Origin of the sequence: Comamonas testosteroni (assembly GCF_000761245.1) — a bacterium.
Lineage (GTDB): Bacteria > Pseudomonadota > Gammaproteobacteria > Burkholderiales > Burkholderiaceae_C > Comamonas > Comamonas testosteroni_C.
Genome location: NZ_AWOR01000089.1, coordinates 115,344 through 172,338, shown reverse-complemented (window position 1 = coordinate 172,338; position 56,995 = coordinate 115,344). Strand labels below are relative to the sequence as shown.

Below are 56,995 nucleotides of genomic sequence, written 5' to 3'. Positions count from 1 at the left end.
TATCCATCAGGCGCACGAACAGCGGCGCTGCGTAGCGCGGCAGGCGGGATATGGCCAGCTCCCAGAAGGCCCTGGGGTCGAACCCAGCACCCTCATGCATCACCAGGGCGGCCATGCCTGCACGACCGCCATGGCCGGCAACCTGCACGCCATAGACGGTAATCGCATCCAGGCCCTTGAAGTCCCCCAGCGCATCGCCGACCTCCATGGTCGAGACGTTCTCGCTCTTCCAGCGGAAGGTATCGCCGATACGGTCCACAAACCAGCAGTAGCCGTCTTCGTCGCAACGCAGCAGGTCGCCCGATGTCCACCAGACGTCGCCCTGCTCAAAGACATTGCGCAGCAGCTTCTTCTCGGAAGCCTCCTCGCTGGTATAGCCTTCAAAGCGCCCGGCAACCACTCCGGGATACTGGATGACCATGCCGATGGCCTCGCCGGGCTCGTTCACGCCTGCCAATTGCAAAAAGCCGTTTTCATCCCGGATGTAATCGCCTTTTTCCTGGTCGTAGCGAACCAGGCGCAAATTGGTTTTCTCCCAGAACGGAACGCGGCCGCAGGAGCCGATGCGATTGTCCAGGTTGATGGTGTTGGTGTTGGACTCCGTGCCTCCCCAGCCTTCATAGATCTGGAACACAGCGCCAAAACGCGATGTCCATTGCTGCCAGATCTCGGGCGTGAGGCCGGTTCCGGCCATCTTGCGCAAGCTGTGCTCCCGGTCGCTGTCCGTCGCGGGTGCGCTGAGCAGAAAACGACAGATCTCCCCCACATACTGGCAAAAGGTAATGCCATGTGCGCGGATATCACGCCAGAACTCGCTGCGGCTGAACTTGCGGCGCACCACGATGCGCGCTCCTGCAGCCATGGCGGTTGCCGTCAGTGACATGGAAGCCGCACCGTGGTAGAGCGGTAAAAAACAGTAGAAGCAGTCATCCCGGGTGATTTCCCACAGCAGCTGCATGGAGTCCCCCGCCATCAGCCAGCGTGCATGGCTGATGACCGCAGCCTTCGGAAGGCCGGTGGTCCCTGAGGTGAATATGTACTGCGCCGTATCGCCGGCCACCACGCCCTCGCGCCACTCCAGCGGTACGGCCGTGCCGTCCCGGCTCATGGCAAGGGCCTGCAAATCAGAGCCGAACTGCTGCAGAACTCCCACCGCTGCGGGGCGCACCTCATCCGGCCAGTGCCAGTAGCTCAGCTCGGTGTTCAGTCCTTCAGTCTGCGCAAAGCGCTCTGCACACTCCTCGCCCACGATCACATGGCTGGCGTTGGTCACCTCCAGTGCGTGCGTCAGAGGCTTGCCCATCAAATGGGTGTTGATGAAGGCCACCACGGCACCCAGCTTGGCCACACCAAACCAGGCAAAGAAAAAGGCTGGGCGATTTTCGATGGCCATGGCCACCACATCGCCCTTTCTCACCCCCTGCTCATGCAGCGCACGTGCCACTTGATTGGCGCGCTGGTTCAATTGCGCATAGGTGTAGCGCACATCGCCTTCGCTCAGAAAGATGCGCTCGCCGAAATCTCGCGCACAGTCCTCCAGTCGATCAGCCATGGTGTAGGGCGTATCGGCCAGGTACTTGGCCGCAATGGGCGCGCGACGATCCAGCTTGAGCTGGGTCTGCTCGCGCGACACCACAGTCGTGTCGCTCATCACATGTCTCCTTGGTATTTGTTATGTGTGAGATGTCTTCGATCAGCGCTGAGGGCGCGGCATGCCGAGTCCGAACTGGGCAATCAGCTCGCGCTGAATCTCGTTCGTGCCTCCACCGAAGGTGTTGATGGTGCAGGCGCGCAGCTCATACTCCAGCTCACCCATCAGATAGGAAGCGGCCGAGCCACCACGCACCAGAGCGCTGCTGCCCACGATGTCCATCAATCGATGCAGCACCTCGACCATGCCTTCCGAGCCATAGACCTTGGTGGCAGATGCCAGGCTCACGTCCATGGCACCGGCTTCCAGACTGGCCGCGATGCGGAAGTTGGTCAGTCGCATGGCTTCAAGGCGGGCATAGCACTCGGCCAGGCTGCGCCTCACCCAAGCCTGATCGACAGCGCGCCGGCCCTGCTCATCCTTGGCCTTGGCCCACTGCAGCACCTTGACGAAGGGAGCAAACACCTTGTCCGACCAGGCCCCCAGACCCAGGCGCTCGTGGTTGAGCTGGGAAGTGATCAGCTTCCAGCCGCCATTGAGCTCGCCGATCAGACGTGCTGCAGGCACTTCAACATTGTCGAAATACGTGGCCGCCGTGTAATTGCCCACGGTCTGAATCAGCGTGTGCGAAAAGCCCTTGTCCCGGGTATCGACCACCATGATGGAAATACCTTTGTGACGGGCCAGCTCCGGGTCGGTGCGGGCAGCCAGCCACACGTAGTCGGCCGACTCGATGCCTGAAGTCCACAGCTTCTGGCCGTTGACCACAAAGTGCCCGGTCTGCAGATCGCCCTGCAGCTGCGCCTGCGTCTTGAGCATGGCGAGGTCGGAGCCCGCACCGGGCTCGGAGTAACCAATGGCGAAGATGATGTCACCGCTGGCCATGCCCGGCAGAAACTCCTGCTTCTGCGCCTCGGTGCCATGCTCCATCAGCGCGGGTCCGACGGTGCTGATGGTGACGAAAGGCAGTGGAGCCCCGGCGATATTCGCTTCCTCGAAGAAGATCAGCTGCTCGGTGGCCGACAGGCCCTGGCCGCCGAACTCCTTGGGCCAGCCAATCGCCAGCCAGCCATCGCGCCCCATCTTGCGGATCAGCTCGCGGTATTCGTCGCCGCCCTCTGCACCGCGCATGCGGGCCTTGAGCTCGGGCGTCATCAGCGCCTGAAAGTAGTCGCGGCACTTCAGCCGCAGTGCATGCTGCTCAGGAGTCAGGTCAATGAACATGAATGTCTCCTTGCCATCAGGCCTCGTCGCCCAGAATCAGGCCGCTGGTGGGCACGCCTGTACCGGCGGTCACCACCATGTTGTGCACGTCCTTGACCTGGTTGACCGAAGTGCCACGAATCTGACGCACCGCTTCGGCGATGCCGTTCATGCCGTGGATATAGGCCTCGCCCAGCTGACCGCCATGGGTGTTGATGGGCATGGAGCCGCCGCGCGCATGCTCGCCGGCGCGGATGAAATCCTTGGCCTCGCCGCGCTTGACGAAACCGAACTCCTCGAGCTGAGGCAGCACAAAGGGCGAGAAATGGTCGTACAGCACCGCGCTTTGCACATCCTTGGGCGTCAGGCGGCTTTGCTGCCACAGCTGGCTGGCGACATGCCCCATCTCGGGCAGACCGGTGATGTCCTCGCGGTAGAACGAGGTCATGGACTGCTGACCGTCAGAGATACCCTGGGCAGCCGCCTTGATGTAGACCGGCTTGGCCTTCATCTCACGGGCACGGTCGCTCGATGTGATGACCATGGCCACGGCACCGTCGGACTCCTGACAGCAGTCCAGCAGGTGCAGCGGCTCGCAGATCCAGCGGCTGGCCTGGTGCTCCTCCAGTGTGATGGGCTTGCCGTAGAAGAATGCGTTGGGATTGGTGGCTGCGAAGTCGCGCACGGCCACGGCCACACGGCCGAAGTCCTCGCTGGTCGCACCGAAGGCATGCATATAGCGGCGGGCAAACATGCCCACCCAGGATGCCGGTGTGTGAAAGCCGTGGGGCATGTACCAGCCATAGTTCACATTGTCAAAGAATGGCGTGCTGCCAAAGCCATAGCTGCCGGTGCCAAAGCGGTACCAGCTGCGCTCATTCATGGCGCGGTAGACCACGACCGTCTTGGCAATGCCCGTGGCCACGGCCATGGCCGCATGCAGCACGGGGCCGCAGGCCGCGCCACCACCATGCGGAACCTGCGAGAAAAAGCTCACGTTGCGAGCCCCGAGCAGACGGGCGATTTCATACTCGGGAACCTTGTCCACGGAGTACGAGGAAAAGCCGTCCACCTCCTTGGGGTCGATGCCGGCGTCGCTCAGCGCAGCCAGCGTGGCCTCCATGGCCAGACGCAGCTCGGTACGGCCCGAGTTCTTGGAAAATTCTGTTGCACCCAGACCCACAATGGCGGCGCGACCGGAAATATTCATATCGTTCACAGGAATGTCTCCGCTTGTTGTTCTTAGGCCAGGGCCACTTGCACAGTGCCGCTGACGTGAGAGCCCATGGAATTGCTGCCCTTGAGCGTGATCTGAACGCTGCGCGTGGCCTCGTTCTTCTCGGTCACGGAGCCCGTGAACTTCATGGTGTCGCCGGGGTAATTGGGGGCCCCCAGTCGAATCTTCAGATCCATGAGGCGCGCATCGTCGCCAGCCCAGCTCTCGACAAAGCTCTGCACCAGACCGTTGGTGGTCAGGATGTTCATGAAGATATGGGGTGAACCCAGCTCGCGTGCGGCATCGCGGTCATGATGTCCGGGGAAATAGTCACGCGTGGCGATGGCGCCGCCGGCAATCAGCGGCACGGTGATGGGCACGCTGACGGGCTGCAGTTCGTCGCCCACGTTTACCGACTCGAAGCGAATAGATTGGTTTGCCATGTTGTTGTCTCCTTAGCGGTCTTCGGGCAGGTCGTACTTCCAGCCGAGCGTGTCGTTGTCTGCGAGCCACTGGCCCAGCGCTTGCAGGTGCTGCTCGGCGCTGCCGGCCTCGGCAGCCAGTGCACGACACCAGAACATGAAGCGGTGAATGTGATAGGTCACATCCACACCCATGCCGCCATGCACATGCTGTGCAACGCGGCCTACCTTCAGGCCCAGCTCGTTGGACTGGGCACGCACCGCGTGGGCCTGCGGCGTGCAGGGCAGGCCGGCATCCAGACGCCAGACCAGCTGGCTCAGTGCGCTGCGCTGCGCCTGCATGAGGATGTAGCCGTCGGCCATCTGGCCCTGCACCAGCTGGAAAGTCCCGATGGGACGGTCGAACTGCTTGCGCTCGCTCACATACTCCACGGTGCGGCGCAGCTGCTCCTGTGTCACGCCCTGCTGCAGGCTGGCCAGGCAGGCGATTGCCATTTCGCTGACCCAGTCCAGCGCACGGCCGCCCAGCACGGCCAGCACCGGCGTGTTGCGAAAGCTGATGTCTGCCACCGCACAGTAGTCTTCGCGCATGCCGGCCACGCGGCTGACGCCATCGGCCTGCAGACTCACCAGCACCAGCTTGATCTCATCGCCCGCCGCAGCCGCCACCAGAGCCACACGGGCCTGCTGGCCCAGCTGCACGGCTTGCAGCTGGCCTTTGAGTCGCTCACCCTGCAGCTCAAGCGCCGGCCCGCGTGCAGCCACTGCAGCCTGCAGCGAAAGAGCCAGCAACTCGCCCTCCATGGCTGACTGAACGACTGCGTCCTGTCCCTGGGCAAACCTGGCAATCGCGGCAGCAGCGACCTGCTGCTGCCACAGCGGGACCTGCGCCAGCGCACGGCCTTGCTGCTCCAGCACGGCCAGCATCTCGCTCATTCCCAGACCCAGGCCGCCTGCAGCTTCCGGCACCAGGATGCTGTGCAGGCCCGCAGCCACGCACTGCTGCCACAAATCCTGCATGAAAGGCTGGCCCGAGGCATCGTGCTCGCGCAGCTTGTCGTCGGTGCAATAGTCTGCGAACAGACTTTGCGCCATGTCTGCAAATGCACGTTGGTCTTCACTGAGTTGAAAGTCCATGATGGTCTCCTGGCATCAGCCCACGGGACGGAACTGGGCCAGAGTCAGATCACCGTCAAAGGTGTTGAACTCCACCTGCACCTTCTGACCGATCTGCACCTCGCCGGGCTTGACGCCGACCAGTTGGGCAATCACACGCACGCCCTCTTGCAGCTCCACCAGACCGATGGGATTGGGGTGGTCGAAAGGCGGTACTTCGGGGTAGTGCATGACCACGAACGAGTACACCGTTCCCTTGCCGCTGGCCTGCACCGTGTCCCAGTCGAACGAATGGCACTTGGGGCAGACGGGACCGGGTGGATGGTGCAGATCGCCGCAGCTCTTGCAGCGCTGAATCAGGAGCTTGCCTTCCTTCAGGCCTTCCCAGAAGAAACGGTTGTCGTCGCTCACGCCAGGTGCCGGTCGCTTGATCTTCGGGGCGGCAACCTGCGCGGGATCGGCCTTTTGCACATTGGCGGGGCGGAACTTGAAGACGCGGAACATCAACTGGCCGACCTTCTCGTCTTCGCCATTCGCTGCCTTGATCGCGAAGTACTCCATGATCAGGGTGACAAAGTAGCCCGTACCCAGGGCCGTGGTCTTCTCTTCGCTGATGGATTCCAGGCGTGTCGTGTAGTACAGGTCTTCACCCTCGAGCACATCGCGCTCGAAGCTCAGCTCGGAATTCACCGCCACGGTGGAAGGAAAGTCGTGCGCTTCGATCAGCTTCAGAACTTCATAAGGGTTCTCTGTCGTGGAGCCTGGAGGGTAGTTGTTCTGCACCGGCCCCTCCATGCACCAGACCTGCAGCATCGCGGGAGGTGCAATGGTCTTGCCATCCTTGTCGGTCTTTACGGCCACACCCATCAGCTCGCTCCACTGACGAATCATGGGGCTGTTGACCTTGTCCCAGGCATGGACACGCCCGTATTGCTTGCCCACGTATGCGCGGACCTCTGCCATCCAGTCTTGATCGGTCAAGATTGTCTCCTTTGAAATTCAGTGTTTCTGCGGCACGGATTCCGAGTTCGAGGCACTCAGAAATGCGGGGCGCTCGCCGCCGCCGTGCAGCAGCAGATTGGTGCCGCTCATATAGGAAGCGCTCTGCGAGGCCACATACAGGCAGGCGTTGGCAATGTCCTCGGGCTCGGCCAGGCGGCCCGCAGGAATGGTCTGCGCGACCGAGGCGATACCGGCCTCGTCCCCGAAATGCAGATGCGACTGCTCGGTGCGCACCAGGCCGGGGCTGACGGCCACCACGCGCACCTTGGGCGCCCACTCCACGGCCAGAGAACTGACCAGGCTCAGCACCGCCGCCTTGGCCGCGCCGTAGGCTGCCGTACCGGGCGAAGGGCGCAGCGCACTGATGCTGCCGATGCAGACAATCACGCCGCCGCCGTCCTGCTGCTGCATCACGGCATTGGCGGCCTGCGAGGCATGCAGGGTCGAGAAGAGATTCAGGCGCAGCACGCTTTCGTGAAAGCGCGGCGATACCGTGGCGGCATCCACATGGGGAGCGCCGCCGGCGTTGTTGACGAGAACGTCCAGACGACCATGGCGGCGCTGCACCTCATCGATCATGTCCTTGACGGCCTGGGCCTCGCGTACATCGCATGCAATGAAGTCTGCGCTGCTGCCATTGATGCTTGGCAACGCTTCGGGTTGCTGACGGCCGCACACCACCACCGTGGCACCTGCCGCGAGAAACGCCTGGGCAATGCCCTTGCCGATGCCCTTGGTGCCGCCGGTGACCAGCACCACCTTGTCTTGAAAGTTTTTGTTCGTGTCCATGCCTGCCAATTTAGGTTTCGGCACCAGCAGCAGATACGTCCAAAAGGACGATGTTGGTCCATCCCTTGAAAACGACCATCGTCCCTGTTCAACTCCTTGGGAATCCTTATGTCGGCACCGCTTTCCGCTATTGAAAACATGGACACCGCGCAGCCAGAGCTACTGGTTCGGCATCAGGACCATGGCGTGGCAATCGTTCAGCTCAACCGCCCCGAGGCAACGAACGCGCTGAGTCTTTCTCTGCAGGCTGCGCTGTCCAGAACCTTCGCGGAGCTGAGCGCAGACGCCAGCGTGCGCTGCATCGTTCTGACTGGCGGCGACAAGGTGTTTGCGGCAGGCGGGGACATCAAGAGCATGGACTCCTGCGGCCCCATAGAGATCATGAAGCGCCACACGGAGCGCGTCTGGGCCCCCATTGAGAAATGCCCCAAGCCCATCATTGCAGCGGTCTGCGGCTATGCCTTTGGCGGCGGGGCCGAGCTGGCCATGCATTGCGACATCATCATTGCCGGGCAAGGGGCCAGCTTTGCACAGCCCGAGATTCGCATCGGCATCATGCCCGGTATCGGCGGCACCCAGCGGCTGGTGCGCGCCGTGGGCAAGTTCCAGGCCATGCGCATTCTGCTGACGGGCAAACCCGTCAGCGCCGACGAAGCCTATGCCATGGGTCTGGTCAGCCTAGTCTGTGCAGACGATCAGGTAATCCCTGAGGCGCTGAAAATGGCGAAACTGATTGCCAATATGCCCCCACTGGCCGTGGAACAGATCAAGGAAGTGGTGATTGCCGGCATGGACGCATCGCTGGATGCCGCACTGATGCTGGAGCGCAAGGCCAACCAGATCCTGTTTGCGACCCGCGACCAGAAGGAAGGCATGAATGCGTTCATTGAGAAACGCCAGCCGGTGTTCAAGGGGGAGTGAACGCATCAAGCCAGGGCTGCAACATCGCCTTGCTTGAGGCCGGTGCAGCAGCTCGAAGGTCTAAGGCGGCCCTCAGTCATCGCGCATGCAGTCACTGGCAAAGCTTGACCACAAAGGCTGCGACTCCAGATGCGCATGCTTTTGCTTGAGCGCCGAAAAAGGCGAGTCCAGCGTGCCCAGTGCAATGCATATCCAGTCGGCCCAGTCACCGGCCTGCCTGGACCAGAACAGGGATGAGCCGCAGTGCTGGCAAAACTGCCTGTGCACGCAAGCCGACGATGCATAGGACTTGATGTCGCTGTGCCCTGAGACTATGCACAAATCCTTGCGCGGCACGGCGCCATAGCTCGCGAATGCGGAGCCATGGCTTTTGCGGCATTGCCCGCAATGGCAATGCGTCACGGCCCTGGGCGGCGACAGCAGCCTGTAGCCGACTCTTGCACATAAACAGCTTCCCAGATAGCTCTCGGGCACGACTGCGTCTCCAAATCCTTTGACCCAAAACCAGCGGGACTGAGGCCGCGAATGCCTGCCTCTGCCGCTCTGCATGCAGCCCATGACTCGCGCGCTGCGGCACCGCCGTCGGAGCGTATGAGTCCGCCTGTTCACGCCAGCGCCTGAACCGTGGGCCGGGCTGAAGGTCAGACCAGGCCCGAGCCGGTCAATCGCAAGCTCCGGCCCCATGCCGGATCCTGCTCGCGACGGACACGCACTCAGAGCATCATGCCACCGGAGACTTCGATCCGCTGGCCCGTGACCCAGTTGTTGCCCTCGGCCAGCAATGCGGCAACCGCAGCGCCCACATCGTCGGGACGCCCTGCCCGACCCATGGCGGTCAGGCCGCTGATATGGGCATTGAGCTGTGCGTTGTCGCGCACCACGCCGCCACCGAAATCGGTCTCGATCGCGCCGGGTGCGATGGTGTTCACGGCGATGCCGCGTGCGCCCAGCTCCTTGGCCAGATAGCGCGTCATCACTTCGATGCCACCCTTCATCACCGCGTAGGCGGCATAGCCGGGGAGGCTGAAGCGCGCCAGTCCGGACGAGGTATTGACGATGCGTCCGCCGTCCCGGATCAGGGGCAGCAGTTTCTGCGTCAGAAAGAACGTACCCTTGAGGTGGATATCGACGAGCAGATCGAACTGCTCTTCCGTGGTCTCGGCAAACGGCGCCACCAGGCCGATGCCGGCATTGTTCACCAGATAGTCGAACTGCTCGCGCTGCCAGGTGTCGGCCAGCACGCCCCTGACACGGTCGGCAAACGCGGCAAAGCTCTTGCTGTCGCCCACGTCCAGGCGCAGCGCCACGGCGCGGCTGCCCTGTGCCTCGATGCGGGAGACCAGCTCCTGCGCATCGCTTTCGCTGTCCTTGTAAGTGACGATCAGATGAACGCCGAGTTCGGCCAGTTTGAGGGCTTCGCTACGGCCCAGGCCACGGCTAGCGCCGGTGATCAATGCGATACGGGGTGCAGATGCTTGCATGTCGGTCTCATGGAGGATGTCAACAAGCCAGGACTTTAGGTGTTCTCCAACAATGAATAAACAATTAAAAAAAGATCGCACTGTTCACTTTAAAAATACAATAAAGCCATGGACTTCAATGCGCTTCATGTCTTCACCCGCGTTGCCGAGCTCTCCAGCTTCACCCTGGCCGCAGAGCAGCTCGGGCTGACCAAAAGCCGTGTGTCGACCGTGGTGCAGCAGCTGGAAAAGCAGCTCGGAACCCGTCTTCTGCAGCGCACCACGCGGCATGTGCGGCTGAGCGCCGATGGCGAGCAGTTCCTTGAGCGAAGCAAGGAGCTGATGGCCGACCTGGAACAGCTGCAAGCCATGTTCCAGCCCGCCACCAGCGGACTGCGAGGCAGTCTGCGCATCGATATGCCCAACTCTCTGGCCCGGGATGTCGTCCTTCCGAAACTGCCTGAATTCCTCTCGGCCCACCCTTTGCTGGAAGTAGGCATCAGCACCAGAGACCACCGCGTGGATGTGGTGCAGGAAGGCTTTGACTGTGTGGTGCGCATCGGCCCGCTGGCAGATACCGACCTGATCGCCCGCACCATCGGTGCAATGGAGATGTGCAATCTGGCCAGCCCCGCCTATCTGGAGCGCCACGGCACGCCCGCAACCCTGGCCGATCTGTCAGGCCACCGGATCATTCACTATGCAAACCAGCTCGGGCGGCATGGCGCGGGCTGGGAGTATCAGCGCGGCAAGGAAATCGCGCTGCAGCCCATGCGCTGCGCCCTGGTGGTCAACGGCACGGATGCCTACCAGGCAGCCTGTCTTGCCGGCCTGGGCCTGATTCAGGCCCCTGTCCGGGGGGCGCGCCATCTGCTCGATCAGGGCCTGCTGGTCGAGGTCATGCCCGACTTCAAGGCGGCGCCCATGCCGGTGTCCCTGCTGTATCCGCATCGCAGGCATATCGCGCCGCGGGTCACCGCATTCCTGAACTGGATCACCGAGCTGCTGGAGCCCCATCTGGCAGACATGGAGCGCGCTTGATGCCTGGCCACGGGACAAGCGTGTTCGTACGCATAATCCGGCGATGACTTCCATTCGAGCTTCCCGCCCCGACGAAGGGGCACGAGCGATCGAGATCTGGCGCCATGCCGTTGATGCCACACATGACTTTCTGAGTCCGCAGGATCGCGCCGAGATTGACGAGATGGTGTGCGGCTTTCTGCCAAACGCCCCGCTATGGTTCGCTGTCGACGAGCAGGACCATCCCCTGGCCTTCATGCTCATGGACCAGGGCCATATGGAAGCGCTGTTTGTGGACCCCGCCTTCCGGCACCGGGGCCTCGGTGCGGCGCTGGTGCGCCACGGCCTGGCGCTGCATCCCGAGTTGAGCACCGATGTGAACGAGCACAACGCTCAGGCGGTGGGCTTTTACGAACGCCTGGGCTTCAGGCGCACGGGCCGCTCGCCGCTCGACGGGCAAGGCCGCGCCTACCCCATCATCCATCTGAAATACGCCAATCCCTGAACGGCCGGCCTGGCTGGATCAAACGCGTCGATCCGGCCCGATTCGCTGCCTTCAGTGCCTCGTAGCTATATAAACAAGAGCATTTAGCACAAGTCTATTATGTATTTCAGCTATAAAACAATAGAAATCTGAATACAGTAAAGCGCCAGCAGCTTCTGAATTCAGAGCATGACCGGCGTGGGTCGTTGTGACCCTGCAGCGCCGGCGCCATGGCTTGTGCGCCTGCAGGGCAAGCTCGCCATAGACCGAGCAAAGAGATGCGAGATCGGCGCTGCGCCTGCGCAGCAGAATCTGCTTGCCTAGAATCGGCGCCTGTGTCGAAAGAACCGTCATGGCCCACGCCGTGGCCATGAAAGGCTTTCATTCTTGCAACCGACGGTGTTGAAGATGAGCAAGCCTTTCATATCCCTGTGCCCGGAAATCACGCGAGCCAACGCACTGAATCTGGTGGACTGGCTGAGCGACGAGGACGTCGTGCGCCACCTCAGCGATTCGCGCCATGTCTCGCGTCACATAGAGCAGCTCATCGACCGGGTTCAGCTGCCTATACTCACCCATCTCTTCAATCAGGGCGGCCGCTTCTTCATGGCCTACGACCGCGATGACGTGCCCGTGGGCTTTGTGCGTCTGCTCCGGAATGGGCCGGACTGCGAAATCGTGCTGGTCATCGGCAAGCGCGACAACTGGGGGCGCAAGCTCGGCGCCAGCGCCTTGCACGAGGGCATGAAGCTGGCCTTTTTCGACATGCGGGCCGAACGACTGCTTGCCAGGATCCATGCCGACAACACACGCTCGCTCAAGGCCTTTGCGCACAACGGCTTTGTGCTGGAGAACGAAACGCCCGCGCTCAAGTCCTATGCGATGACGGCGCAGCGCTACCTCCAGCGCTTGCGCGCCGGGCTGCCGGGAGCGGCAGACGGCATCTGCATCACCGCCGTGGATCAGGCACGTCTCAGAGACAGGCTCGCGTTGGAATGGGAGTTGCAAGCGGCCGACCTGGAGCATGAAATCGAGCGCGCCACCGTCGTCCATGCGCGACAGGTGCAGCGCAATGTGGTCACGATGAACTCCAGAGCCTTGCTGCGCCTCGATGAGGTGGCCGTCGAAGTGGCCCTGGTCTACCCCGAAGATGCCGATGACAGCGCCGGAAGGTTCTCGGTCTTCTCGGGCGTGGGCACGGCCATTCTGGGCTGTCGGGAAGGAGACCACATCGACTGGCGGATTCTCGATCGCACCTGCCATATCCGGATCGAGAAATTGCTCTACCAACCCGAGGCAGCCGGTCACTTCCATCTGTAAGCCGGCTCAGCCCGGCGGGCACTCATTGCACTGCTTTGAACAGTAAAATCAATAGCATCTCACGCTTTACCTCAATGGGTTTCAGATTCAAATAGTCTTGAAATCCTTTTAAATCAGGCGAAGACAGCTTCCATATCAGGAGCAGTCAAGCGCCTGAATCTCCTCAGACGCCAGCGTGAATATTCTTCTCGCCAAAAAAGGCGCGCATGCTCACCACCTTGCCGGCGCCATTGAAGCGAAAGTGATCGATGGGCGCAACCACGGTCTTGCGGCCCTGGAGCTCGAAACTGACGGTGAAAGCGAAAGCCGCTTCGTCGGCGACCGCGCGCACCTCCTGCGTCAGCTCCACCGCCAAAGGCAGCTTGAGCGAGCTGGCGTAAAACTCACGAATCGCAGCCGTACCGGACTTGGGCTCGGAGCCCACGGGGTCTTCCACCGTGGCGTCATCGGCAAACAGCGCGACGATGCCGTCCAGGTCGCCAGCATTGAGCGCGGCCACATAGCGCTGCACCACGGCGGTCATATGTTCTGGGGTATTCATCTCAAATCTTCCTTCTAGCAAGCGCCGTTGAAAACCGGCAATGCCCAAACGGGGGGCGGTGAACAAAAAAAGCCGCCTTGCGGCGAGGCCGTCGCTCCCCTCCCGCAAAGACAGGGGGAAGGCGCAGGGCCTCCCAGGCAAAGCGCCTCAGGGGATATCAGAACTGCGTCGGACGCATCGCCGCATCAATGCCGCCATCAATGACGATCTGCGCGCCATGCACATAGCTTGCGGCCGGGCTCATCAAAAAGGCGATGACCGACGCCATCTCGGACGGCTCGGCACGGCGGCCCATGGGAGGCACGAACTTGGCAATGGATTCGCCATAGCGCGGATCCTGCAGACCCGCCTGCAGCAAGGGAGTATCGGTTGCGCCGGGGGCTATGGTGTTCAGGCGCACGCCGGCCTCGCCCCAGGCGGCAGCGCGTTTGCGCACAGCCACCGTCAAAGCATTCTTGCTGCCCGAATAGGCCAGATTGCCGCCCTGCTCTCCCGCTTGCTCGACAATGGCGCGGGCCTTGGCTTCCTCACCGGCTTCCAGTGCCGGTGCCAGTGGGTTCTTGTCAAAAGCCAGATGCGCGGAGGCCACGGACGAGATGACGACGACTGCGGGCTGATGGCCCTGTTTCAGCTCTGGCAAAAAGGCATCCATCAGCTCAGTCGCGCCAAAATAATTGACCGAAACCACATTGCCAAGCACCTTGGTCTGCGGTCCCAGGCCGGCGCACAGCACCAGGCCGTCCATGCCCTTGCTGCACTTCGCCAGTACATCGGCAATCGCCTGCTTTCGACCTTCGGCCGTCGAGAGATCGGCAATCACTTCCGCATCGCGTATATCGATGCCTACGATCTGGTGGCCGGCCGCTTCCAGGACCTTGCGCGTAGCGGCACCAATGCCGGTGGCGCAGCCGCTCATCACGATGATGGACATGTCTTGTCTCCTTTTTTCTGGGTGGTGATGGCGCACATCTGAGCCCATCATGAACAACCAGGCTACATGCAAACGGACGATGTAATTCCCCTAGGGAAAATTTACCGTGGCCCTTCCTACACTGGCGCAACATTTGCGCGTGAGGAAATTCAGCCATGTACCCCCATCTCTTCCAGCCCATCACCATCGGCCATATCACCCTGAAGAACCGGATTCTGATGGGCTCCATGCATACCGGGCTGGAGGATCAGGCGCAGGGTTTCGAGAAGCTGGCGCTCTTCTACACCGAACGTGCACGGGAGGGGCTTCAGCTCATCGTCACCGGGGGCTTCGGCGTCAACGAGCAGGCGCTGGGAATGCCCGAGCATGCCGAGCGCTCGACGCTGTGCACGCCAGAGCAGGCGGCCCGGCACCGCCTCATCACTGACGCGGTGCATGCCGAGGGCAGCCATATCCTCATGCAGCTGCTGCATGTGGGTCGTTATGACCACGGCAGCGGCGGCGTCTCGCCCAGCAGCGTGCTCTCCAAGCTCAGCAATCGCAGCTCGCGCGAACTCGGCACAGAGCAGATCGAGCAGATCATTGCCGACTATGTGCGCTGTGCCCGGCTGGCCCGGGAAGCCGGCTATGACGGTGTGGAGGTCATGGGCGGCGAGGGCTATCTGATCAATCAGTTTCTGGCGCCGCTGACCAACTTCCGCACCGATGAGTGGGGCGGCGATGCCGCCGGCCGCAGCCGCTTTGCGCTGCGCATCGTGCAGGGCATACGCGCGGCCGTGCCCGAGAACTTCGTCATCAGCTTTCGCCTGTCCCTGATGGACCTGGTCGAGCATGGCAGCCACTGGAAGGAAGTGCTTGACCTGGCCCGCCAGCTGGAAGCCGCTGGCGTGGACTTGTTCAACACCAGCGTGGGCTGGCATGAAGCGCGCATTCCCACCATTGCCATGATGGTGCCGCGCGCCGCCTTCAGCTGGGCTGCCGAGCAACTCAAGCAGGCAGTCAGCGTTCCCGTGGCGGCCAGCAACCGCATCAACACCCCCGAAGTGGCCGATGACCTGATTGCCCAGGGTCATGCCGACATGGTGGCCATGGCCCGCCCCTTTCTGGCCGACCCGGCCTTTGTGCGCAAGGCGCAGGCAGGCCACAGCCATGCCATCAACACCTGCATTGCCTGCAACCAGTCCTGCTTGGACCGCATCTTCACGCGCCAGCAGGTCAGCTGCCTGGTCAACCCCAGAGCCTGCCGCGAATGGGAATGGCCGCAGGAAAAAGCCGCTGTTCCGCGCAAGATCGCCGTGCTCGGTGCTGGACCTGCCGGACTGGCCTGCGCGCGCGAGGCGGCCGACCGAGGCCACAAGGTGACGCTGTTCGAGCCCGGCATCCGCATCGGCGGCCAGTTCTTTCTGGCGCAGAAAGTACCCGGCAAGCAGGAGCTGGGCGAGACGCTGCGCTACTTCGAGCATGAAATCCAGCGCCTGGGCATAGAGCTGCGGCTCAACACCACACCGGACATCAACACCCTGAGCGGATTTGATCATGTGGTCGTGGCCACGGGAGTGACACCGCGGCGCAGCGGCATCGAGGGCGAGAACAGCTCCAAGGTGGTGGACTATATCGAGGCCTTGCGCAGCCCCCGCTTTGTCGGCGAGCGCGTGGCCATCGTGGGCGCGGGGCCGCTGGGCTTTGACATGGCCGAGCTGCTGGCCCATCACAAGACCGAGGACGGCAGCGTGGCCGCCTTTGACCGCGAATGGGGCATCGATCCAAAGCGCGAGCTGCGCGGCGGCATCAAGGCCAGCGAGAAAGCCGATTCGCCGCGTCAGATCTGGCTGCTTCAGCGCAGCAAGGCGGCCATGGGCAGCAGCCTGCCAACCACCACGGGCTGGATTCGCCGCGCCCGGCTCAAGAACAAAAGCGCACGCATGTTCAACGACGTGGAGTACATCCACATCGACGACAACGGCCTGCACCTGCGCATACGCGGCGAGCTGCGCTGCCTGAGCGTGGACAACATCGTGGTCTGCGCCGGCCAGGAATCACATGACCCCTGGTCATCAAGACTTCAAGCACAAAACATTGCGCACACTGTGATTGGAGGCGCGCGCAATGCTCACAAAATTGATGCAGCGCGCGCCATCGAAGAAGGGGCCGAACTCGGCCGAAAACTATAGGAGACAGCGAAACAAAATGAGCAATCCCCACGCATCAATGCTCGAGCCGGGCCGTATCGGCACCATGGAGCTGAAGAACCGCATCATCATGGCCCCCATGGGCGAGAACTACGGCGGCATCGACGGCATCTGCGGCGAACGCGCCCAGGACTATTACGAAGAGCGTGCCAAGGGCGGCACCGGCCTCATCATCATGGGCACGGCCGCCATCTCCTGGCCCACCGGCACCAGCGAGCCGCACCAGCTGGGCATCTCCGAAGATCACTTCATCCCCGGTCTGGCGGAAGTCACGCGCCGCGTTCACTCGCACGGCGGCAAAGTCGCCATCCAGATCAATCACAGCGGCAAGATCGCGGCCAATGACCGCACCCACGGGCGCGAGATGTGGGTGTCTTCGATTCCGCCCGACGGTCCTGTGGCCGAAGCCATGCGCACCGTCACACCCAAGGAGTTCTCGACCTTTGTGGGCGTTGGCCCCTACCCCGACCGCTACCGCGTGATGGACAAGGCCGATATTGCACAGATGGTGGAATGGTTTGCTGCGGCCGCCCTGCGCGCCAAGCAGGCCAACTTCGATGCTGTGGAAGTGCACTGCGCGCACAACTACATGATCGCCAACTTCCTCTCACCCTTTTTCAACAGCCGTAGCGACGAATACGGCGGCAGCTATGAAAACCGCAGCCGCCTGCTGCGCGAAGTGCTGACTGCCGTGCGCGAGCGCGTAGGCCCAGACTTCCCCATCTGGGTGCGTATTGACGCCGAAGAAATGCACACGCCCGGCGGCATCACCATGGACGAGGCACTCAAGACCGCCAAGCTCTGCGAAGAGCTGGGCGTGGATGCCATCAATGTCTCGGCCTATGCGCGCCTGCCCACAGGCTCGGCCTTCACGGATGCACCGATTCCGCAAAAGCAAAATGCCTACCGCGAATTTGCCACCGGCATCAAAAAGGTGGTCGGCATACCCATCATCTCGGCCGGCCGCTGGGAGCTGGATGCCGCCGCCGCCGCCATCAGCAATGGCGAGATTGACTTTGTGGCCATGGGCCGCAAGCTGCTGGCCGACCCCGACCTGGCCAACAAACTGGAGGCCAACACCGCCCAGAGCGTGCGCCCCTGCATTTATTGCTATGCCTGCGTAAGCGAGATTTTCATCAACAAGGGCATCAAGTGCGCGGTCAACGCACAGACCGGCCACGAGACGAGCAAGAGCATCACCTTTGCCGAAAAGCCCAAGCATGTACTGATCGTCGGCGGCGGCCCTTCGGGCATGGAGGCCGCCCGCGTCGCCGCCCTGCGCGGCCATCGCGTGACGCTGGTCGAGCGCAGCGACCGCCTGGGCGGCACGCTGTTCTTTGCCGCACTGGCCTATCCCGAGAACGGCCGCCTGCTCGACTATCTGGTGCGGCAGATGGATCACCCGAACATCCAGCTGCGCTTGAACACCACGGCCGACGCCGGGCTGCTGGCCGAGCTGCAGCCTGACGAAATTCTGGTGGGCACCGGCGCCAGGCGTGCCGCCTCCGCCATCGAAGGTGCGCAGCAAAGCCATGTCTGGAGCGGCGACGAACTGCGCCGCCTGATGACGGGCGATCGCGCCGAAGAAATTGCCAAGGCCAAGCTGAATCTGGCCGAGCGCGCGCTGTTCAAGGCCGGCGGCATGTTCAAGGTGACAGACAGCACCGCAGCGATCCAGAACCTGTCCAAGCTGTGGATGCCCCTGGGCAAGCGCGTGGTCATCATCGGCGCTGGCCTGGTCGGCCTGGAGCTGGCCGAGTTCCTGCTCGAACGCGGCCGCGAAGTCACCGTACTGGACCCCGGCACCCATCCCGGCACCGAGCTGGCCATCGTGCGCCGCTGGCGCGTGTACGACGCCGTGAAGAGCCACGGCAAGCTGCTGATGCAGTCCAACGTCACGCGCATCGAGCGCAAGGAAGTCGTCTGGACGGACAAAAAGGGCGAGGAATACCGCACGCCTGCCGACTCCGTGGTGCTGGCCATTGGAGCCGAGGCCGACTCCGCCGTCGCCGAGCAGCTGCAATCCCTTACCCAGACTCCCGTGCGCCGCATCGGCGACTGCCAGGACCTGGGCTATATCGAGGGCGCCATGCATTCAGGCCATCAGGCAGGGCGCGAAGTCTGAAGATGCTCCTTGATAGCTGAGACCGCCTGCGAGCCTTGGGCTCGCAGGCGGTTTTCTATTGGAATCACGGTATTGCGGCAGAACCTGGCCCTTTGCCGACTGTCACCATGCGACCAGCCGGAGCGAGGCGCTTCATCTGGCCGGAAGCGGGTCTTCGCAACTGAAGCAAAATTGGTTCGAACCTGCCTTTCACTTTTGTTTCACCAAGGATCAACTGTCCCGATGCCTACGCCTGAGCGCTTCGTTGCGGATGTCCTCCAAAATATCAACAATCGTGCAATTTTTGAACGCTGGGATGATTTGAATCTTCCAGATGGCTGGCTTGTTGCCGGCTGCTTATTTCAGACAGTGTGGAATTTGCAGGCGCAACGGAATCCAGACGATTCCATCAAAGACTACGACCTCTTCTACTTTGATCCATCGAGCACCACTGACAGTGCGGAGCAGAAGGTACAAGCACATGCCGATCGCGTTTTTAGCGACCTGGACATCAAGATTGAAGTGACGAACCAAGCTCGGGTTCACTTGTGGTATGAGTCATATTTCGGTCGTCCCTATGAGGCATTGCGAAGCTCTTGCGAGGGAATAGATCGCTTCCTGATTCCAGCTACCTGCGTGGGCCTTCGTCCAGGCTGCCTCTATGCTCCGAACAGCCTGGAGCTGATCTATGACGGGGTTTTGACACTCAATCCATTGACCCCGCATCGTGAGCTTTTCCAACAAAAGGCCGAGTCTTACCAAGCGCGTTGGCCATGGCTGCGAATCGTCGCTCAGGGCCATCAGCCTCAGAGAACTGATGCACGCTGATGTGTGCGTGCATGTCCGCCTTGGGTCACTCTGGGACCGTGGCCTGCCGGCCAGGAGCAGACCTTAAACTTCAATGCAGGTCGTTCGATTTACCCGCGGTTCGCATTATGAAAAGTCTTTCCTATGTCCCAAAGTGACGCTGCAACAACTGTAGTCGTAAGAGAAGTCCAACCACATGACTTTGAAGCGTGGCTTTCACTTTGGGACGGCTATAACGCTTTCTACGGAAGGGCCGGAGCTACCGAACTGGCAAAGGAAATTACCCAGAAAACCTGGGAGCGATTCTTCAATCCCATCGAGCCGGTATTTGCGCTGGTTGCTGAAGATGCAGGAGAAGTGGTTGGCCTAGCGCATTACATATTTCACCGCAGTACGACGAGACTTGGCCCCGTCTGCTACCTGCAGGATCTTTTCACGGCCCCGACAAGGCGTCAGCTTGGAGTTGGCAAGGCCCTCATCAGCAGCGTCTACAGGCAAGCAATGCTGGCTGGCTCAAATCGTGTCTATTGGCAAACACAATCCACCAATGAAGCCGGCCGTGCGCTCTACGACAAGTTAGCCAAACACAGCGGTTTCATCGTGTATAGCCATGAACTTTAGCCTCTTGCTCCAGATGAACGAATGAGGCCCGTAGATTAATGGCGGCTTTGGACTGAATCGGCGCTCGAGTGCAGCCGCAGCGCTCAACCAGGAGGTCTTGCCCAATGCAGGCCTCTGCATCGACCTGTTCAGGGCATCGCCCACAACGCCCGACCTTGAGATAGACCCAGCCTCACAGACTGTATAAAGAAACAGTAGACTTTGGACTTGATAGCTCCAGGAAAAGTCCAGACATGTCAGCAGAACTCGAACCAGAAGACGTCTCCATCTTCGAAGACCGCCTTTGGCACCACAAGGGCTGGGAAGCCCGCGTCATCAAGAATGAGGACGACGATGGCTGGGCGGTGTCAATGACCCAAGACGGCCAGGCGGAACCCGCTCTGGTCGGCCCATGGACCATGGGGCGCGACAAGAAGAATCCCAAGCCTCTTGACGTGTCGGCCTTCAACACGCTGGTGAAGACTGCCAGCGAAGTGATACGTCGCCATGAGCAGCACCAGGCAGCGCTGTTGCACAAAGCCATCCAGATTGAAGTTCGCGGATCGCGCGTGACGGTGGCTCTCGATATTGAGCCCGATGAGGACAATCCCACGGCGACGCTCACTGCCACCGCCGCTGACGGCAGCGAATTGGCCAAGGTACGAGTCCGACCGGGCCATAGTCTCACCCGTGCTTCTGCACAGCACTGGGCAGACGCAGGCTACCCGCGTGAGAGCGAGGACTGAGCCTCGGAGCAAGCCCCTTGCCCGGAAGCCAGGCGTGCCCCTTTGTGGCAGCTGATGTGCGCCGTAACCGGGCCTGGACTCCGGCTGCTTGTGGAAGCTTGCTTGAGCACCGGAAAAAAGTAATACCGGAGAAATTGGGCACACCATCCGCCAGCATTGCCAGGCATGCCTGAGACTGCGCAGCCCCGGGCAAGGAGTTGCATTGACCCGTTGAAGCCACAGCCACCAGCGGACATTGGACATCTGCACCACATCTTCGGATTGTATGGGTTACTCGAAAATCAGCCAGATGCCCAACCTCGACCTGTTTGATATCCATCTCCAACGTTGGAGCGCGAAGGTGGCCGGTGCCCCCTTCACAACTCATACCAGTGACCTTCTGCCAGTCATCCTTAAAAGGAACTGGGCAGGTCTGCCTGCAATGATCAAGATCACGCGAGACCTTGATGAGCGCATCGGCGGCAGGGTGCTTCAATGGTGGGGTGGCAATGGCGCAGCGCGAGTCTATGCTTGCGACCAAGATACAGGAGCGCTGCTGATGGAGCGCGCAACCGGCTCCAGGCATTTGCTGCACATGGCTAGAGAAGGCGAAGATGATGCAGCGACAAGCTGTGTCTGCCACACCATCGAGCAACTGCATTCAAAGAGATCCTCCGCACCACCTGAAGAACTGCTGCCACTGACGGATTTTTTTAGGTCACTCGCGTTGATGGCGCAGCAGGAAGGCGGCTTGATGGCCGAATGCGCAACGGTGGCAGCCGAGCTGCTGAATGAGCAGCGTGAGCCTGTCGTCCTGCATGGTGATGCACACCATGGCAACATTCTCGACTTCGACAGGCGTGGATGGCTGGCAATAGATCCAAAGCGCGTCACAGGTGAGCGGTACTACGACTACGTTGGCGTGCTGTGCAACCCCGACCTGGAGACTTGCACCGACCCGGAGCGCTTCGCCCGGCAGCTTGCAGTAGTCATCAATGTCACGGGGCTGGAACGTCGGCGTTTACTCAAATGGGTTATGGCTCACGCCGCTTTGTCGGCGGCCTGGTTCCTGGAGGACGCAGAGCGCACCAGGGCCAACAGGCAATTGGCCGTTGCGCATCTTGCCCGACAGGCACTGGGATAAGGCTTCCAGCTCTGCAGCCAAAAGGCCGGCTCTCGGACGGCCGGCCCTCGGGTTCACGCGCCGGACCGAGCGCGCAGCGCCGCTTCGAACCGGGCCAGCTCCTGCTGCAGCGTGCCGCGCTGCCTGAAGCGCAGGCCAGCGCGCTCATACCAGTTCTCGGCGTCCTCCAGATCGCCTTCCTGCAGATGCAGCAGTCCGTGCAGCCAGGCTGCGAGCAGGCCTTCATGCTGCTGCACGGCATCGTGCGCGGCATTCCATTGCCCGGCCCGCATCAGCAACAGAATGGCTTGCAACTGAGCATTGACTTCGCTCATGGCAGAACTCAACCGCGCTCAGGCCAGCAGCGCCTGCTGCACCAGGTGGCTGTCCACATACTGCTCCATGCTCGTGATCCTGCCCTCGTTGAGCCGGTACAGGTGAGCGAAGCTCGCCGTCATCGCCTTGCCCGTCTTGCGGTAGGTTCCCGAATAGACGCCGAAGGCTGCCACACGGTCGCCATCGGCCAGGTAGGTGTGGACCTTGGCGCTGTAGCCGTCCCACTCCGTCGCCAGCCGCTGAAACACGCCCGCGACAATCTGCTGCGGGCCGACATAAGTTCCGGCATAGGGAAAGCCGGCGGCCTCGGTCCATCTGGCATCGGGCGCCAGTGCTGCCAGCAGATTCCTGCCGTTCTCTTCGGACGAACCTTCGTAGGTCGCGCGGATGATATCCAGATTGGTGGTCATGGTGTGCGTCCCGGGCTTCAGCCCCACTTCATCTCACCCATGGCCACCTTGGCGCCGATCTGCAGCGCGGCGGCCAGGCCGGCGTCAGGGTAGCGCTTGTTCATGGCTGCGATCAGCGCGTCGCCATTGGCCGCCCTGGCCAGCTCTTGCTCGAAGGCCAGCAGGTACTCGCGGGTGTAGTTCACGGCCGAAACATCCAGCGCCCCATGGGCACCCAGGTGGCCCGGCACGACCACGGCGGGATTGCGCGCGGCGATGGCTTCCAGGTTCTTTACCCAGGCGGCGCGGGAGGCTGGCGTCGGGCTATCGGCCGTCCACACGTGCAGACCCGAGAAGACCAGCACGCCACCGAAGACCGCATTCAGCGAGGGAACCCACAGGTAGCGGCGGTTCTCCAGTCCTTGTGCCTTGACGATTTCGATGGTGTTGCCCTCCAGCATCAGCGCGGAGCCGTCATAGGCTTCAGGAAAGACGATGTCGGCGAGCTTCTGCGGACCGTTCTCCTTGAGCTGGGGTGCCCAGGTAGCTATCTTCTTTTGCACGTTGGCGCGGATGGCGGCAATGGTGTCGGAGGCGGCCAGCACCCTGGCAGCGGGAAAGGCGGCCTTGATCGGGCCCAGGCTGAAGTAATAGTCCGGGTCGCTCTGGCTGACGTAGATGGTGGTCAGTTGCTTGCCCGATGCCTTGATGGCTTCGGCCACGGCACGGCCATCGGGCAGGGAAAAGCCGCCGTCGATGAGAATGGCCTCCCTGTCGCCCGAGAGCAGCACGGGCGCACGGAAGAAGCCTTTGTCGTCTGCTGGAAAGTGCTTCCATTGCAGCTTGGAATGGCCGGTCACGGCAGCGGCGCAACCAGCCAGGCCTGTGGCGATGCCGGCAGCGGCGGCGGTTTGAACAAAGTCTCGGCGATTCATCATGATGGTTCTCCGGTGAATTTCGGGATGGCGGGGTTGAAAGCGAAAGCCTCAGGCCTTGGCGATTTGCTCGGCAAAGGCCTGCGGATTGGAGTAAGCGGCACTGGAGTTCAGCAATTGGCGCTGGCCACTGGTTTCCAGGATGAAGCTTGGAACGCCACGCGCGCCAAGCTGGCTTTGCAGCGCCTTTGCCCCTTCGATGCGGGCGCGATTGGCAGCCAGCAGTTCGCCATCAGAGCGCAGCAGGCTTGCAGCAGCCTGCTCCAGCCCCAGGGCCTGCAGAACGGCCATCAGCGTGTCCGGTTGCGTGATGTCCTCGCCATTGACGAAGCGGGCATGCTGAATGGCCTCAAGGGCGTCAAGCTCACGCTCTGGAGTGCACAGACTGACAGCGCTCAGCGCCAGGGTGGCCGGGCCGCTGTCGAACAGTTGCTGACGATCCGACAGCACATGGCTGCGGTAGTGCTCGCTAAAGCGCTGGCCCGTCAGGCGCTCGATTCGCTGATCGTTGCCCCAGGCATAGGCTGCAAAGCCATCGTCCATGAGACGTGCACCTGCGCCTGCGAAAAGGCCGCTGGGCAGCAGGCGCAGTTCGACCCCAGGCGCTTTGCCCAGAGCCGCCACCGCTGCTGAGGCACCGTAGCACCAGCCGCACAGGGGGTCGAATACGTAATGCAGGGTCTTGGTCACCGAGGGCTCCATTGCTTCAATACCGTGATCTTAGGAACAAAGCATTGACAGAAAAAGCCTGATCGAATAGATAAACTGTATGTCAATAGCAAACAATTCAGAAGAATCCGTCGCCGGCAAGCTTGCCAATCTCAAGCGCCTGGCCTACTTTGCGGCCGTGGTGGAAACCGGCAGTTTCACGGCGGCCGCGGACCGGCTGGGCATCACCAAGGCCGTGGTCAGCCAGCAGGTCGCAAGGCTGGAGAGCGAATTCCACACGACGCTTCTGACTCGCACCACCCGCAAGGTCGTTGCCACCGACGCAGGCCGGATCTTCTATCAACGCTGCGCATCCATCCTCAAGGAAGCGGGTGATGCTTTCGACGAGCTGGGGGAAGCGGCGGCCGAGCCTTCGGGAACCTTGCGTCTGACCGCCCCGCTGGACTATGGCATTACGGCAGTGGTGCCGGCCATCACGGAGTTCACGCGGCACTATCCCCAATGCAAGGTGGACGCCGTGTTCAGCGACCAGCCACTTGATCTGATGTCGGGGCAGGTCGAGCTGGCAATCCGCGTCGGCTGGCTTTCACACTTGAATGTGCAGGCCCGTCAGATCGGAAGCTTCAGGCAATTGCTGGTTGCCGCTGCCTCATTGCGCCGGCAGGTGACGCAGCTCAAACAGCCGCGGCACATCAGCGAGTTGCCCTTTGTCGCGAACACGGCCTTGCGTGACCCCTGCAACTGGAGCTTCTCGCGCAGCGAGCTGGAGCGTCAGAGCGTGACGGTGCACCCGGTGATCTCGCTCGATGCGACACTGGCCGTGCGCGAAGCCGTGCGTCATGGGGCGGGCTTGTCGGTATTGCCCGACTTCGCCGTGGCCGATGATTTGAAGAACGGCACGCTGATACAGGTGCTGCCCAGGTGGGAACTGCCATCGGGGGGCATTCATGCCGTGTTCCCGACCGCACGATTCCGGCCGGCAAAGGTCAAGGCCTTCGTGGACCTGATGCAGGAGCAGATCCGCTCCAGGGCATGACCACGGCCGGCCACCAGACAGCTGACAGGCGGCTCAGGCGATGGCGATGGCATGCTGAAGCCACTTCGGGCCAGCACCGCTCACGCCATCCGGGCAGCAGCTTGCAGACGTTGCATTTGCGCTTGACCGGGAAAGCAACGGCTCGATTCCTGCTGCTAATCGGCTCAAGCGACATCGTCAACAGGGCATAGAAAAAGGGAGCCAAGCTCCCCTTGTCCTGTGCCAAGCGGTCGCAGCCGCCTGAGCGATGTCATCAGACTCAGAAGTTGGGAGCTTCCACACCTCCGTCCACCCCCAGCACTTTGCCAGTCACCCAGCTCGATGCGGGGCTGGCCAGAAACAGCGCGGCATTGGCAATGTCTTCGGGCTGGCCCATGCGTGCCATGGGTGTGGTTTTTTCCATGCGCTCCTTGCGATCCGGCGTGAGAAACGGTGCCAGTGCATCGGTCATGATGGTGCCGGGCTCGATGGCGTTGATCCGTACCCTGGGGCCGAAGTCCTGCGCCAGGCAGCGCGTCATCTGGTTGAGCGCGGCCTTGGCCGCACCATAGGCGCTGAAGTACTTTTGCGAATAGCGTGCGGCCGTGGACGAGATATTGACCACGGCTCCGCCGCCCGCAGCCTCCATGGCCGCAGCAGCCTTCTGGATCAGCGTGTATGCAGGCACCACATTGAACACCAGCATGTCGCCCACCGCCTTGCCCGCCACCTTGCGCGGGTCGTTGGGGCCGCCACCACCCACATTGTTGATGAGCACATTGATCTTGCCCAGCTCCTCCACGGTACGGACGATGAGCTTGTCCAGATCTTCCTCCTTGTTCACATCGCCCTGCACGGCAATGGCGCGGCGGCCCAGCGCTTCAATTTCGGCCTTGACTGCCTGCAGGTCCGCCTCGGTGCGCGCAAACAGCGCCACATCTGCGCCGGCCTTGGCCAGCGTGACAGCGCATGCACGGCCGATACCCTTGCCCGCGCCAGTCACCACGGCCACCTTCCCCTCCAGCGAAAACTGGCGAAAAATCTCGTTCATGTCTCTTCCTATGATTGCGTTCTGAGCCGCCCATGCTCTGTACGAAACGCTTTCAGGACATCAGCCAAACGGACCATGGGACAAGCCCCATGGTCAGCCTCCGCAGCTTGCGTCGACACGCAAAAGTTGAGCCCCTGAAATGGATAGCACTGCACCACGGCAGAGCCGCGAATCAGGCAAGGTCCAGATCAGAGACTGCGAAGCAAGGGCCCAGGGCGGCCCGCGGCCCCCCCCGCCGCCCCGCCGCCCCGCAGCGAGGCTGCCGTCCCCTTCCGCGAGGCACAGAGGGGGAAGCTGCGCAGCGGCTCAAGGAGTGACTGCTGCCTGCAGCATCTGTGCGAACTGCTCGTTGTACGGCGGCAGCATGCCCCACTCGCGACGCGGGTCGTGACTGCCGGCCTTGTAGGCGGAGCGGGCATGGCTGAACTCGAGAAAACCCTCGCGGCCATGATAGTGGCCCATGCCCGAAGCGCCCACGCCGCCAAACGGTGCATCCTCCAGCGCAGGATGCATGACCACATCATTGATGGAGACGCCGCCGGACAGCGTGTTGTCCAGCACCCAGTTCTGCTCCGTCTCGTCGCTGCCGAAGTAGTACAGCGCCAGCGGGCGCTCACCGGCATTGATCGCGGCCACGGCGTCGCGGATGTTCAGGAAGCTGCGCAGCACCACGGCCGGGCCAAAGATTTCGTGCTGAGAGATTTCGGCTTCGGCTGGCGGGTTGATGACCAGCGCCAGCGGCAGGCGACGGTCTGCTCCGGCTTGCGCGGCACCGACTTCCAGCACGGTCAGACCGCGCGCCTTGGCATCATCGACATAGGCTTTCACACGTGCATGGTGGCGCTCGTTGATCACGGGCGTCATGTCTGCGTTGCCTGTCACCGAGGGATACAGCGCCTGATATTGCGAGGCAATGCCATCGGCCAGCGCCTGCAGGCGGGATTCATGCACCCAGACCACGTCGGGTGACACGCAAAGCTGGCCGGAGTTGAGCGACTTGCCTACGGCGATGCGCTCGGCCGCATTGGCGATGTCGGCGGAGTCGCCCACCAGCACGGGAGACTTGCCACCCAGCTCCAGCGTCACGGGCACCAGGTTCCTGGCGGCGGCAGCCATGATGAGCCTGCCCACGCTGGTGGAGCCCGTAAAGACCAGATGGTTCCAGGGCTGCTCGGCAAATGCCGCGGCCACTTCGGGACCACCCTGCACCACGGCCAGCACCTGAGGATCAAAGCGCTTGGCCACGGCCTCGGCCAGCACCTGGGCCGTACGCGGTGCAATTTCGGAAGGTTTGAGCACGGCCCGGTTGCCCGCCGCGAACGCGCAGGCCAGCGGCGACAGCAAGGTGAACAGAGGTGCATTCCAGGTGCCTATGATGCCGATCACGCCCTTGGGCTGGTACCTGACCCAGGCCGTGGCGCCAAACATGTCAAAGGGTTTGACGCTGGGACGCTCGGAGTCACCCAGCCAGCCCTTGAGGTGATCGCGTGCATGCTTGAGCGAGGACAGCGAGCCAAGAATGTCATTGGCCAGCGAGAACACGGCGGGGCGGCCACCAAAGTCTTCGCCCATGGCCTGGCAAAGCGCCTCCTTGTGCTCCACCAGCATGTCGATGACTTGCTGAATGCGCTGCATGCGCACATCGGCGCTGACCGCAGCCTCCTCGATAAAGGCCTGCTTTTGCATGTCCAGCAGCTGGCGAATGCCGATGGACGAATTTGTCTGGGTCATTTTGTCTCCTCGATACTTCTCTTGAAAGCCATGAACGGAAGGCACATGCTCAGACCTGCGGATTTCGCGGTCGTCGTCCAAAAAGACGATGGCATAACCCTAGGCCCCTCGCACGATGCAGCGCATGCACACCCCTCAAACCCCGCCTCCCGCCGTCAGCTGGCGCACTCATCTCAGCCTCGCCCTTCTGGCGCTGGTCTATATTTTCTCCTTCATTGACCGACAGGTTCTGTCTATTTTGCTGGAGCCCGTCAAACAGGAATTCGGCGCCTCCGACACCGAGATGGGTTTGCTCACGGGGCTGGCCTTCGGTCTGATCTATGCCATGCTGGGTGTGCCTGTGGGGCGTCTGGCCGACACCCGCAACCGCCGCAACATCGTGGCCCTGTGCTGCGGAATCTGGAGCCTTGCCACCGCTGCGTGCGGCATGGCCACGCAGTACTGGCACATGCTGCTGGCCCGCATGAGCGTGGCCGTGGGCGAAGCCGGTGGCATGGCGCCCTCGGTGTCCATAGTCTCGGACCTGTATCCTCCCAAGATGCGTTCGTTTGCCATCAGTCTGTTCATGATGGGCCCCAACCTCGGAACGCTGCTGGGCCTGGTCATCGGCGGCATGGTGGCCCAGCATTACGGCTGGCGCTCCGTGTTTCTCGCCTTCGGCATTCCGGGCGTAATTCTTGCTCTGCTGGTGTATTTCTTTGTCAAGGAACCGGCACGTGGCGCCTATGAAAGCACCAGGCCCGCAGCTCAAGGCAGCGCTCCACGCGAATCAATGTTTCGCCAGGTCAGGCGTTTGCTGGGCATGGCGCCGCTGCGCAATATCTGCATCGCCTGCGGCGTGGCCGGTATTGCAGGTTATGGCTACGGTGTCTGGGCGCCGAGCTTTTTCATGCGCATTCACGGCATGAGCATCTCCCACGCCGGCCTGGTGTTCGGCCTGGCCAGCGGCCTGGGTGCCGTGTTCGGCGCCATGTTCTGCGGCTGGCTCAGCGACAGATTGACCCAGCGCGACTCGCGCTGGCAGCTGCGTCTGGCCGCCATGGGCACCTTCTGCGCCGTGCCTGCAGGCGTCGCCGTGTTTTTCTGGCCCGTGTCCGACTTCTGGACGGTTGCCGGCATCAAGGTCCCCTATGCCATGGCATTTGCCCTGCTGTTCGGCTTTTTTGCGAGCTGGTTTGCCACTCTCTCATACAGCGCCGTCAGCCAGATGGTGACTGCCGCCGAACGCAGCGTTGCCTCGGCACTTCTCAATCTCTTCATGACCTTGCTGGGCGTGGGCCTGGGTCCGCTGGTCACCGGCATCCTGTCGGACTACTTTGCCCAAACCCATGGCTCCGAAGGCCTGCGCTGGGCACTGATGGGCGTGACCTCGCTTCTTGTCATCACTTCGCTTTTCTTCGCGTTGGCCATCCGCTCCTATAAGCAGCGCCTGCAGCAGTTGCAGATGAATGCCGCCTGATCCTCAAAAATTGGAGACTCTCATGAGCCAACCCGTAGTTCTCATCACCGGAGCCAGCCGCGGCATTGGCGCGGCAACCGCCGTCCACTTTGCCATCAAGGGATGGCGCGTGGCCATCACCGCCCGCACGCTGACCGAAGGTGCGCAGATGGCCAACCAGCTGCGCCTGCCCAATGGCCAGCTTCTGTCCGGCAGTCTGGAGTCCACAGCCAAGGCCATTGAGGCCGCAGGGGGCGAGGTATTTGCGCATGTCATGGACCTGATGGACCTCACCAGCCTGGACGAGGCCGCCGACGCTGTGCTGAAGCGCTTTGGCCGTGTCGATCTGCTGATCAACAACGCCGTCTACCAGAACCGCGAGATCAACCACCTGATCCCCGAGATAACGGCCGAGTCGCTGCAGCGCTCCATGCAGGGCAATGTCATCGCCCCTTTCCATCTGGCCCAGCGCCTGCTGCCGGCCATGGCGGCACAAGGCGGCGGCCGCATCATCAATGTGTGCTCGGCTGCGGGCCAGTACAACCCGCCCGTGCCCGCCGACCAGGGCGGCTGGGGCTTTGCCTATGGAGCCTCCAAGGCCGCCATCGCGCGCCTGGCCGGCTGCATCAACACCGAATACAAGCAGCAGAATGTGCGCGCCTTCAGCGTCAACCCCGGCGTGGTGAGCACCGAGGCCGTCAAGGCCACGCTGGGCGAAGACGGCCTGCTGGCTCAGCGCTATGGTGCCTCCACCCCCGAAGAGATTGCTGAGGCACTGTTCTGGCTGGGCACTGAAAAAGACGCTTTTCCACTGGCCAAGAGTTACACCATGATTGACCTGCAACCACTTCACAAAGAGCGCGTGGCTGCGACCGCGTGAGCAACATGTAAGCGTGCGCAAACACCCAACCCAGGGCAAACCCTGTGCGATTTGCGCCAGATCAATGCCGCGCCTTCACTCGTCCAAACAGAGTATGCGCAGCGACGCCACTTGCCAGAAGATTCATCCGTCCAAAACTAAATACGGAGACCTCTGCAATGGCAACCACGAAGGACTACCGCCTCGGTGAATTCACCTACCCACGTGGATGGTTCATGATTTCCGAGGCCAGTGCGCTCGACACCCACAAGCCCGTGGCCGTGCGCTTCTTCGGCCAGGATTTCGCGCTGTACCGTGGCCGCGAAAGCGGCAAGGTCGTGCTGCTGGACGCTTACTGCCCCCATATGAAGACCCATCTGGCAGCGCCCAATGCCACCAGCTATGTGGTGATCGACGGCGGCGGCAGCAATGTGGAAGGCGACGGCATCCGCTGCCCCTACCACGGCTGGCGCTTCGGCGCGGACGGCAAGTGCAACCACATCCCCTATCACGACGGCGCCATTCCGGCCGCGGCCGCGGTCAAGAGCTGGAAGGTGGTCGAGCAGTACGGCGCCATCTGGGTCTGGTTCGATCCCGAAGGCGGCGAGCCCGACTACGATCTGCCCACTTTTGGCGACTGGCATGACGAGACCTATGTCAACGGCCAGTGGGACTACCTGGGCGAGCTGAACCAGCACCCCATGGAGGTCGTGGACAATATTGCCGACTATGGTCACCTCAGCCCCATCCACGGCTCCACCGTGGCGCGCTTCGAGAACGAATTCAAGGGCCACAACGCCATCCAGCGCCAGTGCGGCGGTCACCGCACCCTGGTGGGCGAAGGCGGTGCCAGCAGCGATCTGCACACCGACACCTGGTACCACGGCCCCGCCATCCTGGTCTCCAAGGTCAGCGGCATGTTCAACTCCTTCATGATGATCATGCATACCCCCATCGAGGACGGCAGGATCAAGGTCTGGCACAACCTGCTGGTTAAGACCGCGCATGGCGGCCTGCCCACCAAGGCGGATGAAATCGCGGCCAAACAGTACCAGGACTCCAGCCGCCTGGCCTTTGCCCAGGACTTCGAAGTCTGGTCGCAAAAGGCACCCTGCCTGAACCCGCTGTTCATCCCCAGCGACGGCGCCTTCCTCAAGGCCCGCATCTGGTACAAGCAGTTCTACAACCCGCGCGCCAAGGCTGCCGAATATCTGGACCAGTGCGAAGGCAGGTACATTCCGCGCGGAATGGTGGCCTATACCCAGGAGGCCGAGGAAGCGACAGCCTGATCCCGAGAACCTCCAAGGCAAAAGGCCCATGCACTTGCATGGGCCTTTTTGCTGGAGGAAGGGATCCAATTAAAAAACATAGCTGCCAGCGCTTTATCCAAAAGGAAATTCAATACAAAACATATTGAAATCCTTATTCATAAAGCGCAAGAAGCTACTATTTTTTCAGGTCCTCAAGGTCTGGCGTGCGTCACCTCTGTCAGCATGAAGACATGTTCGCCCCAGCCAAGCTCGCCGTCCTGCGCATGGGCCGAGACATCGAGTGAAGCCGCTGCCGCCTGCGCCTGCTCCACCGAGTCAAACCACCACTCGACCACATGGCGGTAGCCGTAGCCGGAAGGTGGCTGCTCATCGATGGTGTTGCAGACAATGCGGCTGGCCTGGCCCAGAGCAGCGCTTTGCCACTGCGGTGGACAAATCTCCGGCAAGGCCGCAGCACCACGCCAGACGTCGCTGCGCTGCAAAAAGCCGATCAGCATGACTTGCTTTTGCTGCGGCAGGACATCTACGCACAGGCTGCCACGCAACACCTGCTGACGGCATAGCAGCGAGAAATTGCGCACATAGTCGGCAAACACGCGCGGCTCGTCGGGACGCATGACGGCCAGGGTTTCCGGGTCGCACCAGATCGCAGAGCCTGCTTCGCGCTGTGCCAGCACCATGAGGTTGACGCCGTCATAGTCCTTGTTCAGCTCTGCGGCACCTGCCTGCAGATGTCGTGAGCACTGGGCCACGGCCTTGACGCGCTGACCCACGTTGCGGCACAGACGGCCCAGCGCGGAATGCTCGCGCCAGGCCTGCGCGAATTCCTCCGGGCGCAGCGCCGGGTTGCGCCGCGCCAGATAGATCATCTTCCAGACGACGCAAGAATCCTTCTCGCTCACTTCTTCCGCCTTTATGCGGCAACGGCCACGGGTGCGTGGGCCTTGCGATAGGCGCCGGGGTAATGCTGCAGAGCACGGTAAAACGCCCATACCGCCGGCAACAGCGTGCACATCATGATCGCCATGGCATAGCGCAGGCCTTGGCCGGGCGCAACGGCGTTGAGCACATCACTGAGCCAGCCGGCCACGATAGGCCCCACTCCGTTGCCCAGCAGGGCTCCGGCCATCAGCACCATGGCGCTGGCCGTGGCTCGCCGCTCGGTCGGCACGACCAGACTCAGGGCCGCGTAGGTGGCCGGAGCCCACCAGGATGTGAAGAACGAATACATCAACATGCAGGCCATGGACAGCATGAACATGTCCGAGCCCACCAGCAGATAGCCGAAACCCAGCACCATGGCCAGGCTGGTTCCGATCACGGGGATGCGAATCTGCCAGCGCACATCGCTGCGCGCCAGCCGGTCCGTCAACCAGCCAGAGAACAGGCTGCCCGAGACCGAGAGCACAGCGGCCCCTGCAGAAATGGTCCCCGCCTGTTTGAGACTGAGATCGAAACGCCGCGCAAGCAACGCCACATTCCAGGCACCGATCGAGATTCCCGCGATCAGGACACAAGCAGCGCCCACGATTAAAAACCGGGTCACCGGCTCTTTCCATATCAAGGCGACGGCAGATTTGGCCTGCTGCCGGCCGCCGTCCTGTGGGTCGGAGATCACCTGCGGGATGGCCCGAACGGGCTCGCTGATACTCAGGCGCAGCACCAGGGACAGGACCATGATGGCCACACCGATGATGACCATGGTCACACGCCACCCCCACCACTCGGCAAACAACGGCCCCAGAAGCAAGGCCAGCAAGGCGCCCATCGCATTGCCGACACCAAAAACACTCATGGCACGCGAGCGCTCATGGGGCTTGTACAGATCTGCCAGGATGGACATGGACGCAGCGCCGCCACCGGCATCCCCCAATGCGGCACCGGCGCGCGATGCAGTCAGTCCACCCGAACCAGTGGCCAGCGCGCCCAGCGCCGCAACGCTGCCACCAACGCCACGGCACCAGGCAATCAGGCTGCGGCGCTCTTGTCTGTCTGCCAGTCGTCCCAGAGGAATGCCCAGCACTGCGAAAGTCAGCGCAAAACCGAGTCCGGTGATCAGGCCGATCTGCAAGTCCGAGAAGCCGAACTCCTGCTTGATGGGCTGCAGCAGCACAGCCAGGATCTGCCGGTCCATGAAGGTCAGGGCAGACAGGGCCGTCAGCAGCGCCAGCACATACACTCTTGATGAGCTTTGATGATTGTTGTTTGTCATTGTTTTCTTGGTTTTTTGCATCACGTCATGGCTCTCGCCGCTGCTCACGCCTCAGCAGCGTTGCCTACCCTCGGACGCGAGGAGCGCGGGAGCAGGTCTTTGTGCGCGTCTCACACCCTGATGTGCAGCGCCATGCCGCACTGACCCGCAGACGCCTGCAGCACCGCCACGCAGTCGCTCATGGGCAGTCCGGCAACTGCACCATGCTGTTGCTGGTGCTGTTGCTGGTGCTGGTGCTGGTGCTGGTGTTGATGTTCAGAGAGCGGCAGATGGAACTCATACCGTTGTCGTTGCCGAAAATCCATAGCCCGCCCAGCTGGCTGCCCGTCTCGAACACCGCCACATCCAGCCCTTGCTGGCCGAGCACCTTGGCCCATACCACGCCGCTGTTGCCGGCTCCCACGTGGCCACCTTGCTTGCCGTCGATTCATTTTTCATGGACATGCCTCCGCCCTTTTCAATGACGCTTGGACAAACCTCCGGGCCCATCAGACGCAGGCTGAAAAGCAGAGGATGAGATTGCGGCCGCATCCATGTCCAGCTCGATAGCGCCGCCTTGAGCATCGTGGTCATGAGCAGCCGCCCTCACATCGTCCCAACGGACGATTACCTAACCCTCATAGGCCTTGCCTTGCCTTGCCTTGCCTTGCCAGGCCCGCCCTGCTTGCAAGCCGCCATACTCCCTGGCCTCCTTCGCAGAGATCGGGCGCCTCGACCAGGCGCCCCAACCATGCGCCTCGAGCATGCCCATCAGCAGATCGTGTCCACGCCATGCAGATGCCAGCGATATAGTGACCCCGTCATCTTCCATGTCCATACCCCATGCATTTGCGCAAGTTCCGTATCCCGACGTGGCTCATGCTGCTGAGCTTTTGCGTCATGCCTTGCAGCGCGCAGGAAGCTACGGCCTGGGAACAGCAGGTCACAGGCCGCACTTCCATCACCAGGCTGGGCACGATTGACTACGAGGTGGGCTACAGCAGCGCAGGCTTTGACCATTTCTCTTCTGAAATCGTGGCCAGATGGAATGACGAAGGAGCGCAGGAGCAGACGCTGTACGAAGGCATTTACGACCGGCCGCCCGCCAAGGTCTGGGCAAACGGGCCCCATCTTTGCATTGCCATGCAGACCTGCGCGCGCTATTCGGATCGCTGCAGCCAGTATGTGATTGCACACCGCTATGACACGCGGGCCAAGGCCTTTGTGGCGCTGAAGTCAGAGAAGACGGCGCGCCGGATCTGCGCTGCGCCACGCTGAAGATAAAAAAGAAGGAGGCCGGGGCCTCCTTTAAATCCCGTCGTCGGGCGCGACGAACAGGGTATCCTTTGTGCGGTCTGTAACTGCTCTTCCCTCCGGTTCAGGCCTCTATGGCGCTCAACGGTTCATGCTCCGCCGCATAGGCCTTGGCCCAACGGTAATCCGCCTTGCCTGCCGGGCTGCGCTTGACTTCCGGGACCAGATACACGGCACGCGGCAGCTTGTAGCCCGACAGATTGCTGCGGCAGATCTTTTCAAACTCCTGCAGATCGAACTCGTGGCCCTGCTGCACCTGCACCACAGCCACCACCTTGCTGCCCCAGCGCTCGTCAGCAAGGCCCACGACCACCACATCCTGAACCGGCGGGTAGCGGCGCGCGGTTTCCTCCACCTCTTCGGGGTAGACCTTCTCGCCTCCTGTGTTGATGCACTGCGAGCCACGGCCCAGCACCACATATTCACCCGTGGTGTCGATGCGGGCCCTGTCCCCTGTCAACACCCAGCGACTGCCCTCGACCATCACAAAGGTCTCGGCCGTTTTCTTGGGATCTCCGTAATAGCCCAGGGGCATATGACCACGGCGCGAAAGAATGCCCTCCTCCCCTGACTGAGTCAGAATGCGCAGATCTTCGGAGATCACGCTGAGGTCGGGACGCGGCGCGATGCGCATAAAGCCTTCGCCCTCGGGCGTTTTCTCCCCTCCGCCCAAGACACCGGATTCGGAGCTGGCCATGCCGTTGTTGAGCACCAGATGAGGCACCTGCAGCAGCAGCCGCTCCTGCAGATGACGCGAAAACACGGCACCGCCGTTGCCGAAGATCATCAGTGACTTCAGAGGCCAGCGCCCGGGGTTTTTCTCCAGCGCCTGGATGATGGGCAAGGCCATGGCATCGCCAACCACGGCCATCACATTGATCTGGTGATGCTCGATCAGATCCAGCATGTGTACGGGATCAAAGTGCTTGCGATCGTTCACATAGACCGGATGCCCGGAAAACAGGCTGATCAGGGTGGCCCACATGGCTGCGCCATGCATGAGCGGGGCCACCGCCAGATAGGCCAGCGCCGGGCCGTTGGGCACCAGCTGCAGCAGCTCCTCCGGCTTTTCGATGGGAGGTCGGCGAAAGTAATAGCCGCCACCGCCCAAGGCTCCCATGAACAAGGATTTATGCGGCCACATCACGCCCTTGGGCAGCCCCGTGGTGCCGCCGGTGCAGAGCATGAAGATATCGTCTTCGCTGCGCTCGGAGTCCGTGAGCTCCCGTCCACCTTCGGCCAGCACGCGTTCGTAGGGTTGCACTGTCCTGGGCAGGCCATGACGCTCCTCGCCAACCCGCAGCGCCAGGCGCAAAGTGGGCACCAAGGCAATGACTTCCAGCACCGACGCATCGAAGTCCGCGCCATAGACCAGGCCGCGCAGATCCAGGCTGTTGAACAGCCCCTGAAGTTCATCGGCCACATAGCGATAGTTGACGTTGACCGGCACGGCTCCGATCTTGCTGCAGGCGAAAAAGGCCTCCAGATACTCGGCGCAGTTGTAGAGCTGGATGCCGACGTTGTCGCCCCGTCCTATGCCACGCGCACGCAGCGCACTGCCCAGCTGATTGGCTCGCTCATCGAGCTGCTTGAAGCTGAGCTTCTGGCTGCCGCAGCCAAAGGCAATGCGATCCGGCACAGCTTGCACCACCAACTCGAAAATATCGGCCAGATTGAAGGTCCGTGTCATCTCTTGTCTCCGTCTGTCTTCCCGTTCTACGAATCCACTTGTCCCGCAGGTGCTGCAATGCTCGACGACGGTCTGTCCACATTCATCGTCCACTTGAACCTGGTGCAGACCCTTGTGGTTTCGTGGGTGCATGCTCGCAGATAGGCAAGCCACACCCAACAGCACCTACCCTTAAAAATCTGGCGCCAAGGCATTTCCCGAGGCCTGATCGAAAAAATCAGAATCTCAGCGAAAGTTCACTCCATCGCCTTCTTCCAGATCGCCTCAAGCGATCTTTTTCGCAGTCACCATCGATGCATAGGGCTTGATGGTCCAGACATAGATCAGCAGCGCAAGCGCATAAAAGGCGAGCATGCAAACCAGCGCCCAGCGCAGCGATTCACTACCCGCCCGAACGATGAATGCATCGCTGAGCAGACCCACCGCCAGAGGTCCCAGACCACCGCCAACTGCAGTCAGCAGCAGGTTGTAGATGGACAGCGAAGTCGCCAGACGGCTGGAGGCAATCACATTGGTCAGTGCAGCAAACACCGGCGCGGTCCAGAAGCTGGAGAAGATGGCGAACAAGCCGTAGTAGGCAATCGCATGCGGAATCTGCACGCCGGCCAGCGTCCACTGTCCCGCAGAGTCATTCAGATAGAAAGCCAGCCCCAGCGGAATCGAAATCAGCGTACCCAGAACCGGAACGCCAATCTGCCAGCGCACATTCCTCCTTGCCATCAGATCGGTGACCCAGCCGCTGAGCAAAGCCCCAAAAATCGCCCCCGGCCCGCCGATAAATCCCATGATCGCGCCAGCGTCCTTGAGCTCAAGGCCATGGGAGCGCACCAAAAACGCGGTATTCCACATGCCGATCGCATAGCCCGAGAACGCCATCAGCATGCTGGCCAGCCCCAGCCCCACGAACGCCTTGTTGCGCACCAGGGCCGACATCACCTCGCTGAACTTCTCGGTTGCTGCCTGCACCACGGCACGACCTTCCTGCGCGCCGCGCAAGGGCTCACGGCAAGTCAAGCGCAGCATCAAAGCGATCAGAACGCCGGGCACAGACAGCCACAAAAAGGCCGTACGCCAACCATGGTGCTGGGCAATCCAGGCTCCCACGCCCAGACCCACCAGCGATCCCAGATGCGGGCCCAGGCTGAACACGCTCATGGCTCGGCTGCGCTGCTCGGGCGGGTAGACGTCGGCGATCATGGTGGTCGATGCCGCCGTGCTGCCAGCCTCGCCCACAGCCACGCCCACACGAGCGGCCGTCAGGCTCCAAAAGCCCACCGCCATGCCGCAAAAACCCGTGGCAACGCTCCAGCCGGCGCAGCACCAGGCAATCAGGTTGCGGCGGTTGGTACGGTCGGCAAAGCGGCCAAAGGGGACGGCCAGAATGCTGTAGAACAAAGCAAAGGCCAGACCCGTGAGCAGGCCCATGGCGCTGTCCGAAACCCCCATCTCCTGCTTGATGGGCTGAATCAGCACGCCCATGATCTGACGGTCTATCATGCTCACGCCATAGACGAGCAACAGCACCAGCAGCAGATAGTGACGACGCCAGCCCGTCACATTGCTCGCCGGCCTCACCCTGGCCGAAGCAGCTTGCGGCACTCGGTCCGCAGCAGATGCACTCATTTCCTGTCTCCTGAAAAACGTGATCTCCGCCACGTGGATTGAATCGAGCCTTGTATGCCCAGTAAAAAGGACGCGGCACATTGCGGTGTGCCGCGCCAAGTCACTAGGCAAGCAGTTCGCAGAAGGGAAGGTCCTTGTCCACACGGGGCTCGGCAGCCAGCCCCAGAACGCGTTCGCCAATGCTGTTGAGCACCACCTCGTCGGTACCGCCCGCAATGCGCATGCCGGCAGAGCCGAACCACAGGCGCTCCACCATGGCAAAACGCTCGCCAAGTTCGCTGGCGGCCAGCACGCCGCGCTCGCCCAGCAAGTCGATGGCGAAATAGCTGAAGGACTGCAGCGCGGCAGCTGCCACGTTCTTGGCACCGCTCATCTCGGGGCCGGGCTGGCGCCCCTTGCTCAGCGCCGTCAGCGCGCGGCACTGCAGCAGCCATAGCGCCTGCTCCTTCAGATAGAGGTCGGCCCAGCGCTCGCGCAGGCGACCGTCCTGCAGCGCCGGCTTGCCGTCAAATCGATGATCGGCCAGAAGGCCAGCCGTGGTGCGCCACAGCTCGGCCGGCATCACTGCGCCAATGGCCAGGCGCTCTGCCATCAAGCCTGTCAGCGTGACCTTCCAGCCACCGCCCAGCTTGCCCACCATCTGACTATCGGGCACGAACACGTCCTCGAAGAACACCTCGTTGAACTCGGACTCGCCGCCTGCCTGGCGAATCGGGCGCACGGCAATGCCGGGCGAGCGCATATCGAGGAAGAAGGTAGTCAACCCTTCAAACTTGCTCGCCTGCGGATTGGTCCTTGCCAGCACCAGACCAAACTGGGCAAACTGCGCCAGAGAGGTCCAGACCTTCTGGCCATTGACGATCCATCCCTGGCGGCCATCGGTCGCGCGCTCGGCACGTGTGCGCACCATGCCCAGATCGGAGCCGGCACCCGGCTCGCTCAACAGCTGGCACCAAAGGTTCTTTCCACTCAGCGCCGGGGGCACATGCAGGGCCAGCACTTCGGGACTGGCATGTGCCAGCACCGATGGCAGCACCATGCCCAGGCTCACATTGAACATGCCCGTGGGCACTTTGGCCCGCCCCTCCTCCTGGCGCCAGATCAGCTCCTGCATGGGTGTGCCGCCCCGGCCGCCCAGCAACTTGGGCCAGGTAATCGCACCAAAACCCGCTGCCGCCTTCTTGCCCTGCCAGAGCCGGGCGGCTTCCATGCGCTGCTCGGCATTCATGTCACGGCCGAAGTAGTCGTCGGCACTTGCCTTGGGCTCGGCATTGGCTTGCAGCCAGGCGCGGCATTCGGCGCGGAAGGCGGCTTCTTCGGGCGTGTCCCCAAAGTCCATGGACTGGCTGTCGGCCTGGGTCGCGCTCCGTACAGGCGCCGCCGGCGCTGCAGCGAGCAACCGTTTTTGCAACTCGAGCGCCACCTGCTCGCGCCAGGCATGGATACTGCCCAGCTCCACGGCCTGCTGGCGCGCACGGCGGTAGAACAGATGGCAATCCAGCTCCCATGTATAGCCCATGCCGCCGTGGGTGTGCAGGTTTTCCTGCGCGGCATCCGACAGCGCCTGAGTGCTGCTCACGCGTGCTGCGGCGGCTGCGCCGGGCAACTCGGGCGCACCATCAGCCAGAGCCATGTCTGCCGCCAGCGCCCAGGCTCCGTAGTAGCAATGCGCACGGGCCAGCTGGTTGTTGGTGTAGAGATTGGCCAGTTTGTGCTTGATGCCCTGATAGGACCCAATGGGGCGGCCAAAGGCCTTGCGCTCCCTGGCATAGCTGCAGGCCATCTCCAGCGCGGCGTCGGCTGCTCCCAGCTCTTCAAAGGCCAGCATCACGGCAGCACGATTGCGCACGCGTGCCAGCACCTGAGCAGCGCCTCTGGCTCCGTCAAGTTGCTCGGCCGCCGTGCCGTCAAAGCGCAACAAGGCATAGGGCTTGGAAGGATCCAGCGTCTTGAGTTTCTTACGCTGCACCGAGCCATCACACCTGAAGGCCACCAGCACATCCGCCCCTGTCGCATTGCGCGCCAGCGCCACACCCCATTGCGCGGCCATGCCGTCGGCCACCAACGGGCAATCGCCCTTCAAGGTCTTGCCGTCAAACAGGGGCAGACCGTATGGGGGCTCTTGCCCGTGCGTCGGCGCTGCCAGGCAGCCAATGCTTCCACCCGAAACCGGCAGCAACCATTGCCGTCGTTGCGCAGACTGCTCCTGTGTAGATAGCAAGACTGCCTGCACTGCCAGATACATGGTCGATGCCAGAGGCACGGGGCTAAGCTGGCGGCCCACTTCTTCGGCCACCACGCACATTTCCATGGTGCCGAGGCCGATACCGCCACAGTCCTGCGGCAGCATCAGGCTGGTCACACCCAGCTGGGCCATGCCGCTCCATACGTCCTGGGCGTGGTGACCCTCGCCCTCGAGCAAGGCACGCGCCTGCGTCAGCGGCGATTCGCGCGTCAGGAATTTGCGTATCTCGTTGCGCAAGGCGTTCTGGTCGTCACTGAAGTCGAAGTTCATCTTTTTGTCTCCACCCATTCTTCCAAAGCTCAAACCGCCGCGCCGGCGCATGCGCCATCCGGCAGCACGGCTGCCACATTCCACCGCCTTGCTGCGGGTGGCTCCAGGCCCAGCACCAGATCTGCGCCCTTGTCGCCAATCACCACCGATGCAGCATTCGTGTTGCCCGACACCAGATGCGGCATGACCGAGGCATCGATCACGCGCAGACCCTGCACGCCCTTGACCCGGAGGTCGGGCGTGACCACGCTTCGCAGATCGGCTGCATGACCCATGCGGCAGCTGCCGCTGGCGTGGTGGCCCGATCCCATGTACATGGAGATCCAGTCCAGCAGCTCCTCGTCGCTTTGCAGGCCAGGTGCCGGGCGCGTCTGCGTCTCGATCAGGCCGGCCAGCGCGGGCTGGTGGGCAATCCTGCTGGCCATGCGTACTCCATGGAGCAGCGCCTTGCGGTCACGCTCGTCGTGCAGAAAGTTCATGCGAATGCTGGCCAGCTCCTCGGGCTTGCTGCTCCTGAGCCTGAGCTGGCCGCGTGAATAGGGCCGCACCTGATAGGGCGCCATCGTCATGCCGGGGAAGGCTTCGGTGCGGTAGTTCTTGCCGCCCTGCATATACCCCTCGATATCGCCGGTCACAGGCAGGCCGTGAATCTGGATGTCGTTATAGGGCAGGCTGGAGTCACTGCGGAACCATGCGGCAAACTCCGAAGCCGGCATGGCCATGGCACCCTGCCTGGTCAGCAGGTACTGAATGAGCGAAGCGCCAATACCCAGACCGCGCAGTGAGCGGTTGAGGCTGGGCGTTCCAGCCTTCATGCGCCAGGACATGGGGACAATCGCATGGTCCTGCAGATTGGCGCCCACCCCGGGCAGATCCACCTTGACCTCAATTCCCATCTCCTGCAGGTGCGCTACCGGGCCAATGCCTGAAAGCATCAGCAACTGGGGCGATTGCAGGGCCCCTGCACACAGCAGGACTTCCTTGCTGGCGCGAGCTGCGTGGCTTGCGCCAGCCTTGTCCTTCCAGTGCACCGTGCTGGCGCGCAGCCCGTCCAGACCTATGCGGGTGACCAGCACCTGCATGCGCACATCCAGATTGCGCCGCTGCATGGCGGGCTCGATGGCGTTCCTGGCCACCGACGAGCGCTGACCATTCTTGACATTGACCTGAAACAGCCCTGCCCCGTCGGGATGGCCGTTATTGAAATCCTTGCAAGCGGGCATGCCGGCTTGAATGGCGGCCTGCACCATGGCCAGCGATACCGGATGTGGGTTGTGCAGATTGTTGGCCGTCAGTGGCCCGCCGCGCCCGTGCCAGGGCCGGGTGAATTCCTGTTCGCTGCGCTGCTGGTCTTCGGTGCGCACAAAGTAGGGCAGCAACTCCTCATAGCTCCAGCCCGCCGCTCCTTGCTCAGCCCAGCTGTCGAAGTCCGCCCGATCGCCGCGCACATAGATCATGCCGTTGATGGAAGATGAGCCCCCCAGGCGCTTGCCTCGCGGCAGGCTGATGCGGCGCTTGGCTGCGTACTGCTCGGGCTCCGTTTCGTGCCCCCAGGAATAGCGGGAGCTGTTGATCATCTGGCCCCAACCCGAAGGCATGGAAACCAGCAGATCCTTGTGGCTCGCGCCGCCTTCGAGCAGCAGCACCTTGTGCTCGCGGTTCTCGCTCAGCCTTGCCGCCAGAGTGCCACCGGCCGAGCCTGCGCCGATGACGATGTAATCAAAGACTTCATCCATGGCCTGTCTCCATTGATTGTTATTGGATGAGTGACTGTGCCGAGCCGATAGCGGGTGAGCGCGCCCGCCCACCCTTTGGGCTGTGCTCAGGGCCTGGCAGTTTTGCCGTAGAAGGTCTGCCCCCTGGCCGCCATATCGCGCAGCAGCTGCGGTGGGCGCAGTTGCTCGCCGAACAGATCTGCCAGGCGATCGGCCTCAGCCACGAACTGCGCCACTCCAATGCCGTCGATAAAGCAGAACGGGCCGCCTGTGTAGGCCGGAAAGCCCACGCCCAGAATCGAGCCGATGTCGCCGTCGGCCGGAGCCAGCAGCACGCCCTCTTCCATGGCACGCGCTCCTTCGACGGCCTGCACATAGAGAATGCGCTGCTTGAGGTCGTGGGCGCTGGGCTGCAGGTCTTTTAGCGGGTAATGCCCGGCCAGGCCCGGCCAGATGCGCTTGCCGCTTTCATCGTAGTCATAGAAGCCCTTGCCCACCTTGCGGCCCAGGCGGCCCAGCTCGAACAGCTTGCCGATCACCGGCACGGAGCGACCGGGCCTGTACTCCCCTGGGAACTCCTTGGCCTGGGATTCGCCCGCATGCCTGGACAGATCAATCGACAGCTCGTCGGTAATCGCCAGCGGCCCCACGGGCATGCCCGCATGCTTTGCACAGTTCTCTATCAATGCAGGGGCAATGCCTTCGGCCACCATGCCGATGGCGTCATCCACAAACGCGCCGATGAAGCGGCTGGTGAAAAAGCCGCGCCTGTCGTTGACGACAATAGGCGTCTTCTTGAGCTGAGCCACGAAGTCCAGTGCCTGCGCCAGCGTGGCATCCGATGTCTGCTTGCCGCGAATGACTTCCACCAGCGGCATCTTGTCGGCCGGCGAAAAGAAATGCAGACCGATGAAGCGATCGGGCCTATCGCTCGCCTGCGCCAGCAGGCTGATGGGCAGGGCCGAGGTGTTGCTGGCCAGCACGCAGCCGGGCGGCAGCACGGCGTCCAGCTTACGGGTCACTTCGGCCTTGATGGCGCGGTCTTCGAACACGGCTTCGACCACCATATCGGCATCGCGCAGCAGCTCGTAATCGGTGCCGGGCATGATGCGCGCCAGAATGGCGTCGGCCTTCTCACGCGTCTGACGGCCCTTGTCCACCTGCTTGGTCAGCACTTTTTCGGAGTACTGCTTGCCTTTCTCGGCAGCCGCCTGATCCCTGTCGATCAACACTACTTCGATACCGCGCTGCGCTGCCACCAGGGCAATGCCCGCCCCCATCATGCCTGCGCCTATCAAACCCAGCTTGCGGCATTGGAAAGGCTCAAAACCTGCGGGGCGGTGCATGCCCTTCTCGGCCTTGGTCTTGTTCACGAAGAGCGTGCGAATCATGCCGCGCGCCACGGGACTGCGCGACAGCGTGGCCATGTACTTGCTCTCGATGCGCAGGCCCTTGTCGATGGGCAGCTGGCAGCCTTCGTAGATGCAGCTTTGAATGCACAGCGGCGCCGGCATATTGTGAAAGGTCTTGGCCTGCAGCAGGGTGTTGCCCACCACGAAAGCCGGGGTCACGCGCGCATCCAGCGGGCCGCCTCCCGGGATGCGAAAGCCTTTCACATCCCAGGGCTGCACCGCCGTGGGCCTGGCCAGCAGCCAGGCCTTGGCAGCGCCGAGCAACTGCTCGGGAGCCACCACTTCGTCCACCAGACCGGCTTCCCTGGCCTTCACGGCCTGCAGCTGCTTGCCTTCCATCAGAAAGGGCATGGCAGCCAGAATGCCGATCATGCGCGGCAGGCGCTGGGTGCCGCCGGCGCCGGGCAGCAAGCCCACCTGCGCCTCGGGCAGACCGACCATGACCGTGGGTGCATCGGCTGCAATGCGGTGGTGGCAGGCCAGGCAGATTTCATAGCCGCCGCCCAATGCCATGCCGTTGATGGCCGCCACCAGCGGCTTGCCCTGGGTCTCCAGCTTGCGCAGCAGCCTGGACAGCGATGCGCAGGAGGCGAACAGCTCCTCGATGGGCATGTCTGCCATGGCGTCGATGTTGGCCTCCATGCCCATCAGGTCGGCCCCCGCGACAAAGCTGTCCTTGCCCGAGGTGATGATGCCGCCGCGCACCCTGCCGTCGCCTTGCATGCGTGCGATACAGGCCTCCAGGCTGTCCATGAAGGCCTGGTCGATCACATTCATGGTCTTGCCGGGGTAGTCCAGCGTCAGCGTGGCAATGCCGTCCTCATCTACGGCGTAGCGAATGATTTCCGTTGTCATGACTTGTGCTCCCTCACTCACACGCGCTCGATGATCATGGCCGAGCCCATGCCCGCCGCCACGCACAGGCTGATCAGCGCCGTGCGCTTGCCGGTGCGCTCCAGCTCGTCCAGCACCGTGCCCAGAATCATGGCGCCCGTCGCCCCCAGCGGGTGGCCCATGGCAATCGCTCCGCCGTTGACGTTCATGCGCTCATGGGGAATGTTCAGCTCCTCCATCATGGTCAGCACCACCGTGGCAAAGGCCTCGTTGAGCTCCCACAGATCGATGTCCGAAGCCTGCATGCGTGCCCGAGCCAAAGCCTTGTGCGCGGCATGGGCCGGGCCGTCCAGCATCAGGGTTGGCTCGGAGCCTATGCTGGCAAAGGCGCGGATGCGGGCCCTGGGCTTCATGCCCTGCCTGGCACCGGCCTCGGCCGTGCCGATCAGCACGGCAGCCGCACCGTCGACAATGCCCGAGCTGTTGCCTGCATGGTGGTGATGGTGAATTTGTTCGAGCTGCGGATAGCGCTGCAGCGCCACGCTGTCGTAGCCGTACTTCTGGCCCATCTCGGTAAACGCGGGCTTGAGCGCGGCCAGGGACTGCGCTGTGGTCTCGGCTCGAATGGTCTCGTCCTTTTCCAGCAGCGTCATGCCCAGGAAATCCTTGACGGGCACCACCGATTTGTCGAAGTGCCCCTGCGCCCAGGCCGTGGCCGCACGACGATGGCTTTCGGCCGAGTACGCATCCAGATCATGGCGGCTGTGGCCGCGCAGCGATGCCAGCAGATCGGCCGAGATGCCCTGCATCACGAAATAGGTCTTGCTGGCCAGTTGCGGGTCCTGCGCCCAGGCGCCGCCATCGGAGCCCATGGGCACTCGGGACATCATCTCCACGCCGGCACCAATGGTCATATCGGCCTGACCGGCCATTACCTTGGCCGCAGCAAAGCTCACCGCCTCCAGGCCCGAGCCGCAGTAGCGATTGAGCTGCACGCCAGCCACGCTCTGTGCATAGTCGGCCTGCAGCACCGCCATGCGGCCCACATTGCCCCCCTGCTCGCCCACTGGCACCACGCAGCCCATGACCACGTCGTCCACCACCGCCGTATCGAGCCGATTGCGCTCACGCAGCGCCACCAGCGGCTGCGCTGCCAACCACACCGGCGTCACCTCATGCAATGCTCCATCCGGCTTGCCCTTGCCTCGGGGGGTACGGACATGGTCGAAGATCAATGCCTCCATCTGCTTTCCTCACATCACCAGGTTGTTATCGAGTGCTTATTCAGATTGCCATACGGCTTTTGCCCAAACCTACCTGATTCGGACTAGGGGCAGACTATGAGAAGAACCCGTCGGAACCGAACTTGCCGGCGCATGGTTTACGGCTCAGAGCGGCAAAGCAGTTGGTGCCGCCAGAATGGCCGTCGCTTGGGATTGACGCTCTCCCGCTCGACAGTTCTTCAGTCTCATTAATGACCAAGGGCCCTCCCGGCTCGAGCCACCGCAAGGCTGCAGGGCGGGCCGTTGAACTCAGGCCACCAGACCGCCGCCGTTGACCGGCAGCACCTGGCCGTTGACCCACTCAGCCTCGGTCGATGCCAGATAGCTCGCGGCCGCGCCCACATCCTGGGGCGATCCGGCCCGCCCCACGGAAGTGCCCTTCTTGGCAATCCTCTCCGAGCCTTCCCTGTTGTTCATGGTGCCCAGCGACACAGCGTTGGCCGTCACGCCGTGCGGTCCGACCTCGCCCGAGAGATTGCGGATGAAACCGATAGCTGCCGCCTTGGCAGCCCCGTACGCGCACAGCCCCATACCCGTGGCCGTGCGCGCCGCATCGGAGTTGATGACATGTCTTGCTCTCCTTTTTTTATGAAATGTCCAGTGTTGGCCTGGCTTGCCCCCGGACATACTCCAAATGGACGGAGTCAAAACCGGCGGGATCCACAAGATAGAAAAGTCGCAGACAAAAACAGGAGACCGACTTGAGTACAGAGCACCCTTCCCAAGGCCAGAGCCCGGGGCCTTTGAGCGGAATGCGTATCATCGAATTTGCAGGCATAGGCCCTGCCCCTTTTGCCGGCATGATGCTGGCCGATATGGGTGCCGAAGTGATTCTCATCGAGCGCAGCACAGACCATGCAGCGGCATCCCGCTACCCGCGCATGGCGCAGAACCGGGGCAAGAAGTCCATCGCGCTGGACCTCAAGTCCGAGGGCGGACGCGCCGCCGCCTGGAAGCTGATCGAGTCTGCCGACGCGCTCATCGAGGGTTTCAGACCCGGCGTGATGGAGCGCCTGGGCTTCAGCCCCGAGGAAGTCGCCCGCCGCGCGCCCCGCCTGGTCTTTGGCCGCGTCACCGGCTGGGGCCAGACCGGCCCCCTGTCCCAGGCCGCAGGCCATGACATCAACTATGTGGCGCTGACGGGCGTGATGTCCACCTCCATGCGCCCCGGCCAGGCTCCCGTACTGCCGCCCACCATCGTGGGCGATATGGCGGGCGGTGCCATGTTCTTGCTGTTCGGCCTCATGTGCGCCATGCACGAGGCACGTCAATCCGGCAGGGGGCAGGTGGTGGATGCAGCCATGATCGACGGCGTGGCGGCCATGAGCGGCCTGATGCACCAGATGCGCAGCGGCATGGGCTACTGGAAGGACGATCCCGCGCAGAATCACTTTCTCAGCACTTCACCCTTCTACGAAGTGTTCGAGTGCGCAGATGGCAAGCACATCACCCTGGGCGCCATCGAGCCGCAGTTCTATGCCTTGCAGCTGCAAAAGCTGGGCCTGACCGATGTCGATCCCAAGCGCCAGTACCACAACTCCGACTGGCCCGAAGTCAAGGCCCGCGTGGCCGAAATCGTGCGCAGGAAGACGCAGGCACAGTGGTGCGAAGCGCTGGAAGGCAGCGATGCCTGCTTTGCCCCGGTACTGAGTCTGGCCGAGGCACCCGCGCATCCGCACAACGCCCAGCGCAATCTGTTCATCGATCTGGAAGTGGACGGCAGCACCCAGCGCCAGCCCTCACCTGCCCCACGCTTTTCACGCACCCCAGCGCGCAGCCCCACACCGGGAACCAGGATCGGTCAGCACACCGATGCCGTGCTCGCATCCCTGGGCTACGCCAGAGCAGATATTGCGGCACTGCGCGCGAGCAAGGCATGCGCCTGAGCAAGGCATGCTCCCGAGCAACGGTCCGAGATAGCCACTATCAAAATGAAAGCTGCCAGCGCAATACAGCAAGGGAATTCAGATACTTTCAATGCTGATATCTATTGAAATCAAGCGCTTGAAGCTATCAGTTTTGCATAGAGTTTTCTTTGCCGGGCACACGCCGTTGGCCGAGAACCGGGGTGCACGCTTCAACGCAAGGCAAGTCCGGAAGACCCCAGACCCCAGCCCCCTTGCGCCACGCCAGCGAGCCGGGCAAGGGTTTGCGCAGCACTATGCTGGATACGCGCTTGACAAAGCGACCTTGTTACGGCCCGTCATCTTGGCGCTGTACAGCGCTTTGTCAGCCGCACGCAAAATCGTCGGCATATCCAGATCTCTTGCCGGCACCCAGGCTGCACAACCGATGCTGACCGTGATGCTCCCGAATTCACTTCCTGTGTGCGCAATGGCAAGCTGAGCGATCGCCACACGAATATTCTCGGCAATGAGCGCTCCTCCATCCAGAGATGTGTCCGGCAACACCACGATAAATTCCTCACCGCCATAACGTGCCGCGCTGTCTTCTGGGCGCCGGATATTCTCGCCAATGCATTTCGCCACGGTCGCCAGAACAGCATCCCCGGCCTGATGCCCGTAGGTGTCGTTATAGGCCTTGAACCAGTCGATATCCACGAACAGCAGCGAGAAGGCGCTGTGACTTCTTTTGGCCCTGTGCCACTCGTACTCGATGATCTCGTCGAGCTTGCGGCGGTTGTTCAGGCCGGTCAGGCCATCGGTACGCGCCAGCAGCGCCAGTTCGGACTCTGCGCGCATGCGACGTTTGAGCTGCACTCCGAAAGCGAAGGACAGGCCAATGAAAGCCATCGTGAGCGTCCCCATGACAGAGGTAATCAGCAAGGCTCTCTGTCGCCAGACCGCGTAAATATCGGAATGCGCCTTGGCCACCATGATGATGAATGGCAAGCTGGGCAGATTCTTAAAGTAATACGCCCGTTGGGCACCATCAAGGTACGAGGTATCCGAAAAGCTTCCTTCGGGTGCCGACATGAACTGCTGGAACGTGCTTGCATTGCGGATATTGCGCCCGATGACCTTTGCATCGAAGGGCTGCCGCATCATCATGGCTCCATCTTTCCTTATCAAGGCCAGCGATCCGTGTTTACCTAGCGAAAGCGCAGAAAACAGTTTCTGAAAGTACTCCAGCTGAACATCTATCAGCACAATGCCGGCGAAAGAGCCGTCCGCATGGGAAATCCGACGACTCAGAGGAATGCTCAGGGAGCCGCCATGCAGCGTGGATGAATAAGGGTCGCCCACGTAGAGCCCGATGCTTGGGCTCTCTTTGTGCACCTTGAAAAAGTCATGATCCGAGTATTGCCCATTCCCCGAATTCTCGGCCCCTGCATTAAGGGCAATTTTCCCGTCCGCGTCAAGAACCAGGATGGACCCCAGATAGGTCGCGGTCGCAGCCTTGTCGAACAAGGCCGCATTACGCACATGCGGCGAGGCGGCCATCACTTCGGAATCGTTGAGCCCATCGACCACGGCTTGCAACGACAGTGCATAGAGCTCGAAATTCCGAACCACATCGTTTTCAGCAAGAAGGGCAACATTGCGCGATGTCTCTATCGCATGCTCCATTGCATCCAGCCGACTCTGATAGAGGACGATGGTACAGATCACTGTCATCGACAGCGCAATAATCCCCCCTACCAACAGCATTGCATAGGGGGCACGGGAAACGACGTTGCTGTGATCAAAAGCAGGCTTGCGAAATAGTTTCATGTCGTTGCTGTATTTGAGCGAGCCGGTCACATTTCTTCGATGCAGGCATGCAGGGGTGCGATCTTGCGAGACAGCACCGCACACTGGCCCTAGCGCGCCTCATTTTGCCTGTGTTTGCCGCCACGGAGTCGGGCCTGCGCAGCGCCGGGCGGCGGCAGGCCTGCAAGCGCCTGCCTGTCTGCGGGCAACGCCGCATGCAAGCGGATCTCGAGAACGGCTTCGGAGAGATTGGATGGCCCCCTGCAAAGACAGGCCTGCAGGCAAGCCAGCACAGGGCGCCGGTGTCAACCAGCTGAATGCCGTCACAAGCAGAGCAGCGGATGCCCTCGCTGAGGCTTCACGCCAGGCTCGTAGATCGTGGGCTGCCAAAGTCGATGCGCCCCCTCCCGCCGTACAGCGGTGCCGTCAACTCGCGCCACAGCGACGATGATTAACGCGCCATAGCTCTTGCGGCGAAGCACTTACAGCGACTGGAAGGGCGGGAGACGACCCGTTGCTGTCGTTCTAGCTGCCACCGGCAATGTCTGCTGTGCAGCGAAGGCACCGGTTCGTGGACCTCGCGGACAGCTGACTTCTTTGGCGAAGTTCGCCTGTCGAGGTGTCCGCTTCCTGATTCATTCGTGGACTCATGCTAGCGGCCAGAAGCAGACACTCAGAAAGTTCTCTCGATCGGCTGCTTGTGACTGTGGGCTACCACTACGTTAGCGGGACTATCTTGCTTGTCTGTTCATACATTCCAGCGTTGTGAGCCGCCACTACGGGCAGGAATATTCTTCCATGCAATCGCATCGGCGCTCAATTTATTCGACACGAATGCCGGCTTCTTGTGCCACTTTACTCATCCAGGACTGCTCGGCTTTTATCAACGTTGAAAATGCACCGGCATTTGCGCTCGTGACAATAGTTGCACCTCTTTCATCCATACGCAGCTTCATGTCCGGCTCCGCCATCACGTTCACGATTTCTTGCCGGAGTTGCTCTAAGACGGCCAAGGGAGTCCCTTGAGGAGCGGCCACACCGCTCCAGAACTCCATAGGCGGCACACTGCCCCCCTGCTCCCTCATGGTAGGCAAATCTGGCAGGAATGGGGTCCGCTCATCAGACAAGACGCACAAAGCTCGCAACGTACCTTTTTGCACAAAAGGCAGGGCGGAAGACATCACGCAAGGTACAAAGTCCAGGGCGCCCTGCGCGAGAGCGGTAATCGCATCTGGCATCCCCTTGAACGGAATGTGGGTGAACTCCACCCCCATGGATCTGCCGAGCATCGTGACCCACAGATGCTCCAATCCGCCGGTGCCAACGGAGCCGAAGTTCAGCTTGCCTGGGTTCTTTTTGGCAAATGCAATCAGTTCAGAGAAGGTTCTAAACCGTGATTGCGCAGGAACGACAAAAAGTGTTGGCGTCTTGCTGTATTGGGTGACTAGCGCCAAAGACTTCAGCATGTCATAGCGCTTCATGGTGACCTGTGCAGCCATCATGCCCGTATTGATGGAGATCAGCGTGTGCCCATCGGGAGGCGTCATGGCCAGTGCCTGCATGCCGATGACAAAGCTGCCACCGGGCTTGTTGTCCACAATGACAGGCTGCCTGAGCCGATGCTGCAAACTGTTTGCGATCAGGCGTGTGCTGATGTCAGCCGAGCCCCCCGCCTGCAGGGGAACAATGATTTTCAAAGGACGGCTGATAAAGCTGGATTGGGACCAAGCCATGCGAGGGATCGCCTGTACTGCCAATGCCGTGGCGATCAAGGTGCGGCGTCGAATCATTGCCAAGATGCTCTCCTTTCGAAGCTGATCTCGCCAAGCCAGAGAGTTTCTGGCTACTCAAGCGAGAGAATTGCTTGCGATGGGGAGCAGTCTCATCACACCTGCTCAATGAGTCAGTCGGCGATCCGACAAATAGCTTGCGGGCAAACCATAGGCCGCAACCGGCCTTCACTCTGGATCGGCGGCCAGTCGAGCGAGCTGTGCTTGGTTTGTTATGTCGATGCGACCGCGACCGATATCGACCAGTCCCTGACGCTCCAGGCGCTTGAGTTCCACATTGAGACTCTGCCGGGTGATTCCCAGCATGTCAGCCAAATCGGCTTGGGTCATGACGAGAGTGTGAGGGCCGGTGCCTCGAACCTGGGAAAGCAGCACACGGGCCAGACGATTGGGCAGCGCCGTAAGCGTCTGTGCCGCCAAGGCCTGGTATGTATCACGGGCCCTGGCACATAGCAGCCGAATGATCTGGTCGTTCAACTCAGGATGGGCGCGCATTACCTGCCATAGCTGCGCTTGCGGCACGCGCACGATCTCGCATGCTCCGCGTGCCACGGCGTCATGGATCGCCTCGGAATCCTCAAGCACCGGAATCAAACCGAAGACCTGCCCGGGTTCCTGCCGGTTAATGACGTGACGCTTGCCTTGCGAGTTGGTGATGCTCAGCTCCAGCACTCCTTGCGCAGGAATCAACAGGTGCGTCATCTGGCGGCCGCGCCATGTCACGGTGGTTCCATCGGCGACCTGCTCCAGCGTTGCGTGCGCAGCGAGGTGCTGAAGAGTGGCTTCGCCACAGGCGCTCAACCACGATACGTTGGCGAGGGCCTTCTTGATGCGAACCGTTGTTTCCTGCATTACGAACAAACCCTCAATCACTGTGTCGGAGGACAGACTGACTGAGACAGGCCCCGTTCGCATACTGCGCAGACCTTCAACTCAGTGACAGGCATCCCGTGGCCTCAACATTTCCTTCTATCACAGCCTCAACGGCCGTTAGCGCATTAGAGCGCGCAGGCGTTGATCACGTTGTCACCGTACCTGACTGGGTGCAATTATCACTGCACTCCCACTTGCAAAAAGCATCGAGCATCCGCGTTCTCAATGCCTGCAACGAAAACCAATGCGTCACCACTGCTGCGGGACTGACCATTGCCGGCCGCAAACCCCTGTTGGTCATGCAGAACCAGGGACTCTACAACTGCATCAACACATTGCGTGCTGTGTGCATGGATGCCCAGATTCCCTTGGTGTTCCTGGTCGGGCAGTTTGGGCGCGAGTTCAGCAATATCGGCCAGGACCCCAAGCAGTCGCGCCGCACGATGGTCCGCATCATGGAGCCCGTGCTCGATGCTCTGGAAATTCCCTGGAACTGCCTGGACTCCGATGCCGATGTGGATCGGATCGAGAAGGCCTACGAGATCGCACATCAACAGCGAACCGCTTCGGTTGTGCTAGTCGGCGCCCCAATATCCTGGAGATAAATAAAAAATGATGAACGTGCAACAAGCCTGCGGTGTCATTGCCGCGCAGCGTAGCAAGAATTCCCTGGTGATTGCGACCATGGGTGCCATGCGGGCCTTTGATCTTTTGGAGGCCGATTCAAGCCATGTCGACCGTGCTCCCAAGGAGGCCAGACTCAGCTCCGTGCCACTCATGGGAGGTGCGGCAGGACTGGGTCTGGGATTGGCGCTGGCACGGCCGCAGCGCAAGGTGATCGTCGTGGACGGCGATGCCAGCCTGTTGATGGAACTAAGCAGCCTGGTCACGGTTGCCCAGGCTGCTCCGAGCAACCTGCTGCACCTGGTGATCAAGAACGGCACCCAATTCACCGGCCTCGCCAATCTTGACGCGCCAGCCCAAGGCTTCAATTTTGCACAAGCCGCACGCAATGCGGGATACCTCCATGCGTACGTCATCAAGGATGAGGCCACCTGGGAGGCACGCTTCCCGGAAATACAGAGCCTTCAAGGACCGGTCTTTGTTGAACTGATCGTGGAGCCGGCACCCAGCCAGGCCACAGAAGGATTCGAGCAGGCAGAAATGCCAGACTATCAATTCGAACGCATGGGCCTCGAAGCACGGGCCATGCAACAGCTGCTGAATGCCGAGGTGGCGTGATGGCTGAGTCTGAATCCTTCGACTACATCGTTATCGGGGCGGGTTCTGCGGGTGCCGCAGTAGCGCGTCGCCTGGCCGAACGCCCGGACACCAAGGTCCTGCTGCTTGAGGCCGGTGCGCCGCGCCACAACGACTTCTGGGTACGTGTGCCCCTGGGAATCGGCAAGCTTTTGACGAATCCGAAATACGTCTGGCCTTTCCATACCGAGCCGCAGCATCGTCTGGACGGCCAATCGATTTACTGGCCCCGGGGTCGTATGCCTGGCGGCTCAAGCTCGGTCAACGGCATGATCTTCGTACGAGGTGAGCCACGCGAGTTCGACCATTGGCGCGAATTAGGCAACGCTGGCTGGGGCTACGACGATTTGCTCCCCTATTTCCAGCGGCTAGAGTCTTACCGCTTCGGGGACTCCGCTTTAAGAGGACGTGACGGCCCGATCAGCATCACGAACCTGGCGGATGATCCGCACCCTCTTGGAGCAGCTTTTGTGAAGGCTTGCGAGCAGGCTGGAATTCCCCGAACGCCAGACTACAACGGACGTGCGTATGAAGGGGTTTCTTTCCTTCAGCTGAGCACACGTGCCGGTCAACGCTGCAGCACTGCACGCGGCTATCTTGACTCGGATATCCCTGCAGGACTTGAGCTGCGCACGGAATCACAAGCTTTGCGCATTCTGTTCGAGGGGCAGCGTGCCGTAGGTGTGGAATATCTGCAGCGCGGCCAACGCCGGGAGGCTCGTGCGCGCTCGGAGATCATTTTGTCCGCAGGTCCCATCAAATCACCTCAGTTGCTGGAGCTATCGGGTGTTGGGCAGGCCGAGCGTCTCCAGGATCTGGGAGTACCCGTTGTCGCCCACTCCCCAGGCGTCGGAGAGAACCTGATCGACCATCTGCAAGCTCGCATCACTTTTGAGGCCAGCCAGCGCGTCACCCTCAATGAAGTCATTTCAAGCCCCTGGCGCCAAGCGTTGATGGGCGCCCAATACCTGCTCACCCGTCGCGGCATGATGACGTCTCCATCGGCCACGGCCCATGCATTGGCACGTACGGCCCCGGAGCAAAGCCGTCCCATGGTGAAGATCCAGATGCACCATTTGAGCGGAGCAGACCGGTACTCTCGCACCAAGGGGGCAGGGGCGGATTTGTTTCCGGGGTTTGGCATTGGCCTGTTCCAGTTGAGACCTGCCTCGCGCGGCTGGATCCATGCCAAGACGCTCTCGGCCCTGGATGATCCCGCGATGGATCCGTGCTATTTGGAGGCCGCGGAAGATGTGGAGGTCATGCTCTCGGCGCTGCGCCTGGCCCGGAAAGTGGTGGAGCAGCCGTCGCTGGCAGGCTTCGTCAAGCGCGAGACTCGCCCGGGCATTGATGTGCAGTCGGAAGATGCTCTGCTGCAATACATACGCACCTGCGGACAAACCTCCTGGCATCCCATCGGCACTTGCAAGATGGGACCGGACTCCGATCGAAATGCAGTGGTTGACTCTGCTTTGCGAGTGCGCGGAACAGCTGCTTTGCGTGTGGTGGACTCTTCCGTCATGCCAACCATGCCTTCATCCAACACCAATGCGGCATCGATCGCCATTGGTGAAAAGGCTGCCGATCTAATCTGGCAAGACGCGAATCGCTAGCCGTTGCGCCCACAGGAAATCATCATGAAAAAATACTTCTTGCGATTGAGCGCCATGGCATCGCTGTGCTGCATCTCGTTAGCAGCAACCGCACAAGACGATGCAAACTATCCCACACGCCCCATTCGCCTCATTGTTCCGGCTACTGCGGGAGGTGAGCCCGACATTCTGGCCCGCCTTGTTGCCCAGTACATGACGGCAGATCTGGGGCAGCCCATTGTTGTCGACAACAAGGTTGGAGCCGGCGGATTGATCGGCGTGGCCTCGGTTTCTGCAGCCAAACCTGACGGCTACACGATCGGCATCGTGTACCAGACGGTGCTGGCTTTGTCTCCTCATCTGATTGTCAAGAAGCTATTCGATCCACTGACCGACATCGCCGCGATCGGCCTCATCTCCGTTTCTGGAAATGCACTGATGGTTTCGGCGAAATCGCCCATTCGCTCCTACGCGGACCTGGCGGCTCGCGCCAAAGCAACTCCCGGCAAACTGAGCTTCGGATCGTGGGGTGAAGGCAGCGCAGGCCACATTAGCGGTGAAGTGATGAAAAAATCCGCTGGCTTGGACATTCAGCATGTCCCTTACAAGGGGTCCAACGAAGCATTAATGGGAATGCTGGGCGGAGAGATCGCCGCCACTTTTGGCGGCTGGGGCTTGGCTTCTACACAAGCCAAAGCAGGCACAGTCCGGATATTGGCTGTCACATCGCCGCAGCGCTCCCCCATGTTTCCTGAGGCACCGACATTCAAAGAGCTGGGCATCCCATTCGGCCTGAACTCCTGGTACGGACTCGTGGCACCCAAGAACCTGCCCGCCCCCATCCTGAAGCGGCTGGAAGGATCTCTGCAAAAAGCCGTCAATCAACCGGAGGTTGCTGCAAAGCTTCAGGGGATGGGTATGCAATCGCAGTCATCAACCGCCTTGCAGCTACGTGATCGAATACGTACTGACTATGAAATCTGGGGCAAAAAAATCAGCGAAGTCGGCGTTCAACCTCGCTAGCGACCGGCTATCGGCGGCGCTGTGAGATCAGGCCTATCTGGCACGACCCATGCACGAAAGGCCGGTCAGATGCTTTGCGCTGCCCCCTCTTTTCATCCAACAACATGGGTCTTCGGCCTTCTGATGGATACCGGACCAAACCTCAATCGATCGAATATGCATCGCCCTTCATGGCAGCATCAAGGCAAAGAGCCTGACTACCGGTTCTCGCTAGCCAACGAGCGCACGTTCCTGGCGTGGATTCGAACCGCCATGGCACTTTTGGCTGGATCCGTGCTACTGGACCAGGTGTCTGCGCGATTTCCTGGACACTTCTATGTTTCGTATCTTGCAGTCTTTGCAAGCGCAGCCGCTGCAGCAATGTGCGTGCTAGCCTTTCTGCGCTGGAAAGACAACGAAATAGCAATGCGCAATGATCGCCCGTTGCCCTCGCCCATGTTCATCTCATGGATCGCCATCGGATTCATGTTTGCAGCACTTGCAGTGGCAGCCGTCCTGACGAGGCGTCTATGAGAGATGCCGGGCTGCAACCGGAGCGCACGTCCTTGGCGTGGACTAGAACCGCATTGAGCATGTTCGTCACCGCAGCAATATCGCTTAAAAGCGGTTCCGAATCTCACCGGTTGGAGATCGTGACCGCTGGAGCTTGCTTACTAATAGGTGCAGTCTTTGCGTGGGTGACCGGCATGACACGGAACAATGAGATATTGCACACGGCAGCGGTAGTGTCACCCTCTGGCTCTTTAATCGTGGCCCTGGCCGTGGGGTCACTGACAGGCTGCGTGGTCGTGACTGCGGTGCTTGCAAAAAATTTACTATCCATACCCTAGCGATCGAAGAGTGAGCGCGCTCAAAGAGCTTGCCGATCTCCTGCAACGCCCAGCCTTGCTTCCAGCGCGCCCACATCAG

Annotated in this window: 52 protein-coding genes (1 of these 52 running past the window's edge); 22 read left to right on the top strand and 30 right to left on the bottom strand. The window is 61.6% G+C overall.

What is annotated here, in order from left to right; all coding sequences use genetic code 11:
- The 7 genes in view from P353_RS24875 to P353_RS24845 are tightly spaced (at most 42 nt apart) and all read right to left on the bottom strand, a layout consistent with a single transcriptional unit that may run on beyond the window.
- Window positions 1–1,651, bottom strand: the 5' portion of a protein-coding gene (locus tag P353_RS24875; RefSeq protein WP_034375663.1) for a long-chain-acyl-CoA synthetase. 161 nt of this gene lie to the left of the window's left edge; 1,651 of the gene's 1,812 nt are visible here — the first part of the coding sequence; its start codon is at window positions 1,649–1,651; the stop codon falls past the left edge of the window.
- 42 nt (window positions 1,652–1,693) lie between these two features.
- Window positions 1,694–2,875: an acyl-CoA dehydrogenase family protein gene (locus tag P353_RS24870; protein ID WP_034375661.1), complete on the bottom strand. Its 1,182-nt coding sequence runs from the start codon at window positions 2,873–2,875 to the stop codon at window positions 1,694–1,696.
- A gap of 16 nt (window positions 2,876–2,891) precedes the next feature.
- The gene (locus P353_RS24865; RefSeq protein ID WP_034375659.1) at window positions 2,892–4,064 is read right to left on the bottom strand and encodes a lipid-transfer protein; all 1,173 of its coding nucleotides are present in this window, start codon (window positions 4,062–4,064) and stop codon (window positions 2,892–2,894) included.
- A gap of 32 nt (window positions 4,065–4,096) precedes the next feature.
- Window positions 4,097–4,513 carry a MaoC family dehydratase gene (locus P353_RS24860; RefSeq protein ID WP_003078281.1) on the bottom strand — a complete coding sequence of 139 codons (417 nt, stop codon included), beginning with the start codon at window positions 4,511–4,513 and terminating at the stop codon, window positions 4,097–4,099.
- Between the two features lie 12 nt (window positions 4,514–4,525).
- Window positions 4,526–5,629, bottom strand: a complete 1,104-nt coding sequence (locus tag P353_RS24855) for an acyl-CoA dehydrogenase family protein (protein WP_034375658.1) — start codon at window positions 5,627–5,629, stop codon at window positions 4,526–4,528.
- Between the two features lie 15 nt (window positions 5,630–5,644).
- A complete protein-coding gene (locus tag P353_RS24850) occupies window positions 5,645–6,589 on the bottom strand; it encodes a Zn-ribbon domain-containing OB-fold protein (RefSeq protein ID WP_034375655.1) in 945 nt (314 codons plus the stop codon).
- Between the two features lie 18 nt (window positions 6,590–6,607).
- Window positions 6,608–7,399, bottom strand: a complete 792-nt coding sequence (locus P353_RS24845; RefSeq protein ID WP_034375653.1) for an SDR family oxidoreductase — start codon at window positions 7,397–7,399, stop codon at window positions 6,608–6,610.
- A 108-nt stretch (window positions 7,400–7,507) separates the two neighbouring features.
- Between P353_RS24845 and P353_RS24840 the strand changes: the two genes are divergently transcribed.
- The gene (locus tag P353_RS24840; RefSeq protein ID WP_034375652.1) at window positions 7,508–8,320 is read left to right on the top strand and encodes an enoyl-CoA hydratase; all 813 of its coding nucleotides are present in this window, start codon (window positions 7,508–7,510) and stop codon (window positions 8,318–8,320) included.
- Between the two features lie 72 nt (window positions 8,321–8,392).
- On the opposite strand, the gene P353_RS24835 is transcribed toward P353_RS24840, so the two are convergent.
- Window positions 8,393–8,794: a GFA family protein gene (locus tag P353_RS24835; protein WP_034375777.1), complete on the bottom strand. Its 402-nt coding sequence runs from the start codon at window positions 8,792–8,794 to the stop codon at window positions 8,393–8,395.
- 239 nt (window positions 8,795–9,033) lie between these two features.
- Window positions 9,034–9,801, bottom strand: coding sequence for an SDR family NAD(P)-dependent oxidoreductase (locus P353_RS24830; RefSeq protein WP_034375650.1), 768 nt, complete (start codon window positions 9,799–9,801; stop codon window positions 9,034–9,036).
- A 108-nt stretch (window positions 9,802–9,909) separates the two neighbouring features.
- Between P353_RS24830 and P353_RS24825 the strand changes: the two genes are divergently transcribed.
- The 3 genes from P353_RS24825 to P353_RS24815 all read left to right on the top strand — a co-directional run bounded on the left by P353_RS24825 (window position 9,910) and on the right by P353_RS24815 (window position 12,604).
- Window positions 9,910–10,821, top strand: a complete 912-nt coding sequence (locus P353_RS24825) for a LysR family transcriptional regulator (RefSeq protein ID WP_034375649.1) — start codon at window positions 9,910–9,912, stop codon at window positions 10,819–10,821.
- 43 nt (window positions 10,822–10,864) lie between these two features.
- Window positions 10,865–11,305, top strand: coding sequence for an acetyltransferase (locus P353_RS24820; protein WP_034375648.1), 441 nt, complete (start codon window positions 10,865–10,867; stop codon window positions 11,303–11,305).
- Between the two features lie 387 nt (window positions 11,306–11,692).
- On the top strand, window positions 11,693–12,604 hold the full coding sequence (locus P353_RS24815) for a bifunctional GNAT family N-acetyltransferase/nucleoside diphosphate kinase regulator (protein ID WP_034375647.1): 912 nt from the start codon (window positions 11,693–11,695) through the stop codon (window positions 12,602–12,604).
- 163 nt (window positions 12,605–12,767) lie between these two features.
- On the opposite strand, the gene P353_RS24810 is transcribed toward P353_RS24815, so the two are convergent.
- Together P353_RS24810 and P353_RS24805 are read right to left on the bottom strand one after the other, a co-directional pair.
- Entirely contained in the window at window positions 12,768–13,145 is a 378-nt protein-coding gene (locus P353_RS24810) for a steroid Delta-isomerase (RefSeq protein WP_034375646.1), read from the bottom strand.
- A gap of 157 nt (window positions 13,146–13,302) precedes the next feature.
- Entirely contained in the window at window positions 13,303–14,076 is a 774-nt protein-coding gene (locus P353_RS24805) for a 3-alpha-hydroxysteroid 3-dehydrogenase (RefSeq protein ID WP_034375645.1), read from the bottom strand.
- Between the two features lie 155 nt (window positions 14,077–14,231).
- Here P353_RS24805 and P353_RS24800 point away from each other — a divergent pair, with 155 nt between their 5' ends.
- The 6 genes from P353_RS24800 (at window position 14,232) to P353_RS24775 (ending at window position 21,645) form a co-directional block, all read left to right on the top strand.
- A complete protein-coding gene (locus P353_RS24800) occupies window positions 14,232–16,247 on the top strand; it encodes an NADPH-dependent 2,4-dienoyl-CoA reductase (RefSeq protein ID WP_034375643.1) in 2,016 nt (671 codons plus the stop codon).
- 16 nt (window positions 16,248–16,263) lie between these two features.
- Window positions 16,264–18,390 carry an NAD(P)/FAD-dependent oxidoreductase gene (locus P353_RS24795; RefSeq protein ID WP_034375641.1) on the top strand — a complete coding sequence of 709 codons (2,127 nt, stop codon included), beginning with the start codon at window positions 16,264–16,266 and terminating at the stop codon, window positions 18,388–18,390.
- Window positions 18,391–18,612: 222 nt separating this feature from the next.
- Window positions 18,613–19,197: a nucleotidyltransferase family protein gene (locus P353_RS24790; protein WP_034375639.1), complete on the top strand. Its 585-nt coding sequence runs from the start codon at window positions 18,613–18,615 to the stop codon at window positions 19,195–19,197.
- Between the two features lie 123 nt (window positions 19,198–19,320).
- Window positions 19,321–19,797, top strand: a complete 477-nt coding sequence (locus P353_RS24785) for a GNAT family N-acetyltransferase (RefSeq protein ID WP_034375637.1) — start codon at window positions 19,321–19,323, stop codon at window positions 19,795–19,797.
- Window positions 19,798–20,030: 233 nt separating this feature from the next.
- Window positions 20,031–20,522, top strand: a complete 492-nt coding sequence (locus P353_RS24780; protein WP_034375635.1) for a hypothetical protein — start codon at window positions 20,031–20,033, stop codon at window positions 20,520–20,522.
- A 289-nt stretch (window positions 20,523–20,811) separates the two neighbouring features.
- On the top strand, window positions 20,812–21,645 hold the full coding sequence (locus tag P353_RS24775) for an aminoglycoside phosphotransferase family protein (protein WP_080750681.1): 834 nt from the start codon (window positions 20,812–20,814) through the stop codon (window positions 21,643–21,645).
- A 53-nt stretch (window positions 21,646–21,698) separates the two neighbouring features.
- Here P353_RS24775 and P353_RS24770 read toward each other — a convergent pair whose 3' ends face one another.
- Genes P353_RS24770 through P353_RS24755 form a run of 4 tightly spaced genes read right to left on the bottom strand, consistent with a single transcriptional unit; the run spans window position 21,699 to window position 23,974 of the window.
- Window positions 21,699–21,959: a hypothetical protein gene (locus P353_RS24770; RefSeq protein ID WP_034375633.1), complete on the bottom strand. Its 261-nt coding sequence runs from the start codon at window positions 21,957–21,959 to the stop codon at window positions 21,699–21,701.
- An 18-nt stretch (window positions 21,960–21,977) separates the two neighbouring features.
- Window positions 21,978–22,370, bottom strand: a complete 393-nt coding sequence (locus P353_RS24765; protein ID WP_034375631.1) for a nuclear transport factor 2 family protein — start codon at window positions 22,368–22,370, stop codon at window positions 21,978–21,980.
- Between the two features lie 17 nt (window positions 22,371–22,387).
- Window positions 22,388–23,287, bottom strand: coding sequence for an MBL fold metallo-hydrolase (locus P353_RS24760; protein WP_034375629.1), 900 nt, complete (start codon window positions 23,285–23,287; stop codon window positions 22,388–22,390).
- Between the two features lie 48 nt (window positions 23,288–23,335).
- Window positions 23,336–23,974, bottom strand: a complete 639-nt coding sequence (locus tag P353_RS24755) for a DsbA family protein (RefSeq protein WP_034375774.1) — start codon at window positions 23,972–23,974, stop codon at window positions 23,336–23,338.
- Window positions 23,975–24,053: 79 nt separating this feature from the next.
- Between P353_RS24755 and P353_RS24750 the strand changes: the two genes are divergently transcribed.
- A complete protein-coding gene (locus tag P353_RS24750; protein WP_034375628.1) occupies window positions 24,054–24,989 on the top strand; it encodes a LysR family transcriptional regulator in 936 nt (311 codons plus the stop codon).
- 259 nt (window positions 24,990–25,248) lie between these two features.
- Here the strand turns inward: P353_RS24750 and P353_RS24745 are convergent, their stop codons facing one another.
- A complete protein-coding gene (locus P353_RS24745) occupies window positions 25,249–26,019 on the bottom strand; it encodes a glucose 1-dehydrogenase (RefSeq protein WP_034375626.1) in 771 nt (256 codons plus the stop codon).
- 306 nt (window positions 26,020–26,325) lie between these two features.
- Window positions 26,326–27,750: a coniferyl aldehyde dehydrogenase gene (locus P353_RS24740; RefSeq protein ID WP_034375624.1), complete on the bottom strand. Its 1,425-nt coding sequence runs from the start codon at window positions 27,748–27,750 to the stop codon at window positions 26,326–26,328.
- Between the two features lie 124 nt (window positions 27,751–27,874).
- Here P353_RS24740 and P353_RS24735 point away from each other — a divergent pair, with 124 nt between their 5' ends.
- The 3 genes from P353_RS24735 (at window position 27,875) to P353_RS24725 (ending at window position 31,336) form a co-directional block, all read left to right on the top strand.
- Complete coding sequence (locus P353_RS24735; RefSeq protein ID WP_230847659.1) at window positions 27,875–29,209, top strand: spinster family MFS transporter; 1,335 nt, start codon at window positions 27,875–27,877, stop codon at window positions 29,207–29,209.
- Between the two features lie 22 nt (window positions 29,210–29,231).
- A complete protein-coding gene (locus tag P353_RS24730; protein WP_034375622.1) occupies window positions 29,232–30,068 on the top strand; it encodes an SDR family NAD(P)-dependent oxidoreductase in 837 nt (278 codons plus the stop codon).
- 158 nt (window positions 30,069–30,226) lie between these two features.
- On the top strand, window positions 30,227–31,336 hold the full coding sequence (locus P353_RS24725; protein WP_034375620.1) for a Rieske 2Fe-2S domain-containing protein: 1,110 nt from the start codon (window positions 30,227–30,229) through the stop codon (window positions 31,334–31,336).
- 173 nt (window positions 31,337–31,509) lie between these two features.
- Here the strand turns inward: P353_RS24725 and P353_RS24720 are convergent, their stop codons facing one another.
- The 3 genes from P353_RS24720 to P353_RS24710 all read right to left on the bottom strand — a co-directional run bounded on the left by P353_RS24720 (window position 31,510) and on the right by P353_RS24710 (window position 33,933).
- The gene (locus P353_RS24720) at window positions 31,510–32,220 is read right to left on the bottom strand and encodes an EthD domain-containing protein (RefSeq protein WP_232776893.1); all 711 of its coding nucleotides are present in this window, start codon (window positions 32,218–32,220) and stop codon (window positions 31,510–31,512) included.
- Window positions 32,221–32,231: 11 nt separating this feature from the next.
- Entirely contained in the window at window positions 32,232–33,530 is a 1,299-nt protein-coding gene (locus tag P353_RS24715; protein WP_232776891.1) for an MFS transporter, read from the bottom strand.
- A gap of 178 nt (window positions 33,531–33,708) precedes the next feature.
- Window positions 33,709–33,933 (bottom strand): NAD(P)-binding protein, encoded by a 225-nt coding sequence (locus P353_RS24710; RefSeq protein WP_034375616.1) that lies wholly within the window; start codon window positions 33,931–33,933, stop codon window positions 33,709–33,711.
- A 419-nt stretch (window positions 33,934–34,352) separates the two neighbouring features.
- On the opposite strand from P353_RS24710, the gene P353_RS24700 reads away from it, so the two are divergent.
- The gene (locus P353_RS24700; protein WP_034375613.1) at window positions 34,353–34,787 is read left to right on the top strand and encodes a hypothetical protein; all 435 of its coding nucleotides are present in this window, start codon (window positions 34,353–34,355) and stop codon (window positions 34,785–34,787) included.
- Window positions 34,788–34,887: 100 nt separating this feature from the next.
- Here the strand turns inward: P353_RS24700 and P353_RS24695 are convergent, their stop codons facing one another.
- From P353_RS24695 to P353_RS24665, 7 genes are all read right to left on the bottom strand, one after another.
- Entirely contained in the window at window positions 34,888–36,513 is a 1,626-nt protein-coding gene (locus P353_RS24695) for an AMP-binding protein (protein ID WP_034375612.1), read from the bottom strand.
- Window positions 36,514–36,777: 264 nt separating this feature from the next.
- The gene (locus P353_RS24690) at window positions 36,778–38,136 is read right to left on the bottom strand and encodes a spinster family MFS transporter (protein WP_034375611.1); all 1,359 of its coding nucleotides are present in this window, start codon (window positions 38,134–38,136) and stop codon (window positions 36,778–36,780) included.
- Between the two features lie 103 nt (window positions 38,137–38,239).
- Window positions 38,240–40,651: an acyl-CoA dehydrogenase gene (locus P353_RS24685; protein ID WP_034375772.1), complete on the bottom strand. Its 2,412-nt coding sequence runs from the start codon at window positions 40,649–40,651 to the stop codon at window positions 38,240–38,242.
- Window positions 40,652–40,680: 29 nt separating this feature from the next.
- Window positions 40,681–42,387 (bottom strand): GMC family oxidoreductase, encoded by a 1,707-nt coding sequence (locus tag P353_RS24680; protein ID WP_034375610.1) that lies wholly within the window; start codon window positions 42,385–42,387, stop codon window positions 40,681–40,683.
- A gap of 86 nt (window positions 42,388–42,473) precedes the next feature.
- A complete protein-coding gene (locus tag P353_RS24675; RefSeq protein WP_034375608.1) occupies window positions 42,474–44,633 on the bottom strand; it encodes a 3-hydroxyacyl-CoA dehydrogenase NAD-binding domain-containing protein in 2,160 nt (719 codons plus the stop codon).
- Window positions 44,634–44,650: 17 nt separating this feature from the next.
- On the bottom strand, window positions 44,651–45,856 hold the full coding sequence (locus tag P353_RS24670) for an acetyl-CoA C-acetyltransferase (RefSeq protein ID WP_034375606.1): 1,206 nt from the start codon (window positions 45,854–45,856) through the stop codon (window positions 44,651–44,653).
- A gap of 288 nt (window positions 45,857–46,144) precedes the next feature.
- Window positions 46,145–46,522 (bottom strand): SDR family oxidoreductase, encoded by a 378-nt coding sequence (locus P353_RS24665; protein WP_269799979.1) that lies wholly within the window; start codon window positions 46,520–46,522, stop codon window positions 46,145–46,147.
- Between the two features lie 125 nt (window positions 46,523–46,647).
- Between P353_RS24665 and P353_RS24660 the strand changes: the two genes are divergently transcribed.
- On the top strand, window positions 46,648–47,781 hold the full coding sequence (locus P353_RS24660) for a CaiB/BaiF CoA transferase family protein (protein WP_034375605.1): 1,134 nt from the start codon (window positions 46,648–46,650) through the stop codon (window positions 47,779–47,781).
- Between the two features lie 273 nt (window positions 47,782–48,054).
- On the opposite strand, the gene P353_RS24655 is transcribed toward P353_RS24660, so the two are convergent.
- The 3 genes from P353_RS24655 to P353_RS24640 all read right to left on the bottom strand — a co-directional run bounded on the left by P353_RS24655 (window position 48,055) and on the right by P353_RS24640 (window position 52,190).
- Entirely contained in the window at window positions 48,055–49,506 is a 1,452-nt protein-coding gene (locus P353_RS24655; RefSeq protein ID WP_113707758.1) for a sensor domain-containing diguanylate cyclase, read from the bottom strand.
- Between the two features lie 863 nt (window positions 49,507–50,369).
- Complete coding sequence (locus tag P353_RS24645; protein WP_052085012.1) at window positions 50,370–51,338, bottom strand: Bug family tripartite tricarboxylate transporter substrate binding protein; 969 nt, start codon at window positions 51,336–51,338, stop codon at window positions 50,370–50,372.
- Between the two features lie 168 nt (window positions 51,339–51,506).
- Window positions 51,507–52,190 carry a Crp/Fnr family transcriptional regulator gene (locus P353_RS24640; protein WP_198529148.1) on the bottom strand — a complete coding sequence of 228 codons (684 nt, stop codon included), beginning with the start codon at window positions 52,188–52,190 and terminating at the stop codon, window positions 51,507–51,509.
- A gap of 98 nt (window positions 52,191–52,288) precedes the next feature.
- Between P353_RS24640 and P353_RS24635 the strand changes: the two genes are divergently transcribed.
- From P353_RS24635 to P353_RS30390, 6 genes are all read left to right on the top strand, one after another.
- Entirely contained in the window at window positions 52,289–52,816 is a 528-nt protein-coding gene (locus P353_RS24635; protein ID WP_034375600.1) for a thiamine pyrophosphate-binding protein, read from the top strand.
- A gap of 7 nt (window positions 52,817–52,823) precedes the next feature.
- A complete protein-coding gene (locus tag P353_RS24630; RefSeq protein ID WP_034375598.1) occupies window positions 52,824–53,453 on the top strand; it encodes a thiamine pyrophosphate-dependent enzyme in 630 nt (209 codons plus the stop codon).
- Entirely contained in the window at window positions 53,453–55,084 is a 1,632-nt protein-coding gene (locus P353_RS24625) for a GMC family oxidoreductase (RefSeq protein ID WP_034375595.1), read from the top strand. The genes P353_RS24630 and P353_RS24625 overlap by 1 nt, the downstream gene beginning before the upstream one ends.
- Before the next feature lie 24 nt (window positions 55,085–55,108).
- The gene (locus P353_RS24620) at window positions 55,109–56,086 is read left to right on the top strand and encodes a Bug family tripartite tricarboxylate transporter substrate binding protein (RefSeq protein WP_034375593.1); all 978 of its coding nucleotides are present in this window, start codon (window positions 55,109–55,111) and stop codon (window positions 56,084–56,086) included.
- 156 nt (window positions 56,087–56,242) lie between these two features.
- Window positions 56,243–56,599, top strand: coding sequence for a YidH family protein (locus P353_RS24615; RefSeq protein WP_034375591.1), 357 nt, complete (start codon window positions 56,243–56,245; stop codon window positions 56,597–56,599).
- The gene (locus P353_RS30390; RefSeq protein WP_366926753.1) at window positions 56,533–56,916 is read left to right on the top strand and encodes a DUF202 domain-containing protein; all 384 of its coding nucleotides are present in this window, start codon (window positions 56,533–56,535) and stop codon (window positions 56,914–56,916) included. Before P353_RS24615 ends, P353_RS30390 begins: the two co-directional genes overlap by 67 nt.
- Window positions 56,917–56,995 lie beyond the last annotated feature (79 nt).

What these genes read in the sequence shown, in the direction of transcription:
- P353_RS24870 (WP_034375661.1), bottom strand. Translation starts at nt 2,875, where the DNA reads ATGTTCATTGACCTGACTCCTGAGCAGCATGCACTGCGGCTGAAGTGC.
- P353_RS24865 (WP_034375659.1), bottom strand. Translation starts at nt 4,064, where the DNA reads ATGAATATTTCCGGTCGCGCCGCCATTGTGGGTCTGGGTGCAACAGAA.
- P353_RS24860 (WP_003078281.1), bottom strand. Translation starts at nt 4,513, where the DNA reads ATGGCAAACCAATCTATTCGCTTCGAGTCGGTAAACGTGGGCGACGAA.
- P353_RS24855 (WP_034375658.1), bottom strand. Translation starts at nt 5,629, where the DNA reads ATGGACTTTCAACTCAGTGAAGACCAACGTGCATTTGCAGACATGGCG.
- P353_RS24845 (WP_034375653.1), bottom strand. Translation starts at nt 7,399, where the DNA reads ATGGACACGAACAAAAACTTTCAAGACAAGGTGGTGCTGGTCACCGGC.
- P353_RS24840 (WP_034375652.1), top strand. Translation starts at nt 7,508, where the DNA reads ATGTCGGCACCGCTTTCCGCTATTGAAAACATGGACACCGCGCAGCCA.
- P353_RS24830 (WP_034375650.1), bottom strand. Translation starts at nt 9,801, where the DNA reads ATGCAAGCATCTGCACCCCGTATCGCATTGATCACCGGCGCTAGCCGT.
- P353_RS24825 (WP_034375649.1), top strand. Translation starts at nt 9,910, where the DNA reads ATGGACTTCAATGCGCTTCATGTCTTCACCCGCGTTGCCGAGCTCTCC.
- P353_RS24820 (WP_034375648.1), top strand. Translation starts at nt 10,865, where the DNA reads ATGACTTCCATTCGAGCTTCCCGCCCCGACGAAGGGGCACGAGCGATC.
- P353_RS24815 (WP_034375647.1), top strand. Translation starts at nt 11,693, where the DNA reads ATGAGCAAGCCTTTCATATCCCTGTGCCCGGAAATCACGCGAGCCAAC.
- P353_RS24810 (WP_034375646.1), bottom strand. Translation starts at nt 13,145, where the DNA reads ATGAATACCCCAGAACATATGACCGCCGTGGTGCAGCGCTATGTGGCC.
- P353_RS24805 (WP_034375645.1), bottom strand. Translation starts at nt 14,076, where the DNA reads ATGTCCATCATCGTGATGAGCGGCTGCGCCACCGGCATTGGTGCCGCT.
- P353_RS24800 (WP_034375643.1), top strand. Translation starts at nt 14,232, where the DNA reads ATGTACCCCCATCTCTTCCAGCCCATCACCATCGGCCATATCACCCTG.
- P353_RS24795 (WP_034375641.1), top strand. Translation starts at nt 16,264, where the DNA reads ATGAGCAATCCCCACGCATCAATGCTCGAGCCGGGCCGTATCGGCACC.
- P353_RS24790 (WP_034375639.1), top strand. Translation starts at nt 18,613, where the DNA reads ATGCCTACGCCTGAGCGCTTCGTTGCGGATGTCCTCCAAAATATCAAC.
- P353_RS24785 (WP_034375637.1), top strand. Translation starts at nt 19,321, where the DNA reads ATGTCCCAAAGTGACGCTGCAACAACTGTAGTCGTAAGAGAAGTCCAA.
- P353_RS24780 (WP_034375635.1), top strand. Translation starts at nt 20,031, where the DNA reads ATGTCAGCAGAACTCGAACCAGAAGACGTCTCCATCTTCGAAGACCGC.
- P353_RS24775 (WP_080750681.1), top strand. Translation starts at nt 20,812, where the DNA reads ATGCCCAACCTCGACCTGTTTGATATCCATCTCCAACGTTGGAGCGCG.
- P353_RS24770 (WP_034375633.1), bottom strand. Translation starts at nt 21,959, where the DNA reads ATGAGCGAAGTCAATGCTCAGTTGCAAGCCATTCTGTTGCTGATGCGG.
- P353_RS24765 (WP_034375631.1), bottom strand. Translation starts at nt 22,370, where the DNA reads ATGACCACCAATCTGGATATCATCCGCGCGACCTACGAAGGTTCGTCC.
- P353_RS24760 (WP_034375629.1), bottom strand. Translation starts at nt 23,287, where the DNA reads ATGATGAATCGCCGAGACTTTGTTCAAACCGCCGCCGCTGCCGGCATC.
- P353_RS24750 (WP_034375628.1), top strand. Translation starts at nt 24,054, where the DNA reads ATGTCAATAGCAAACAATTCAGAAGAATCCGTCGCCGGCAAGCTTGCC.
- P353_RS24745 (WP_034375626.1), bottom strand. Translation starts at nt 26,019, where the DNA reads ATGAACGAGATTTTTCGCCAGTTTTCGCTGGAGGGGAAGGTGGCCGTG.
- P353_RS24740 (WP_034375624.1), bottom strand. Translation starts at nt 27,750, where the DNA reads ATGACCCAGACAAATTCGTCCATCGGCATTCGCCAGCTGCTGGACATG.
- P353_RS24735 (WP_230847659.1), top strand. Translation starts at nt 27,875, where the DNA reads ATGCACACCCCTCAAACCCCGCCTCCCGCCGTCAGCTGGCGCACTCAT.
- P353_RS24730 (WP_034375622.1), top strand. Translation starts at nt 29,232, where the DNA reads ATGAGCCAACCCGTAGTTCTCATCACCGGAGCCAGCCGCGGCATTGGC.
- P353_RS24725 (WP_034375620.1), top strand. Translation starts at nt 30,227, where the DNA reads ATGGCAACCACGAAGGACTACCGCCTCGGTGAATTCACCTACCCACGT.
- P353_RS24715 (WP_232776891.1), bottom strand. Translation starts at nt 33,530, where the DNA reads ATGACAAACAACAATCATCAAAGCTCATCAAGAGTGTATGTGCTGGCG.
- P353_RS24700 (WP_034375613.1), top strand. Translation starts at nt 34,353, where the DNA reads ATGCATTTGCGCAAGTTCCGTATCCCGACGTGGCTCATGCTGCTGAGC.
- P353_RS24695 (WP_034375612.1), bottom strand. Translation starts at nt 36,513, where the DNA reads ATGACACGGACCTTCAATCTGGCCGATATTTTCGAGTTGGTGGTGCAA.
- P353_RS24690 (WP_034375611.1), bottom strand. Translation starts at nt 38,136, where the DNA reads ATGAGTGCATCTGCTGCGGACCGAGTGCCGCAAGCTGCTTCGGCCAGG.
- P353_RS24685 (WP_034375772.1), bottom strand. Translation starts at nt 40,651, where the DNA reads ATGAACTTCGACTTCAGTGACGACCAGAACGCCTTGCGCAACGAGATA.
- P353_RS24680 (WP_034375610.1), bottom strand. Translation starts at nt 42,387, where the DNA reads ATGGATGAAGTCTTTGATTACATCGTCATCGGCGCAGGCTCGGCCGGT.
- P353_RS24675 (WP_034375608.1), bottom strand. Translation starts at nt 44,633, where the DNA reads ATGACAACGGAAATCATTCGCTACGCCGTAGATGAGGACGGCATTGCC.
- P353_RS24670 (WP_034375606.1), bottom strand. Translation starts at nt 45,856, where the DNA reads ATGGAGGCATTGATCTTCGACCATGTCCGTACCCCCCGAGGCAAGGGC.
- P353_RS24665 (WP_269799979.1), bottom strand. Translation starts at nt 46,522, where the DNA reads ATGTCCGGGGGCAAGCCAGGCCAACACTGGACATTTCATAAAAAAAGG.
- P353_RS24660 (WP_034375605.1), top strand. Translation starts at nt 46,648, where the DNA reads ATGCGTATCATCGAATTTGCAGGCATAGGCCCTGCCCCTTTTGCCGGC.
- P353_RS24655 (WP_113707758.1), bottom strand. Translation starts at nt 49,506, where the DNA reads ATGCTGTTGGTAGGGGGGATTATTGCGCTGTCGATGACAGTGATCTGT.
- P353_RS24645 (WP_052085012.1), bottom strand. Translation starts at nt 51,338, where the DNA reads ATGATTCGACGCCGCACCTTGATCGCCACGGCATTGGCAGTACAGGCG.
- P353_RS24640 (WP_198529148.1), bottom strand. Translation starts at nt 52,190, where the DNA reads ATGCAGGAAACAACGGTTCGCATCAAGAAGGCCCTCGCCAACGTATCG.
- P353_RS24630 (WP_034375598.1), top strand. Translation starts at nt 52,824, where the DNA reads ATGATGAACGTGCAACAAGCCTGCGGTGTCATTGCCGCGCAGCGTAGC.
- P353_RS24625 (WP_034375595.1), top strand. Translation starts at nt 53,453, where the DNA reads ATGGCTGAGTCTGAATCCTTCGACTACATCGTTATCGGGGCGGGTTCT.
- P353_RS24620 (WP_034375593.1), top strand. Translation starts at nt 55,109, where the DNA reads ATGAAAAAATACTTCTTGCGATTGAGCGCCATGGCATCGCTGTGCTGC.
- P353_RS24615 (WP_034375591.1), top strand. Translation starts at nt 56,243, where the DNA reads ATGCATCGCCCTTCATGGCAGCATCAAGGCAAAGAGCCTGACTACCGG.
- P353_RS30390 (WP_366926753.1), top strand. Translation starts at nt 56,533, where the DNA reads ATGGATCGCCATCGGATTCATGTTTGCAGCACTTGCAGTGGCAGCCGT.